This window comes from Funiculus sociatus GB2-C1 (assembly GCF_039962115.1).
In the GTDB taxonomy this organism is placed as follows: domain Bacteria; phylum Cyanobacteriota; class Cyanobacteriia; order Cyanobacteriales; family FACHB-T130; genus Funiculus; species Funiculus sociatus.
In genome coordinates, this window is the sequence record NZ_JAMPKJ010000013.1 from 57,672 (window position 1) to 114,155 (window position 56,484).

The window sequence follows — 56,484 nt, forward strand, 5'->3', positions numbered from 1 at the left end:
AAAATTTTTAATCGGTTTTTTCCTGGCGATATCCCTTTTGGTGGTGGCTAGTGGTGCCACTGCTTATTACTTCCTGACTAAACTCTCAACACCGCCCGCGAAGCCGATGTATGCGAACGATAAATCGGTGCTGAAAGCCAAGGCAGCGGCGATCGCGTCCAAAAAACCAACACCAGCGTCCTCTGCTCCAGCCACTCCCACTCCTACAGCCTCGACTCCGCTAGAACCAGGAGCCTACATAGCCAGTGTCACCTGGCCAGAAGGCTTGAGTCTACGGGAGAACCCCAGTCTGGAAGCCAGCCGCGTTGGTGGGGTTGGATTCAATCAGCGAGTTGTGGTTATAAAAGAAAGTGACGATAAAAGGTGGCAGCAAGTACGCCTAGAAAATGGCGAACAACAAGGTTGGATCAAAGCTGGTAACGTTAAGCGAGTTGACTCAGAATAAACGTAGCAACCAGCAAATTTAAAATTTTCAATGGGGATTTTTCTCTCCCCGACGTAGCGCAGGCATCTTGGGTGCGCTACGTTGGGATATGGCATTGCCGCGTTCCTAAGAAATGAGCAGTATGTTAAGATTAGCTAAATTTTAATTGCCATATTCTGGCAACTTTTCCAGCAGGTAAAGAGCGGGTGGTAGGTTGAAAAACCATTACTTACAGCCATTTTCCACCTTACCGATGGATAACAAATTATGTATCACAAAAACTCTAACAAGAAACTGGGATCTGTTGTTATAGCAGGCTTGAGAAAAGAGAAGCTTCAGTTATTTGCCCCAAACTCAAGGTCAACATTCCCTAGCAGTTATGGTAATTACTGCTTTACCAGTGCTGCTTTCCTGAGTTTTTGATTCCAAGGGTTTAGTTTAAATGGGTGTGAATGGACAGCTTTTATCCAAAGTAACACCGTCAATTATCATTTTTAATAAACTATCCCTGAAGTAAGTAACTATAAACCCTTAAATTGTCGTAAAATAAGCCGAAAACAGCAGCTAAAACATCTATAAGGTGGATTAGCGGCTATTGGTTTTGGTTTTGCAGGACAATAATGGAAACCCTTGCATATCTTCATCTGGCAGTAGCCTACGAGGAAACTACAGACGCTGGTACTCCGCCTGTCCTGAAGAAGTTGAAACTTTTTGAGGGACTAAACTGGCATAAGCTTTCCAGCAAAGCGAGTATGTATATGCTGTCGCTGGCGCTGAATCTAGCTATCCTAAGCGCGATCGCCAGCGCTAGCGCCATGCAAATAGAGGACAGGGGTGCAGAAGTGACGGCGCTGCAAAATAACTTGATGGCAGCAAAATACTATAAAGGGCCTGTAACTGGATATTATGGCAAGTTAACCCAAGCTGCCGTAAAGCGGTTTCAGGCAGCTAATGACTTAGCCGCTGACGGCATAGCGGGTACGCAAACTCTAGCGGCGCTGAAGCGACACATGGAGGGCGGCAAAAAGAACAAAACCAAGCAGCCGGAAGGCTTGAGTGTCAGCGTGCGTGGACTGCGAATAGGCGACCGCGGTTCCGAAGTCATAGAAGCTCAGCAAAGGTTGAAAGCTGCCGGGTTCTACAAAGGCCCTATCGATGGGAAATATGGCGGGCAAACGGCCCGGGCGGTGAAGCGTTTTCAGGTAGAAAGAGGTTTACGTGTTGACGGCATTGTTGGGAAGGAAACCTGGTTTGCAGCCGCATACCTTGGAAGTTCAAATTCTCCCTACTTGGTGGTAGTCATCCCTGAAAGTGCCGAGACGCTTTTACAAGTGCGCCAATACGTGTCTAATGCGTATCCAAAGGATTCGAGGCAGGATGCAGATATTTATGCAGGGACATTTCCCAATCCGTCTAGCGCCGAAGGCCAAGCCGAAATGCTGCGATCGCGTGGGTTGCAAGCAAGGGTTGTTTACTTACCGTAGCAACTCTTAGGAATAGCTATTTGATGAATTTTTTCGGCTAGACTGGCGAGATAAATATACTGCAATAACCGTGGAAACCCTAGCATATCTTCATATTTCCTTAGCCTACGAGACACCCAAGGAACTGAGTTTTTCTCCTATCTGGAACAACCAGAAACTTTTTGCCGGACTGAATTGGAAAAAACTTTCTAGCAGAGCGAGTATTCATTTTCTATCGCTGGCCGTTTCCTTGGTGGTGTTGGGGATGGCTTCGGATGCGTTGGCACAGAGGGTGCTTCAGCAAGGAAGTAGAGATCCGGAGGTGGCAGAAGTCCAACGACGTTTGCAAGATTTGAACTACTTCAGGGGATCTATCACTGGCTTTTTTGGTTCGCAGACCAGAGCAGCTGTAATCGAATTCCAGAGAAATAATGGACTGGCACCGGATGGCGAGGTTGGTTCGGCAACCAGAGCAGCATTATTTAACGTTATGCGGCCCCAGAGCCAACAATACAATTTTGAGTTTGGAAATGACGCATTGCCGCGTCTCACAGACGATTCTTCTAATTTTGACAGACAATTAGATACAAACAACCTTGGTGAAAGAGACGTATTTCGAGAAGGCGATCGCGCTTTTAATCGGCGGGTTCAGCTACGGTTGAGACAGTTGCGTTACAACCCTGGCCCCATCGATGGAATTATTGGTCCACAAACCAGGCAGGCGATCAGGGACTTTCAAAGAGATAGGGATATATTCGCTGACGGTCGTCTCGATCGGGAAACTCTGGAGGAATTGGGAGTCCGTCGTGCTGTTGCTAGAAATCGTCCCCTTTCCTATGTAGTAATCGTACCAGGGAGCGAAAACGAACTGGATAATGTGCGCCAGTGTTTGCGTTTGCGTGTTGGTTCTGTGAATTTTAGGACAGATTCGAGATTAGGGAATTACGTTCAAACAGGCGCATTTCCTGACTACAACAGGGCTGAAAGTCAGTCCGAGTTTTTGCGCTCGTGTGGACTTGATGCACGGGTAGTCTACCGCCAATAGTAAAAATATGATAAGATTACCAGCCTATTAATCAACTAGCTAGACTGGCGGTAAAAAATATAAGATGCCAGAAAACTAAAGCTTCCTATTTGAATACAAGAATATCTTCAACCCGAAGCAGTGCTGAAAGGCAATATGCGCTTATACAATCTTATCGGCTGGATGCAGTGAAAGAGTCCCCCTGATAGTTACTATAAGTGTGTCTATTTGTTGAAATTGACCTGCTAAACTTGCTATCAAAAGAAGCCCTAGATAATTATGGAAACTCTTGCCTATATCCATCTTGCTCTTGCCTACGAGGAACCCGTCAACATCGAGCAAGTTTCTGCCCTCAATAGCCAGAAGTTTTTTCAGGGAATGGAATGCAAAAAGCTTTCCAGCACGGCGAGTATGTATATGCTATCGCTGGCAGTTAGCTTAAGCTATTTGGGAATGGCATCGGTCGCGTTGGCAACGCTTCAGCCTGGGGACAGTGGTTCAGAGGTAGTTACCCTCCAGCAACGTTTGCAACAGCTAGGCTACTTCAGGGCAAATGCCACTGGCAATTTTGGTCCCTTGACCACAGAGGCGGTGATCCAATTCCAAAAAGCTAAAGGACTAGCACCAGATGGCATTGTAGGGCCGCAAACTGAGGCAGCTTTAAGCATTCAAAGGAGGAACAACCAAACACAGGCAAGTAACCGTCAGCAGGTGAGCAACCGTCTGCTAGTTAACCGTCCGCAGGTGAACCGTCAACGGGCCAGCACTCGTCTGCAGGTGAGCAACCCTCCACAGGTGAGCAATCGTCGCCGTGGCGCTTTGCAGGAAGGGGACAAGGGTGCAGAGGTAGCCGCCCTCCAGCAGCAGTTGCAAAAACGGGGTTACTTGAAGGCAAATGCCACTGGCTATTATGGTCCGTTAACTAAAGCCGCCGTTACCCAATTTCAGAAAGTGGCGGGAATGCCTGTTGATGGCGTTGCAGGTACAGACACTCAGGCGGCTCTACTGGGTGTGGGAAATGGAGAGTTTCGGACTGCGGCAAAACCAGCCGTTGTTTCTACTGGCCCATTCGTGCAATTCGGTCAAACCAGCCAACAGGTAGCAGCCGTCCAGCGACAGCTGCGGCAAATGGAATACTATCAAGGTCGGTTAACTGGTTACTTCGACCAAGAAACTAAAGATGCTGTCACCAAGTTTCAGCAAGAACAACGCTTACCTGCTGATGGGGTTGTGGGGCCAAATACTTTAGCAGCATTACAGAAGGCAAGCGCAAAAGCAAGCGATCGCTCTAGTATGCTGTCCTTGCAAAAGCGTTTGAAAGAGAATGGCTTTTATAACGGCCCGTTAAATGGTGTTTTCGATAAGCAAACCAAAGCAGCTGTCGAAGCTGCACAGCGTGACTATGGACTCAGTGCTGATGACATTGTGAAGGGACGCTTCTAACTTTGGCGATTAGCTTTAAAAGCTAATCGCTCGTTTAGCGGCTGTTTTCCCATCGCTGTACTCCTACTGCCCGTATTTGCTTAAATTGGCAGTAACGCCCGCTGGCAAGAGGGACAGACGGCGTGAATCGTCAACTGACAGTCAAGCAGATGATACCCCTCTTTTTTGGCGGTTCGGGTGCCTGTTTTTAATATCGAGTCATTCTTGAATTCAATCGTCTTGTTACACCGAACACAGATCAAATGATGGTGGTGATGCGGGTAAGGTTGATTGAGTTCGTAATGCTTATGTCCTTCCGCCAGTTCTAGTTCGCGTAGGATTCCCAGCCGAGCCATTAACTTTAGAGTTCGGTAAATGGTGGATAGGCTTATATCCTCACTTTCGCTGTGCAGCAGCTCGTAAAGGTCTTCCGCACTGAGATGCTGACCTCTGGGGAGATGTTGAAAAACATTTAGGATAGTTTCCCGCTGGGGAGTTAAACGCCAGCCCCGCTCATTGAGTTCAGCCTTGAGGGAGGTTGCTGTATAAAATGACATATTTACCTTCTCAAGAAAGTAGCCCTATTGAGAAGGATAGCGAATTGCTAGAATATTTGCAACAAACTTATCTTATTGAGAATGATAATTAATAAGCAAAGCAGTCAAGAAGCAGGAAAGTATAGAAGGAAACAGGAAAAAGTAGAAGTAAAGAATTATGTCTTTTACATGATTGCCTTTTCACTTTTGACGAAACTACTTAAAAGGCAATCATGTAAAAGATAAAAGGTAAAAGGCAATCATAAAGAATTCGATGATTGCCTTTTACCTTTTATGTTCTTTTATCCTAAAGATTCGAGATAATCTCGCACGCGGTTGCGGCGCTTGGGTTGGCGCAACTTCTGTAAGGCTTTGGCTTCAATTTGCCGGACTCGTTCTCTAGATAAATCCAAAGCGCGACCAATTTCTGCCAAGGAATAAGGATGACCATCTCCCAAGCCAAACCGCATCTGAATCACATCTCTCTCTCTGCTGGTGAGATCGTCAAGCAAATTCTGCAAATCGCGGTGTAAAGCTTCTCGCATTAACACTTCTTCGGGAGAGATGCTATCTGTTTCTAGCAAGTCGCCTAGTTCAGTGTCTTTCTCCTTACCAACTTTAATTTCTAAAGAGACAGAGCGGGGGACGCGCAGCAAAACTTCCCGCACCTGTTCGGCTGTCATGTCTAACTCGTGACCGATATCTTCAATGGTGGCGGTGCGACCTTTTTCTTGAGAAATTTTTCGCTGAGCTTTCTTGATTTTGTTGAGCTTTTCGGTGATGTGAACTGGAAGGCGGATGGTGCGGCTTTGAGTAGCGATCGCGCGCGTAATCCCCTGACGAATCCACCAATAAGCATAGGTGCTAAACCGATAACCCTTTGTCGGATCGAACTTCTCTACCGCCCGTTCTAGTCCGAGAGTTCCTTCCTGAACTAAATCCAACAATTCCAAGCCGCGATTTTGATATTTTTTCGCCACCGACACGACCAAGCGCAAGTTAGCCTTGATCATGTGTTCTTTGGCGCGGATGCCAGTATTCTGAATCGCCTCTAGTTCCTCGACATTCAGAATAGCTATCTCTGCCCAGCGTCGCTTTCCTGCTGCCAAACTGGGCTTCAGGTTGCTTACTTCAATACCAGCTTCTGTCGCCCAGCGTTCCAAAGAAGGACGATGCCCTAGTTGAGAAGCCAGACGATCGTGAACATCAATCAGATGGACATAGGGTTTAATGACTTCATCACCCTTAGTCGCAGCCTCATTTCTCAACTCCAGCAAACGCATATGACGCTGGACTTTTTGAGCTTCCGAGACTTCTTCATCTCGCCCTAGTAAACGAACCCGACCAATTTCCTGAAGGTATAAGCGCACCAGATCGGTTGTACGACGACTGGCACTTGTTGGGGGGCGGGACTCGTCGAGTGGCTCATCAAGAGCGTCTATCATTTCGATCTCAGGCTCACTGAGATCGTCTACTGGTGGTCGATCGTCGTCGCCGTGACTTGACAGCCCAAAGCTGAAGTCAGGAGCGATCGCTTCAAATTCTGTCTCTGCATAGAAAGGGGTGGCTGGCATAGGGATCTCTCAATTGCGACCGGAATAATCTTTCAGTTAGTCACTACTTATTTAGGATTCCCATTCTCCAAGACGAAACTACTACTGCTTATTGTTCTTTTAATTACTTCTCGCACCCACAAACAGGGTTTCTATTTGACCCCGCTCCTCAGAAACCTAGTACACGCATCGCTATCAACTGCTGGCGCTGACACTAGGACAATTTGACTTCCAGAAACCCGTCTCCAGGAGGATTCAGATTTCTATCTTTAGGAGCTAGTATAAGCAGCTATCAATCCCAGAGTAGTGACTTGGGTCAATACGCTAGGTTAATCTACATCACTAGCGAGAGCATTTCCTGAAGAATTACCTATTCTTAGAAAGAATATTGTTCCCACAAGTTCCCTGACTGGGGATTGGGGGCTGGGGATTGGGGATTGGGAAAAGACCTTTTTTCAATCCAAAATCCAAAATCCTTAATGCAAAATCCAAAATCCTTGTATCGGATCACTCTGGCTTGCTGTCTCTAAGCATCAATGCCTCAACCGCAGAGAGCGGGGTAATTTCTCCTTGGAGTAGGCGGTAAACCTGGTAAGATATGGGAACAGAAATTCCTTCTGCGTTGGCTCTTTGAATCAAAACTGAGGTGGTGTTGACACCTTCAGCTGTCCCTTCCAAATCAGTTAGAACCTCTGAAAGCGTTTTGCCTTGAGCCAAAGAATAACCAACATGGTAATTGCGGCTGAGGCTGCTGTTGCAGGTGGCGAGTAAGTCCCCAAGTCCTGATAAACCATAAAACGTTTCAGTTTGTGCGCCCCAGTGGTTGCCGATGCGGATGATTTCGGTCAAGCCACGGGTTAATAAAGCGGCTTTGGCATTGGTTCCTAGTTGTAAACCGTCACAGGTGCCAGCAGCGATCGCCATGACGTTTTTCAGCGTACCACCCAGTTCGACTCCCAAAGGGTCAGCATTGGTATAAACCCGAAAACTTGGGGAAGAGAATACCGCTTGCACCGACGAGGCAGCGATCGCATCGGTGCTGGCTACCACGGTAGCTGCTGGCAACCCCTGTTGAATTTCTTTAGAAAGATTAGGGCCAGACAGAACAACAACCGGATTTGTAGGGAACGCCCCTTGCCAAATTTGCGAAGGTGTACTTGTGGTAGCTGGATCTAACCCTTTGGTCACTGTTACGAAGATGGTATCTGGGGAGACAAGCAAAGATTTTACTTGTGCCACCACCGAGGCGACACCTTTCATCGAGATGGCTGATAAAACAATATGTGCGCCCTCTAGAATGTCCTCTAGTAGCACAGAACCCTGACGCGACCACAAACGCACGTCATAGCCATTCTTAGACGCTAGAGATGCCAATGTTGTACCCCAGGCACCAGATCCCAGAATGACTATCGATTTTGGATTTTGGATTTTGGATTTTGGATTAATCACCGTTAGGGCGAAGCATTGCCAAGCAGAAATTTTAACTTATCCCAGCCAATTATCAGCAGCAATACTTCGCCTCTAGAAATTTAAAATTTGCTTCGGGGATAGCGTTGCATCAATTCGCGTACCTGTTCAGCATGATAAGAGCTACGGGTGAGGGGAGAGGCGACGACCTGCAAAAATCCCACCGATTCTCCAAACTGTCTCCAAGCGTCAAACTGGGCTGGTGTCACGAAGCTATCAACTTTCAAATGCTTCTGAGTGGGTTGCAGATATTGCCCGATAGTCAAGATATCGCAGTCTACATCGCGCAAATCCTGCATAACTTGCCGAATTTCGGCATCAGTTTCTCCCAGTCCCACCATTAAGCCAGATTTAGTATAAACCCAAGGTGCAATCTGACGAGTGAGACGCAACAATTCGAGCGATCGCACATAATTTCCTTGAGGACGCACCCGCCGATAAAGACTCGGAACTGTTTCTGTATTGTGATTCAGCACCTCTGGCGCAGCTTGCAGAATTTTCTCCAGCGCTTCCCAGTTACTACACAAGTCAGGAATCAGCACCTCAATTGTCGTTTTTGGCGAGGTGGCGCGAACCGCTTCAATGCAGCGAACAAACTGAGACGCACCACCATCTGGCAAATCGTCCCGGTTCACAGAAGTAATCACCACATGATTCAGTCGTAGCCGTCGCACAGCTTCCGCTAATCTTTCGGGTTCGGATGCGTCTAGCGGTTGCGGCTTCTTCTCAAAATCTATATCGCAGTAGGGACAAGCTCGCGTACAGGCTGGCCCCATAATTAAGAAAGTTGCTGTCCCAGCGTTAAAACACTCGCCAATATTGGGACAAGATGCTTCCTCGCAAACCGTATTTAGCCCCAAATCCCGCAATATTTCTTTAACATTGCCGACGCGCTCCCACTGAGGCGCTTTCACCCGCAACCATTCTGGTTTAACTGCCACGACCCGCTTTTCCCACTGTAGTCATACAGAGTTAATAGTATCAAGCATTCCTACTGCTTGAGTTAATTTCCCTTGCTGTGGGTTGGTGAAAAGGGATTCGGCGTGATATCGTGGATTAAGATTGCCTTTATGGTAACGGGATGTGGCGCAGTTTGGTAGCGCACTTCGTTCGGGACGAAGGGGCCGCTGGTTCGAATCCAGTCATCCCGATTTTTCAACCTGATGTACGACCGATAATCCTCATTTGATGATCGGCAACGTTAGCCTCAGATTCTTTGAGTGAAGTATCAGGAATTTGTTCATCAACGTTGTCATAATCGTGGCTAGAGTCATTCATATCTGCCTGATTATCAGCATAATCGGCGCGTGAAGTATCAGGGCCAGCATCAGGGGTGAGAAAACCACTACCTGTGGTGTCAGCGCCTACTGCATCAACGTGCTTGGGTTGTGAAAACATTTTATTTTATCCTTGGAAACGGCACACATAAGAATGGGTAACTACAGAATTTTTTCTGTTAGTTATGTCACAAGTGTTGAAATTTTCTGAAAGATGTTCATCAGTCGAAAGTGGTAATCAAATTAAGAGCGATCGCGCTTTTGCAATCAATATCAGTAGAGTGAAGGCGATCGCGTCTGGTGTTTAAATGTTAGCCAGTAATTTTGCTGTGGGTAGATATAATTTTTTAGCTGTGGGTGAGAAGAATACTAAATGAGGGATGCGATCGCTCACTGTCGCGGAAGTAGAATTATGCGATCACATCTCGGCAATGCTTATAGGACTTGACAAATTACCTTTTCATGAATTAGTTTTCTACTAATTAGTATCTATGTACTAATCCATAAAAGAGTGAGCGCGCACTCGCTCCCAAGTAGAATCATGCGCTTGCTTGTCTGCTTGCCTTATACAGAAAGCCTGATTGTCCTAGTTTGAGGCTATGTAAACTTGTCTAGAGAGCTGACTATGCCAAACAATAACTCGCAAGAGTACGAAAATTCGACCAGAAAAATTCTTAATGATGATCGTATTCGCCCTTATCTTGATCTAAATAGAATAGAAGCTGAAAAATGTTTGTTTCCTGGCAAGAAAACGGGAACAGGTTGGGAAGCTGATGCTTTTGGTTATGACCTAGATGGAGGGCTGGTTTTAATTGAGTGCAAACATTATAAAAAAGATAGACTTAACCAAAATCAAGTAGGTGGGTTTGCTTATACAATTCAGGACGTAGGCGCAAAGCGTGGCATCATTGTAACAACCTTTGGGCTTCAATCTGGTGCAATAAAAGTAGCAAAGGCTGAAAATATAACTTTAATCAGGTTAGATTACAATTCAACTGATAAAAATTTTACTGTTCATCTAGTCAATAGAGCAGTTATTCAAATAACAGATCAATTTAATAGCATTAGTTTTAGTCCTGGTATTGCGAGAATCAAAAAGTATTCCCAAGAAGAACTTCTTAAACGGATACATGAAGATTCTACTAGAGAAAACCCTGAGATAAAGTGAAAACTGGAAGCAATGGACTATCTGCTGCCCTAACAGCCTTGTTAATGGTTGGGAAACAGTGCTCCTCAACATTTATCCCGGATAGCGCGATCGCGCTCAATTCCAAACTGGCTTAGAGGCTTTAGGATTCGTTGTTGTTAGCATTCAGGATGTATGGAAATTTACTCATATCCGCGCCTTAAAGACTGAACGAAGACCACAAGATGGAGTAGAACTCAAATTTTAGAGCGATCGCTTCCCCTTCCTATACAAAAAACTGAGACACAACACAGGTAAAATCTGGCAAAAGAGGAGAATTAATTTCATCATTAGTTAACAGCGTTGCAACCAATTTCAGCGTGGCATTTTCGCGGCGGTAGACTTCAACTTGTTGCAAACGCCAATCGGCAATCCAATACTCTTGTACTCCCCGCGAGGCGTAGAGTTTGAGTTTAGCTTCTCTATCTCGGCGTTCATTCTCTACACCAGGCGATAACACCTCCACCACTAATTCTGGTGCGCCTGTCAGATGTCCCGCCTCGTCTAGCAAAACGGCTAATCGTTCATTGCTAGCCCAAACTACGTCTGGTATTACGTTGTCTGACTCACTGAATAGCACACCCGGAGTGATGCTGGCTTGCCCTAAACCACTAGACACAGACCAATTATCAAGTTCTCCAAAAATTCTGCCACAAGCACGTTGATGCTTCCAGTGGGGCGCTCTGGTCATGAATAGCTCTCCATCAATAATCTCATAGCGCGTGCCTTCGTTTTCAGGTAAGAGGTTTATATCTGTAGTAGTCCAACGCACTCCATCAGTTACCGTAGACTGCATAGGAGAACTCCTTTTCATTAGTTGTATATATAGTATCGCTATTAAAAAACCCGGTTCCTCTCTTGAAACCGGGTTCTTTGATGAAATGTAGCAGTAGTTATTCGCTAACGGCTACCTGCACTTTATCTTCAACTACTCTAACTGGAAAAGTAGGAATGCTTACGGTTTCGTCATCGAAGCATTGTCCGGTGAGCAAGTTGAAGTTCTGCTTGTAGATGGGGGATGCAACTTTGGGAATACCATTGCGATCGCCTACAATTCCCCGCGATAAAACAAAGGTTTTGCTAAAGGGATCGTAATTACCCAGCGCAAACACATCAGCCTCAGATCCTACCCGAAAAATCGCCACCTGTTTACCTTCAACTAAAGCACACACTCCAGTATTAGGCGCGATCGCTGTCAGGGGACAAATATCAACCCACTGCGTAATAGTCTCACGAATCGGTAATGCTTGAACCATTGTATTTTCCTGCTAACTAATCTTTGCAACTCTTATCCTGTGGGGTGAACAATTCCCACCCTACTAACTTCTTGCCCCCTCCTTGCTTGCGGGGAGAGGGTTGGAGGTGGGGTTACTCTGAAATCCCAACTAAAGTTTTCTCGTGTTCGTAAGCTGGGCGTTTTTGTCCCCGTTCCTCTACATGAACGAGACTCGGATCTGGTTCTTCGGAATTTATAAAGTGACGGAAACGCTGTACCTTTTCCGGATCTTCAATCGTGGCTTTCCACTCACATTGATAGGTATTAACAAGGTGCTGCATTTCCTCTTCCAACTCAGCACAAATGCCAAGAGCATCTTCAATAACTACCTGTTTCAGGTATTCGATTCCACCTTCAAGTTTGTTAAACCAAGTTGCCGTGCGCTCAAGCCGATTTGCAGTGCGAATATAGAACATCAGGAACCGATCTATATATTTTATCAACGTTTCCTTGTCGATGTCTGATGCTAACAGTACCGCGTGTTGCGGCTTCATTCCACCATTGCCACAAACATACAAATTCCAGCCATTTTCTGTAGCGATGATGCCAAAATCCTTGCTTTGAGCTTCCGCACATTCGCGGGTGCAACCTGATACTGCGGATTTTAATTTGTGAGGCGATCGCAAGCCTCGATAACGCAGTTCTATCTCAATTGCCAAACTGGTAGAATCCTGCACACCAAAGCGGCACCAGGTGCTACCGACGCAAGATTTCACCGTGCGGAGTGCCTTACCGTAAGCGTGTCCCGATTCAAATCCGGCATCTATCAATCGTTTCCAAATGTGGGGCAATTGATCTACACGCGCACCTAATAAATCAATGCGCTGTCCGCCAGTAATTTTGGTGTAAAGACCAAAATCTTTGGCAACTTCTCCCAATACAATCAACTTATCTGGCGTTAGTTCACCACCGGGAACTCGTGGGATTACCGAATAAGTTCCATCCTTCTGAATGTTTGCCAGATAATAATCATTGGTATCCTGTAAACCAACGTGAGGCATCTCCAAAATATACTCGTTCCAGGTGGAAGCAAGAATAGAAGCTACAGCAGGCTTACAAATTTCGCAACCCTTACCTTGACCATGTTTTTGAATTAAATCTTCAAAAGTCAGGATTTTTTGAGAACGCACTAAATGATAGATTTCTTGGCGAGAATAGGCAAAGTGTTCGCAGAGATTATTTTTTACCTCTATCCCCGCCTTCTTCATTTCAGCTTTGAGGATATCCGTCACCAGTGGCACGCAGCCCCCACAACCGGTGCCTGCTTTGGTGCATTTCTTGATACTGGCAATATCGGTGAAATTGTTTTCTTGAATCGCGGTACAAATTTGCTCTTTGCTGACATTATTACAGGAGCAAATTTGAGCTGTATCTGGTAAGCTTTCTACACCCATGCCTACTGTAGCAGACTGACCTTCGCGGGGTGGCATCAGTAAATCTTCTGGATGAGGCGGGAGCGCGATCGCATTCTGCACAAATTGCAACAGCGTACCGTAAGCGGAAGCATCTCCTACTAGAATTCCGCCTAAAAGACGGCTACCATCCTGATTTAAAACCAGCTTTTTGTAGACCCCTTGAACTGTATCGCTGATGGCAATTTCTTTAGCGCCGGGAGATTTTGCAAAGGCATCCCCGAAACTGGCAACATCCACTCCCAGAAGTTTGAGTTTGGTGGACATATCCGCGCCAGCAAAGCTGCTCGTTGCTGTGTTGCACAAGATATCCGCCGCTACTCCTGCCATTGTATAGCCGGGAGCGACTAAGCCGTAGATGCGATTTTGATAGAGGGCGCATTCTCCAATAGCATAAATATTTGGATCAGATGTTTGACATTGTTCGTTGATAACAATACCGCCGCGATCGCCTACTTCTATTCCACAATTTCTAGCGATTTCATCGCGGGGGCGAATTCCAGGCGAAAACACAATCATGTCTGTTTCCAACTCGGAACCATCAGCAAAAGTCATTTTAGCGACTTTGCCATTTTCACTAACAATTTCCGTAGTTGATTTACTGGTATGAATCGTCACCCCAAGTTCTTCTATTTTGTTGCGAAGAATATTGCCGCCAGCATCATCCACTTGCACTGGCATCAGTCGGGGAGCGAACTCAACAACATGGGTTCTCAAACCCATATTTTTCAGAGCGTTGGCGCATTCCAAACCTAATAAACCGCCGCCAACAACAACCCCTACTTTACTATTTTTAGCATGATATGACATTGCCTCAAGGTCTTCAATTGTTCGATAAACAAAAGTGCCTTTGGCATCATTCCCTTTAATGGGCGGTACAAAAGGATAGGAACCTGTTGCTAGCACAAGTTTGTCGTAAGCAACAGTTAAACCGTTGGCAGACGTGACTGTTTTTTCTTCTCGATTGATGGCAACTACTTTATCACCGATATGAATTTGAACACCGTTTTCTTGATATAGCCCAGGTTCAACCAGAGATAAATCTGCCGCAGTTTTTCCTGAGAAGAATCCACTGAGGTTAACGCGATCGTAAGCAACGCGAGGTTCTTCGCAGAAGGTAATCAAATTCCAGTGCTGCGTTGCTCCTTTGGCAATCATCAGCTCTAAGAACTTGTGTCCTACCATGCCATTGCCAATAACGATTAGATTCTTTTTGGCTGTCATTAATTTCTACAATGCCTATCTTTCAGTTATCCTAATAAGCTTTCAGCATTGTTCCGTATCTTTAGTTACCAAATAGTGATGACTGATGCAAGAGGTGAATGATCCCCATTTTGTTTTTGCATTATGTAGGGATTTATAAAAATGTGCAGTGCATCAAAGCAGTAATACTGATTTCATAACTCTCTGTATAAAAACTGTAGGGGCAATTTATAAATCGCCCCTACTACAGGAAATTCATAGAAAATTTTAAGAAGTCTAGCCAAGAATTAAATGTAGCAGCACACCAGATTTGCATCACCTAATCATGAACTCTGCCATCTGGTAGGGTGGTCTTGAAAAGGTTGACCCTGTGAAAGCTTACGCCGTAGATAATCGCCCGATGGAGGTTTGCAGCGCGCAGGTTCACCCAAATCAGGTCGGCTTTGTGCAGGTTTGCTCCTTCCAGGTTCGCATCTTCGAGGTTTGCCCAAGAGAGATCCGCCCAGGAAAGGTCAGCTCCCCGAAGATCCGCCCCACGGAGATCGACGCGGCTGAGGTCGGCTCTGCGGAGGTTAGCTTGGCTGAGGTTTGCCCAAGAGAGATCCGCTCTCCTAAAGTCTACTCGGCTGAGGTCGGCTCGGCTGAGTCGGCTCGGCTGAGGTCAGCACTACTGAGATCAGCTCGGTTTAAGTCTACCCCCCGCAAGTCTACTTTGCTGAGGTCTGAGAGTTTATCCGGGCTATGTTTCCTTAGCTCATTCCAAATTGATACTCCTTGTCTGAGTAGTGTTAGATGTTCTTGGCTGGCTAAATACCTTACACCTACCGGAGCGTTCTCATTCTGTGGCGATGGGTTTATGGAAAATACGGGTGACATTTTACTCTTATTTCTACGTAATTCTAGGTTAATTCTTCCCAGATTAACCTCTAAAATTTCATCTGTGTAGTTTTTTTTACTCTCGTTTATTTTTCTAGAAAGGCAGCCAAGATGCCTGTACTACGCCTAGAAACGTTAAAAGGGGGAGGCTAGAGCCTCCCCCTTTTGAAGAAATGATAGTGAGGCGAGAGCCGCGCCTACGCGCCGCTTCGCTAACACAGGTGGGATTCCCAGGCTGCGGACTGGGAACGAGAAAACGAGATATTCCGGATTCAAGAATCTTCTTTTGGCCCGAAAACCATTTGTAGAATAATTGGCTGACCGTTGGGACGGTGATATTTATCTGCCCAATCTCGAACAATTACGTCGAGTTCTTGCATGGCTTCCTGAATCTGATCTGGCGGGATATCCAGTTCCTCCAGTATCCGCATTACATTTGGCTGGCGTTCTGCCCAATCTTTCATCAGTCGGAAGTACCGGGCGGTATCTTCAACCATGATGTAGGTGCGTTCTTCGTCTTCGGCGGGTGAATAGGAGGCGCGGGTAAGGGCGTAGAAGGGCAATCCCCAAGGACAATCAATTCGGGTAACTGTACCGGAATAGATTAAACGACGCTTGATGTGTTCTGCGAAAGCTTCGCTCAATTCCAAACGTCGGTCTTCTGGCAAATCTTCTTGTGATCGCTTGTGTAGAAATTCAATCAGTTCGAGGAACTGAAAGGCGTTGATTAGCTGGGCATCTGGCAGATTAGCGGGCAGTTTTTCCTCAAGGTAGCGCTTTTCATCAGCGTTCAGGCTGGTGCTATAAATGCGCGATCGCCCTGGTTGCCACGGATACTGTTCCATCCACACATAGGGAAACTGTATCAAATAGCGAGGCTCTTGAGAACCCAGCATTTTCAACAGCTTCCCTTCCGTTAAGGCAAGCCTGACTTCCTCAACAATCACCTTGACCCGCTTTGGCTCAATGTGGTGCAGGTGTCCCGTCATGCGGATATTTTGCCCCTGCTCCAAATAAGTCATGTATATGGCACATTTTGCCGCCGTGGCAGCAGCATCCAAAAAAGCCCCGTGCCTGTGTCCGCCAGTTCTCATGGCACTGAAGGCTAAATAAAACATGATCTGATCCATAGCACCGGGGCTGAGGCGTTTGATCAGATCGAGGTCGTTGATCATATGAGGGGTGGTTACATCGCAAAAGTATAAAACTTGTATTTCTTGGTGAATAGTTTATCTTTCACCTTCGCAGTGAGTTCCAGTGGCTCGCGCTCGTCCGCTGAACTCAAGGCACCCCGATAGTATCAAGATAATAATCTCTAATTATAGAAAAGAAAGACCTCATAGACAGCAATGGTTGCAAGAATAAATGGCTATACCTCAAATGTCGCGTGTCAAACAGTGTTTCTTGGTACACTAGCATACAGGCTTTTTGAAGTTGTTTGCTGTCTGTCGATAGTTTTTTACCCAGGAGGCCCACTGGGAGCGAGCAATTAAGGACTTACGCAGTCATTGGCAGATGCCGACATTGAAACAGATGCTTAATGCTCATCCAGAGTCAAGATTAGTCTACTGTGGAAATGCGTCACTCTTGAGATTGTTTCCGGCTTCAAGGCGGGCGATCGCTATATAATTAATTTATCGGTATGGGCGATCGCGCTCCTTGACTCCCTGTTGTTAAGTTTGAACCGATACTGATAAAATCAATCAAAGCATTTACCCGTATCTCGGCGAGAGGTTCCCCTGGGGGGAGATTGGCAATCTTGCTTGGCTTGAGCGATTTTAACTGATATTTGTTGATCTCCAAACGAAGATCCGAGTATTTTTGTTAAGCTAGACCACATCCCCACAGAATTAATTGCCACAGAGATTGATAACAAGCTCAACAACATGATAGACGTGTAAGGGCGCATAGCAGATGTCCGTGTCAGGGTTATAGTCCCTGATACGGAGTTCCTATTTATGCACCCGGATGAACTTCTGTAAAGAAGCTTAATTGATGCTAAGCTGTTCCAGATTTAACTTAGATAAAGTCACTCGGCTAATGTCTTGCCAAGACGGTGTTTAACTATGCGTGACTTTTAATTTTTGACTTGCTGTGGAAGCTAATTGTGTAAAATCTTTTCCACAACTAACCACTTACCCGATAGGTTCAGATGTCCCCAAAAGCAGAGTGTCTGTTGGTCTTTGCAGGTTTGTAGTGCTTGGTCTACCTCTGGGCTAAGAGCGATCGCATTCCAAGTTTGCTCGTCCCCGACAGTTATGGTGTAATCCTGTTCGGCGCGGCGTTGGAAGATGCCAGTGAAGAGGGACTGGGGACTGGGGGCTGGGGAGGGACTAGGTAAGACTTTTTCCTCTTCCCCAATTCCCAATTCCCAATTCCCAATTCCCAATCCCCCATCCTTAGTAAAGGGGCAATTACCATTCTTAGGGTAGGCTTCTGAGTTGTCCAGGTAGTAACGTTGCCAGTGCAGCCAGTCGGGGCGGTCGGGTGGCATATTGAATAGAGGGATAATCGCCGATGCAGCTTGTTTGTCTTGCAACAATGCTTCTTGCAGCACTCTGACGGGCAAATCTCTTGGCTGACAACCCCGCTGCACACAAAGCGCCGCCGCCATACCAGCTGCTTGACCGATATTCATCACGATTGGCTGTAACCGCGTGGCACCATTGGCAATATGGGACACGGAAATATTTTTTTCGCAGACGAGAAAACCATCCACTGAGGCGGGAATTAGGCAACTGTAGGGAATTGTGAACGGTGTCCCAGTCCAACGTCCGCCCCAGCGGAGGGATTTTGGTTTGACCAAGAAATTAGTGTTGGGATAATGGTGATCGTTGGGGTAGTTACCGAGGGCGATCGCCTGAACTTCTCCAGCAGCATTCACTCTCAAAGGTGCAACTTGCCCAACCACAGGTAAAATATCCTGCTCCCGCACCGTAGCGAGTCCCACTAGGCGGCGACTTTCCCGGTAGTAAGGATGCAAAGCATAAGCACCAGTTCGATTCTGGATTTTGTCTCCCTCTTTTTTAAGGGGGGATCGATTTTGGATTGGCGATTGGTCTGTTGAGGATTCGGGGAATATATTCTCTGCTAAGCCAAAACGTCGCCCCAACTGGGTTTGAATAAAGTGGACAAAGCTTTGAGTATGCCACAGACTTTCTTGGAGAAATTCGCGCCGCGCCGCTTCTGATTCCACCAAACGCCCCAGTCCTTCACCATAATCATTGCCGCATACGGGCCAGTTGATCATCAAAAGGCCCCCAGGCAAACGTCCATATTTGAGAAAATTCTCCCAACCGTAGTTATCCCAAGCGCCCAGGAATGGATTTGAAAATCCCTCCTTTTTAAGGGACGTAGGGGGAGTTGGATTTTCGATTTTTGGAGATGCACCCTCGCCAAAATCTTGCATAATTGCTACCCAAGTGGGAGCTTGGACTGGATATTTTTCAGTAAGGTGATTGGGTGACTCTGGCGCACTGGGTTCGCCAAACTCTGATTGCATTTCCCATCCCCAACGATACGGGATTTCTGCTAGAGGCAGTAAATCTCCTAGTTCAGTTGCATCTAGAGTTATTTGGGCATGGACGGTAAAATCGGCAAATCGGACACCGAGAATGCGATCGCTACTTCGCAAAACTTCCATAGGCACCCTTTCCGAAATCCAGTGCAGATTTGGCAATTCCTGCACCCAAGAAGCAAAAATCTTCGCACCTACACGCGGATCGAAGCTAAACATACTCACCCAGCTATTGTGCAAACCTCCAAGTTGTCGTTGCTGCAATGAGCGCAAAAACTCGCCCCAAAGCCCCGTCTGAAACGCTGCTAATTCGTTGCCATCGGGGGCAGAAACGCCCGCTGAGGTTAGCATTCCGCCCAGCCAGGTAAATTCGCTTACTAAGACAGTTTTGGCACCACAACGGGCAGCTTGTACGGCTGCTGCTGTTCCTCCGGTACCGCCTCCCACCACCAAAACATCAGCTGTAAATGTTTGTACCATTTCTGAATTTTTCTACATACCAAAAGATAATTTGTTTATTCCACCTTTTTGATATTTTGTTGATGAAATACAAAGAGCAGTGGGACAATAAGCGCGGTCAGCTTTTGGATAAGCTTATCGAGATAACCGAGGAAGCTAGCTTATAAGACGACGAGTAATTCAAGCCTTAAATGTCTAAGCTTAGCGTTTTCTTAGATACCCGTGTAGTGTTCCCTCCGTACCTGCGTGACACTCTGCTTTGTATTGCAGAATCTGGTCTGTATATACCATATTGGTCGCAGAAAATTCTTGATGAGGCAACTCACAAGCTTGTGACTAAAGGGATAACAACGGTAGAGCAAGCACAAGATTTTGAGCCAATAATCAAGCAAGCCTTCCGGAAGCAATGGTTGAAGTCCTGTCTGGCTAGTGGACACAATGACAAATGACCCTAAAGACCGTCATGTGCTTGCTGCTGTAATGGCTAAGGTTGATGTAATTGTTACCAATAATCTCAGGAACTTTAAAGCACAAAATTTACCTATTGGGTTAAAAGCACAATCACCAGATGACTTTCTGAAGACACGAATATGAAACTTGATAGCTAAACGCTCACTGCTAATGTTAAATCTAGTAACGTTAGCAGTGAGAAATCAGCATGAAAGCACAGGTATTCAGAGGCGTTAATCAACTGAGTTACGAAGAAGTACCAGTCCCGGATCTTGCAGCGGATGAAGTTTTGGTACAAGTTCGGGTAGTTGGGCTTTGTCAGTCGGATATCAAAAAAATTCGCTATCCCCTGTACCAACCGCCGCGCATCTTTGGTCACGAAACGGCTGGAACGATTGCCAAAGTGGGGAGTGAGGTGACTGGGTGGCAAGTGGGGCAAAGAGTTGTGGTGATGCACCACATTCCCTGTATGCACTGCGACTACTGCCTGAATGACAACTTCTCAATGTGCGATGTTTACAAAAATATCACTACTACGGCTGGTTTTACTCCCAGCGGTGGCGGTTTTGCAGATTTTGTCAAGGTTCCCGGTCACATTGTCCGCAATGGCGGATTGATTCCGATTCCAGATCGGGTTAGTTTTGAGCAGGCGAGTTTTGTCGAGCCTACCAACTGCTGTCTGAAGGCGGTGAAGAAAGCGGCTGTGGCTCCTGGTCAAACGGTTCTGGTGACGGGCGCAGGGCCAATTGGGCTGATGTTTATTATGCTGGTGAAGTATTTTGGAGCTAGAGCGATCGCTACCGATCTCCTACCTTCCCGGATCGAGAAAGCTTTGAGTGTTGGCGCTGAAGCTGCGTTCGATCCCCGCGATCCAGATTTTGTTAGCAAAATTCAAGCCCTTACTGGCGGTTTGGGAGTTGATACAACTCTCTTAGCAGTTCCCAGCGACAAAGCTTTTTTCCAAGCTTTAGATTGTACCAGAAAAGGTGGCAAAATTCTATTTTTTGCCGAGTTCCCGGATGAGGTAGAAATTCCCATTAATCCCAATATTTTGTATCGTCGGGAAATTGATTTAATGGGCAGTTATAGTTCATCCTATCGGGTACAAGCTTTGGCGGCAGATATTGTCTTCAATGGGCGAATTGATGTGGATGCACTAATTAGCGATCGCTATCCTCTGGAAGATTTATCAGCAGCTGTAGAACAAGCGATCGCTCCCACCCCCGAAACCTACAAGATTTTGCTCTATCCCCAGACCGCAGAGTAGCAATTTTAACAACAGCTTTTTGTCTGAAAATCTCTCCTTTGGAGTATTTTTTAGACTTTTGTTACTGCTAAAGTTAGTATTTATCATCTATCTGATGATATATTTTTAATGATATTTTGCTTTTAAATTGTGCTATATGGACTCATCCTCTCCTACACGCGGGCAACTAGAAAGAACCCTTTCGCAGAGGATTCAATCTTTATACCGCACTCAGCTTGGGCATCAGCCGAGTCAAGTTAGTTGCCAGATTTTTGATGAAAAACTTGCCATCATTCTAGAAAATTCCATCACCCAGCCGGAGCAACTTTTGGCTCAGAATGGTCAAGAGGAGTTAGCTGAGCAAGTACGGTCAGATTTAGAAAAGGCTCTACAGCCACAACTTAAATCTCTAATTGAGGAAGTGCTGGGTGTATCTGTGATCGACTTACTCAGCGATGCCAAAATAGAAACAGGTCGTACTGGTACTATTGTGGTCTTGTCTAGCGCTCCTCAAGTTCGCAATTCATGATAAAGAAACCAGAGAATAATAATTATAGCGCAGGCAAGATGCGTGCGAGAACTGGGAATGAGATACTAAATTGACGAACAAATTTAATATTTAAAATTGTCCCAGATAGCGGAAAATAATAGTTTCTAGATCGTCAATTAGATAAGGCTTGCTAATATAGTCACTACAGCCTGCGAATAAAAGGTTCTTTCTATCTTCTGGTCTTGCCAAAGCAGTGACAGCAACAATTGGGATTGTCATAGTTTGGGGATTCTGCTTAAGATTGTAGACAACTTCTTCACCGTTCATATCGGGCAATAAGATATCCAACAAAATTAGTTTTGGCTGGTAAGTTTGTGCTAACAGTATAGCTGCGTTACCGTTGGTGGTGGTGATGAACGAGCAATCAATAGCCAGTAGCACTTCGGAAAGCAGCAATAAGTTGTCTTCATTGTCTTCTACAACCAAAATCATCGGCTGTTTGACAATTTCTTGAGTGTTGCTGTTAGCATCCGAATTTATGCTTTGTTCCGGGGAAGTCATCACTGCGCGAGGCTATCCTCTCTAAAAGCGGGCGATCGCAGAAGTTGTCAATACAGTTCACTTAGTCTTACTTGAAAATCCCCGACCCCCAGGAATCAAAATTCTCGCCATTCTTCCCGCCGCTGCTTTCAACGACGGATTGCAAAAAGGGTGCTAACAGCAGTTTCCCTCTGTCTTGCTTGAAGTATCTGGGGGAAGGCGATCGCTACACTCTTTCTTTTGGAAGTTTTCCAGGGGGATTAAGGGAATCGACCAGTATTGGATGAAACCTTAAGTGAACCGTATTCAGATTAATCCTATAACGAGGCATTCCCAAAGTGGCTTTTTTAGGCACTTTTACTGGACTGGCTCGTATTTGCCCCACTAGGTTGATGGCCCATGCAATTAAGGAGAACATAACAAGCTAGTGGCAGTTTGGCTTGCACCCTGATTTTACAGAAAAATAGACAAAAAATTGCATATTTTGGAGATAAAGAGCAACTCTTGCTAAATTTACTCAATATTACTCAAGAGGATGTGATGTATGACACCGAGGCACTGAGTTTTAAAAGTCATCCATCAAAGAGATTGGGAAAAAGGCAATTATATAAAGGAAACTCACGCAAAAAAAGAATTCTTTTCTTCCCCAGTTCGGAGCAACGGGTATCGGGCTTAAGAATCCCCTCCTCTTGAGTCCTTTACTTTGTCTAGGTGCTAAATATGCAAGTTTTAGTATTTTTATATCTATCTTTTGAGTAATTTTTTGAATCTTTATCGCTGTTACAGTCAAACTAAGAATGTATAAAAATTTATTCTTCCTCAAAGCGATCGCTATGCAGGAGAAATTAAAACCAACTTGCGCTCAATTAGAACAAACGCTCTCACAGCGGGTTGAGGATTTCTGGCACACTCATCTAGGACATCACCCAAGTAAAGTTACTTGCCAAATTCTCGGTGACAAAATTGCCATAGTCATAGACAATTCCGTTACTCAACCAGAACAATTTCTGGCTGATAGTGGCAAAGAAAACTTGGTTGAGCGAATGCGGTTTAATTTAGATAAAGCAATTCACCAACAACTTCAGAATCTGATTGAGGAAGTAGTGGAAATACCTGTACTCGATCTAATGCTCCACTCTAGCCTAGAAACAAGTCGTACCAGTAGCATTGTCGTTTTAGCTGCTGTGCCTATGACGCGCAATCCATCGGCACTTCCGCAGGAGCAACAACAGACAGAGTCCGGGTAAGGTTCCGGTGAATGATTGCTTCTAAATCCTCAATTAAGTAAGGCTTGCTGATATAGTCATTACACCCGGCTGTGAGGATGCGGTTTCTATCTTCTTCTCGCGCCAAAGCCGTCACAGCGACGACAGGAATCGCCCTAGTCTTGGAATCTTGCCTGAGTTGATGGACAATTTGGAGGCCATCTAAGTCAGGCAACATCACATCCAGTAAAATCAAATCCGGATGTTCAATTTCTACCTTTTCAAAAGCAGTATGAGCATCAACCGCGGTGATGACCCTGCAATTTAGAGGCTCTAAGACGTAAGTTAATAGCAGCAAGTTATCTTCATCATCATCAACCGCCAAAATTACGGGTGCTTTGATAGCAGATAACTGTTCGTTGCTGCTCATAAAATCATGACCGCTACGGTGGAAAAGTTCCAAATCATCCATCCTCTATTATTCCTGGTAAATCCTCTACTGCCAGTAATTTTCACCAAGAGTGTGGACGAGGCATTCCTTCAGCGGCATTCCGGCGCTTATTCGGGATTGGCTCGTGCCTAATAACCTAGTAGGGCGAGTGTCGTTGCTAGGCTGAATTGATGGACACTCCACGCTAGTAGATGAATTATAACCTTAGTGCTATTTTATCGGAAAAATTACAAAATATAAAAACTTTGTTAAGGAAGTACAACTATTGTATCCGTGCTTAATAGTCTCAAACCCTCTCTACAACAACAACTTAGAATAGAAATCTTCGGGAGAAGCTATAACGCAGACTTGTAGAGATTGGGGAGCAAGGGAGTAGAAAGGAAAAGCTCAAGAATTCTTTTTTTTGCGTGAGAGCATTTTTCCTTTTTCCTTATTTACTGGATTTATTATAAACGGCTCTCCCGATGGAATTTGAAATAGGAGGGAGGATCGAATGGGTATTGCCACGATTAACCCAGCAACTGGGGAAACGCTAAAAACCTTTGAGGCGCTGACGGATGCGGGGATTGAAACTAAGCTAGCACTAGCAGATTCTTGCTTTGTGCAATATCGCAATACACCAATGGCAGAGCGATCGCAATGGCTGATGAAAGCTGCTGACATTTTGGAGGGCGATCGCGTCCGCTTTGGCGAGATGATGACCCTGGAAATGGGCAAAACTCTCAAGTCAGCGATCGCAGAAGTGGAAAAATGCGCCCTCGTCTGTCGCTACTATGCCGAACGCGCCGCTGAGTTTCTGACGGATGTCCCCGCCCAAACTGACGCAAGTCAAAGCTTCGTCCGCTACCAGCCCCTCGGTGTTATCCTCGCCGTGATGCCTTGGAATTTTCCCTTTTGGCAAGTGTTCCGCTTTGCTGCACCAGCGCTGATGGCGGGTAATGTCGGCTTACTTAAACACTCTTCCAACGTGCCGCAGTGTGCTTTGGCAATTGAAGAGATTTTCCAGAAAGCCGGATTTCCGGATGGAGCGTTTCAGACTTTACTGGTAGGAGCGGATAAAGTCGCTAGTATTATAGCAGACGATCGGGTGAAAGCAGCGACTTTGACTGGAAGTGAACCAGCGGGGATGAGTCTGGCTGCTGCTGCGGGGAAACAAATTAAGAAGGTTGTTTTGGAACTCGGAGGAAGCGACCCATTTATTGTTTTAGAAAGTGCAGATTTAGATGCAGCGGTGTCTACTGCTGTAACTGCTAGGCTGCTAAATAACGGTCAATCTTGTATTGCGGCGAAACGTTTTATAGTGGTGGATGCGATCGCGGACTCTTTTGAAAAGCGTCTAGTCGAGAAGTTTGAAGCGATGAAAATCGGCGATCCTATGGATAAAGACACCGACTTAGGGCCGCTAGCAACCCCATCAATTCTTAAGGACTTGGATTGGCAAGTTCAAGAAAGCGTCAACGTGGGTGCAAAACTCCTTACTGGTGGAAAGCGACTATCTGACCGTAAAGGTAACTTTTATCTTCCCACGATTTTGACCGATATTCCAGCAGGTAGCCCCGCCGAAGCTGAAGAATTTTTTGGGCCTGTGGCGTTACTATTCCGGGTGAAGGATATTGATGCTGCAATAAAGTTAGCAAATGCCACACCTTTTGGACTGGGTGCTAGTGCTTGGACTAATGTGGAAGCAGAACGCGATCGCTTGATTAATGAAATAGAAGCTGGTGCTGTATTTATTAACGGCATGGTGAAATCCGATCCGCGTCTGCCCTTTGGTGGGATTAAGCGTTCCGGATATGGGAGGGAATTAGGTATCCAAGGAATTCAGGAATTTGTGAATATCAAAACCGTGTGGGTGAGATGAAGTGAAAACGAACCACATAGGCGCTGAAGCGCCAGAGAGAGGGACAGAAAAAATGAATACAGCTGAACTGTTAGTACGTTGTTTAGAAAATGAGGGAGTCGAATATATTTTCGGACTTCCTGGTGAGGAGAATTTGGACGTTTTGGAAGCTTTAAAAACGTCTTCCATTAAGTTTATTACTACACGTCACGAGCAGGGTGCTGCTTTCATGGCGGATCTCTATGGACGACTCACAGGAAAAGCTGGCGTGTGTCTTTCAACATTAGGGCCAGGAGCTACTAACCTGATGACTGGTGTTGCAGATGCTAATCTGGATGGTGCGCCTCTAGTGGCAATTACCGGACAAGTTGGCACAGATAGAATGCACATCGAATCCCATCAATATCTGGATTTGGTGGCAATGTTTGAGCCAGTTACTAAATGGAATAAGCAGATTGTTCGTCCTAGCATTACACCGGAACTTGTTCGCAAGGCGTTTAAAATTGCTCAAAGCGAAAAGCCAGGGGCAGTTCACATTGATTTGCCGGAAAATATTGCTGAAATGACAGCTGTCGGCAGTCCCCTTCTCAAGGATGGTTTGGAGAAAACTTTTGCCTCTTTCCACAGTCTCGAAAAGGCATCTGAGGTAATTTCTCAAGCTCAAAATCCCTTGATTATGGTTGGAAATGGCGCGATTCGTGCCGATGCTAGTGAAGCCTTAACGGAATTTGCGACTCGCCTAAATATTCCCGTGGCGAATACCTTCATGGGCAAAGGTGTAATTCCCTACACCCATCCTTTAGCCTTGTGGAGTGTGGGATTGCAACAGCGAGATCACATCAGTTGTGCTTTTGATAAGACAGATTTGGTGATTGCGGTCGGCTACGATTTGATAGAATATTCCCCGAAAAAGTGGAATCCTCTAGGTGAAATTCCGATCGTCCATATAGGAGTTACACCAGCAGAAATTGATAGCAGTTATATCCCCTTGGTGGAAGTTGTGGGGGATATTTCCGACTCGCTTCGGGAAATTATGGAACGTGCCGATCGACAAGGCAAACCCACCCCTTATTCCCTACAATTACGGGCAGATATTCGGGCAGATTACGAACAGTATGCAACGGATGATGGATATCCAATCAAGCCGCAGAAAATAATTTATGACTTGCGGCAAGTGATGGGGCCAGAGGATATTGTAATTTCCGATGTAGGGGCGCACAAAATGTGGATGGCGCGTCACTACCATTGCGATCGCCCGAATACCTGTATCATTTCTAATGGCTTTGCTGCGATGGGTATCGCGATTCCAGGTGCCTTAGCCGCCAAATTAGTTTATCCAGATCGGAAAATTGTAGCCGTCACTGGCGACGGCGGTTTTATGATGAATTGCCAGGAATTAGAAACCGCCCTCCGCGTCGGAACTGCCTTTGTCACCTTAATATTTAATGATGGTGGTTACGGCTTGATTGAGTGGAAACAACACAATCATTTTGGCGAGTCTTCTTTTGTTCACTTTAGCAATCCAGATTTTGTCAAATTTGCCGAAAGTATGGGACTAAAAGGCTACCGAGTTGAATCTGCATCCGACCTAATTCCCACCCTAAAAACTGCCTTAGAACAGGAAGTTCCTTCAGTCATTGATTGTCCCGTAGACTACCGGGAAAACTTCCGTCTGACGCAAAAAGCTGGCGATTTGAGTTGCAAAATTTGGGAATAGTTATTTGCTAATAGCTAATGGGAGAAAGCCAATTTACAATTAGCAATTAGCTATTAGCAAATAACCGATGAAAGTTGCAACTTGGAATGTCAACTCAGTACGCACTCGCCTGGATCATGTGGTGCAGTGGTTGCAGGATAATCCTGTCGATGTCCTCTGCTTGCAAGAAACCAAAGTAGTAGATAAAGACTTTCCGCGATCGCCCTTAGAGTCGCTAGGCTACCACGTCTACGTTTCTGGACAAAAATCCTACAACGGCGTTGCCATTCTCAGCCGAAAACCCCTTGAGGATGTCAGCACAGGCTTTGCGCCTATTTTGTGTAGGGATACGATGCCGTGTCCCTACAGCGAATTAGACGAACAAAAACGGGTAATTACTGGCGTTGTCGATGGTGTCCGCATCCTCAATCTTTACGTCCCCAATGGTTCCGCCGTAGGTAGCGAAAAATACGAATACAAACTTCTTTGGCTAAAAACCCTGCGCGAGTACCTGCACCTTATTTGTAGCGCAAGCGAGACACCTGCCCAAATCAAAGAATCCCCTCATCCAAAATCCGATCCCCCCGATAAATTGGGGGGATTTCAAGATTTAACATCTCTATGTATGTGCGGTGATTTCAATATTGCCCTAGAAGACCGCGATATACATGATCCAGCCAGTTATAAAGGTCGGATCATGGCATCCGAGGCAGAGCGTCAAGCTTTAAGCTCTATTTTAGAATTAGGTTTGGCAGATGCCTTTCGGAAATTCACAATAGAGACAGGACATTACAGCTGGTGGGACTATCGTGCGGGGGCATTTCGACGGAACTGGGGTTGGCGAATTGACCATCACTACCTGACACCAGACCTTTACGAACGCTCAAAAAGCTGCACCATTGATGTCACCCCGCGTCAGTTATCTCAACCCAGCGATCATACCCCAGTGATTGTGGAATTTTAGATTTCTCGTTCCCAGCCAGTGGCGGGGAACGAGGAAAATACAGCATAAAAAAAGGAAATTAACATCATGTTTTTAGTAACTGGAGCCACAGGAGGACTCGGACGACGGATCGTGAGATCGCTTCGAGAACGACAAATGCCAGTGCGGGCTTTTGTCCGCCTCACGTCTCGCTACAGCGAACTCGAACACCGAGGAGCAGAAATATTTATCGGTGACTTGCAGCAAGACAAGGATATCGAAAAAGCTTGTCGGGGCGTTCAGTATATTATCAGCGCTCACGGAGGTGAGGGCAATGCTCAAGCATTAGGCTACCGAGCTAATATTGAACTGATCGATCGGGCAAAAGAAGCGGGTGTCCAGCACTTTGTCTTTATTTCGGTACTGGGAGTAGATAGGGGATATGAAGATGCACCATCGTTTAAGGCAAAACGGGAAGTCGAAAAGTATCTAATCGCAAGTGGTTTAAACTACACCATCCTGCGCCCATCTGGTTTTGCCTCAAATCTCCTACCTTTAGCAGAACAATTTCGGGAAACTGGGATTTATTTACTTATTGGCGATCGCCAAAGTCGGACTTCTATCGTGAGTACCGACGACTTGGCACAGATTGCTGTAGGCTCTGTAAGCATTGAAGGTGCCAGAAATCAAATTTTATCCGTAGGCGGGCCAGATGTCCTCCAGCGTCAGGATATCCCCCGGATCTTTGGTCGCATCTTCAACACAGAGCCGATTATCATTAACCCACCGCTGTTTGTGTTGGATGGATTCCGGAGTGCTTTGGGGCTGGTGAATCCGAAAGCGTCTAAAGCTCTTGGCACCTTTCGCACTTTACTAGACAATGAATTTTTCTGCACACCCCAAGAGGTTGAGAATTTAGAGACAATTTTTGGAATGAAGATGGAATCGTTGGAGAGTTTCTTACGGCGTTACTTGGGGGTTTGAGAATTTAGGGAAGAAGCGATCGCGTTTATTATTCAAGCGCGATCGCTTCTTCCCCGTTATCAGCTAACTATAATACCCACAGCTCAGTTTTATTCACCCCATCATTAGCTGTCAATAACAGCTTGGTATCAGCATCATGCTAAAGCCATTCACCTGCATCGTTAATAGTTTGACAATTTGAAAAATTATTTGACAATCCAAAATTTATAGTATATGGCATTCCTAAATGATTCATAAAGGCAAGCTTTCCGGCTTCTTAAAGAAGCCAAGGAGCTGAAGAGCTGGCTCACAAATTAAATAGGATTTCTATAGGTCGTGTAAGTAACAATACTTTGAGTTATTTTTTAACCTTAAACTTAAGATAATCTATTATTAATCATAATGTAAGCTAAATTCATATTGTTATACTGCTAAATAGATAAACTGTTTCAACAGTTGCACAAAAAGATGAAACGACGCAACTTCCTTTCTTACTTCCTGTTACTAATTGCAGGCTGTGCATCGGCAAAAAGTAATTCCAAGAGTATATCTTCCAATTTAGATACAGCCGTCCCTGATACACTCCGATTTACAGTGACAGATACTCAGGGACTGGAACAGTTGCAGCGCGATTATGGAGGACTGCGTACTGCGCTAGAGGAGGTATTGGAAAAGAAAATTGAGTTTGTCCCTTTTGAAAGCTATATAGCTGCTGCTGCCGCTTTGCAGTCAGATCAGGTAGACTTTGTTTTCACAGGCCCCTCAGAATATGTGGTAATGAGTGCCAGGACGAATGCAGTTCCCATCATTGGGATTACGAGACTGAACTATTACCCAGTCATCTGTGTTTCTGCTAACAACAAGATAAAATCGGTAGCACAGCTGAAAGGGAAAAAAATTGCGATGTGGAAGGTCGGCTCAACGAGTGGTCATCTTGGCCCGACAAAACTGCTAATTGATGCTGGACTAAACCCTAAATCTGACCTAGAAATCCTCATGTTAGGCAGTAAGGGATTACCCGCCTTACAAAAGGGTGAAGTTGATGCTTGGGGAGGTTCATCTGTCAAGTATGAGAAATTTCTGAAGGATGAAGGCTTATCTGAAAGTGCGTTGCCACTGATCGCGAAAGGAGCGGCCTTTCCCAATGATTTATTTGTTGCTAGTAGCAAGCTGGATTCACGGGTTGTCAAAGAAATAGGCGATCGCATGATGGAAAATCAAGATAAACTGCTCCAAAGTCTTTTATCCGTTGAAGAAGGAAAGTTTCAAGGGTCGAAGCTAGTTTCAGCCAATGATGTTGATTACAACCAATTTCGTGAGGTATACAAACTTGTTGGGCAAGGTCGTTTTGTTCAGTAAATTTTAACCTAAATAAACGATATTTGTAGCGTAAATATTGATGTTTTTTAACATCATACACTTTCACAGGAAAATTTGGAAGGCTATGTTTTCGCTGTTGCATCTAAATTTACATAACAAAAGGAACATTTCAAAATTGTCCTTAAACTGGATAACAGCCAAGCTCCAACGGTTGAGTATAGCCAAAAAAATTGGTTACGGCTATTCATTGGCTATTGGGATAGCAGTGCTTGGAACAACTATTGGGCTAGTCACTGGAGACTATTACCAAAAACAGGCTCAGACACAGATGAGGATTGCCAATAGGCAAAAACATCTCCTGAGTGATTTAGAAAATGCTGTTAATGCGGTACATTCACATCCTCAACGGCTGGTCATCATTCTGGGAGAGTCAATCTGGTTTGACTATGAAACGGCTAAATTTTTGGGTGATGTTAATCGGGTTAAGAAACTCATCTCTGATTTTGAATTTTTCATAGAAACTCATCCTCGTAACTTAGTCAGAGACACCACAAATCTAAAGGATTTATTACAGGGGTATGAAACGAACACAGAGGCTTACGCTGGGCTGATGCAGTCTCTGTGGCAGCAAATCGATCCCCCTAACTTAACACCAGAAAATATTCCAGCAGCACAGCAACGGTTGTTAACTTTTATTAGAGGAAAATCAGCAACTGATATCACTGTTAAGTTTGACCGCCTTTCTGAAAGTTTATCCCAATTCAAAGTAAGTGCTGAATTTCAACAGGCACAAGCAAATCAAAGGGTTGAAGAAGCAGAAACATTAAGGCTGCAAATTATTGCTGTAAGTATGCTGTTGTCAGTTGCAATGGCAGTGGCTCTAGCGCTGATTACCAGTCGTGCGATCGCTCGTCCCATCGAAAGTTTGACTCAAGTTGCCAAGCGAGTCACCCAGGAAGCAAATTTTGAGCTGCAAGCAACTGTTAAAACGGAGGATGAAGTGGGGTCGTTAGCAATTTCTCTCAATCAGTTGGTTCAATGGGTCGGAGAGTATACCCATGAGCTAGAGTTAGCTCGTCAGACGCTGGAGCAGCGAGTAGAGGAACGGACTCAGGAACTTACACAAGCACTCCAATACCTCAAAAGCACCCAAACACATCTAATTCAAGCCGAAAAAATGTCCAGTTTGGGGCAGATGGTAGCGGGGGTGGCTCACGAAATTAACAACCCGATCAACTTCATTTACGGCAACCTGGGTTACGCTAACGATTACACTCAACAATTGCTTGAATTAGTAGAACTCTATCAGCAACATTACCCCAATCCAACTCCTGAAATTAAAGACAAAATTGAAATGATTGAGTTGGAATTCCTTGCTGAAGATTTGCCAAAACTACTGTCCTCAATGAGGATGGGAGTTGACCGGATTCGGCAAATTGTAGTGTCTTTGCGTAACTTCTCTCGCCTTGATGAATCTGAGATGAAATCAGTCGATATCCATGAAGGAATTAATAGTACATTATTGATATTAAATAATCGGCTCAAGCACGAGATTCAAGTAATAAATAAATATGGGGATTTGCCCCTAATTGAGTGCTATCCAGCACAACTAAATCAAGTATTTATGAATATTATTAGCAATGCAATCGATGCGCTGCTAGAAGAGTCTACCCAAGCTAGCAAGCAAATTATAATTCAGACGCAAAGAATAGATTTTTCTCACATTCAGGTAGGAATTAGAGACAATGGTATGGGGATTCCACCAGAAATTAGAGAAAAGCTGTTCGATCCATTCTTCACAACAAAGCCAGTAGGTAAAGGCACAGGCTTAGGGCTGTCTATTTCCTACCAAATTATTGAAAAGCATAAAGGTAAGATAGATGTGATTTCAGCGATTGGGCAGGGAACGGAGTTTGCAGTCACTCTGCCTATCCAGAATAAGGGCTAACTGAATATGCAAATTATATTCGCCCTTTTTACAAAATCGGGATGCTATGCTAACTATAGGAATAATGAAGGTATCAGTGAATTCAAGTAAGTAACACGCTCAATAGTTACACAAAAGATTTAATTGAGCAACTAAAATATCGAATTATTATGCAAACACGTCTTACTTCTTCCCCAGCGCAAGCTCGTCAAACAAGAGGCCAACTTGCCTCACCAGAGGATTCTTTATCTTACGAATTGGGTAAGGCGGTGCAAGAATTACCGCCACTGTATACGCGATTGTTGGCAGGAACTATTAGCTTATTAGTGTTGGGTTCAATTGCTTGGGCGCATTTTAGCGAAGTGGATGAAGTAGCTGTGGCTCCCGGTGAATTGATAGCATCGACACAGGTAAGGCCAGTGCGATCGCTTGGTGGCGGCATTATTAAATCTGTCAAAGTAAAAGAAGGCGATCGCGTTAAAAAAGGTGATGTCTTGGTGGAACGCGATCCAGGCTTACCGCAAGCCGAAGTTGACCGCCTAGCCAAATCTTCCGAGTTAATTCAGCAAGACTTGCAGCGTCTGGAAGCCGAACGATCAGGAGCCGGAAGTGGTGGAAATTCTCTGCAAGAGCAGCTTTTAACATCTCGCTTAAAAGACTTTGAATCGCAAAAAGCGGCGGCTCAAGCCGAAGCGAATCGGCAAATTGCGGTAATGAATGAAGCCAAAGTTCGCCTCACCCGTCTGCAAGAAAACCTGATCAACGCCAGAACCAACCTCGCCAATGCCGAAACCAATCTAGTCAACGCCAAAAGCCTGCTTCCGAAAACAGAAGCAAACTTAGCGATCGCTCAAAAACGAGAAGAGGCTTTTAAAAGTCTGTTAACTCCGGGTGCTGTACCTCGACTCGATTACATTGATGCACAAGACCGAGTAATTAGAGCGCAAGCTGATGTCACTAGGACAAAAGATGCGATTACCAACGCTGAAGACAAAGTAACTGAAGCTCAAGATAAAGTAGGCTCAATAGAAAAAGATATTGACGCTCAAGGTCAACAAATTCGCCAAGCCGAACAAGCCTATCAAAGCGCTCGCAATCAAGCTGAACGTTTGGGGTCAGAACGCCAGAGTGAAATCCTCACTCAATTCAACAGGCGACGTGAAGAACTAACAACAGTTGCAGGTCAACTGGAGCAGGCGAAAAAGCAACGAGAAGTAGAAAATATCCTCGCTCCCTTTGAAGCTACAGTTTACAGCGTCAAAGCAACCAAAGGGCCAGTGCAACCAGGAGAAGAGTTATTATCTCTACTACCAGCAGAGGAAGAACTTTTGGTAGAAGTCAAAGTTCTCAACCGCGATATCGGCTTTATCCGTAAGGATATGAAAGCAAAAGTAAAACTAGCAACTTTCCCCTTTCAAGAATTTGGCACGATTAATGGTGAGGTAGTTCAAATTAGTCCTAATGCAATTGTTGATAAAGAGTTAGGCTTAGTTTTTCCCACCAGAATTAAACTGCAAAAACACACAGTTATGGTGCGGGGTCAAAAAGTAGAATTTACTCCGGGGATGGCAGCAACGGGAGAAATCGTAACTCGGAAAAAATCGATTCTCACCTTCATAATGGAGCCAGTAACTCGTCGATTTACCGAAGCATTTTCGGTCAGGTAATTATACTAAATTATGTTCATTTCGTTACTAGGCGAGAGCCTAGTAACGAATAAAAACAAAATTTCCTCTTGCTCCCCTCTTTGCCGGCAAAGAGGGGTTGCTCTGGTGAGTCCAGAATTTAAGCCAACAAACTCAAGTTGTAGAAACTACTAGCATTGTTGAAAGAATTCACCCGCACGTAATAAGTTCCTGCTCCCAAGAATGTGTTAATTGAATCTGCCACAGTGCCGACCTGACTTGAACTGGAAATCAGTAGCCCATTGATATTGTAAAGTTGCAAATTAGCATCAGCACTCAAGCCATTTAACGACAAACCAAAACTGCGACCTTCTGCTAAGTCAAAGCGGAAGTAATCGTTAACATCTGCACCGCTCACCCACTCACCCAAAGTGCGACTTCCATTTAGCTGACCGATGTTGCGAGCAGTGGCAAAAGTGCTACCAGCAAAATCGGGAATTGTTGCAGACGCAGTTAGGTTATAGAAGCCGCCGCCGCTGCCTTGGTAAACTCGCACGTAGTAAGCACCAGGAGCTAAATTATTAAAGTTAATTGTTTCCGCACTGGTTCCTGTCAAGAAGGAGTTTGCCACTACTTGACCATTGATGTTGAGTAGTTGCAAATTAGCATCAGCACTCAAACCATCTAGTCTCAAACTCAGGTTGCTGTTGGGGCCAACGTTGAATCTGTAGTAGTCGTTGGTGTCAGAAGTATTTATGGCATCTTGGAAAGTACGAGTACCGTTGAGAGGGCCCATGTCACGAGCTGTAGTTAAGGCGTTGCCAGCAAAGTCGGGTGGGGTGGCGGATACACTCAGGTTGTAGTTAGTGTTGCCGCTAAACTGGTAAACCCGAATGTAGTATGTACCAGGCGCTAAATTACTTGTATTGATACTTTCCGCCAGGGCGCCGTCATTAACTGAAGATAGTAATACTTGATTAGCGCTATTGATTAGCTGCACATCAGCGTCTGCACTCAAGCCATTTAATGTGATGTTGAGATTGCTACTTGGGTCAACTGTAAAACGATAGTAGTCATTTGTATCAAGGCTATTAACAGCATCTCGGAAGACTTGTTGAGTATTGCTGAGGGTGCCAATGTCGCGTGCAGTCGCTAGCGTGTTACCAGCATTATCTAGAGTTGTAAATTGTGTAGAAGACAAACTCAAGTTGTAGTAAGTGCTGGCGTTGTTGAAGGAATTAACCCGCACGTAGTAGGTTCCGAATCCCAAGAATGTATTAATTGATTCAGCAGTAGTCCCGACCTGAGCAGAAGTAGCAATAACTTGCCCAATACTGTTGTAGAGTTGCACATCTGCATCGGCACTCAAGCCATTTAGCGACAAACTAAAATTGCCGCCAGCATTCAAGTTGAAGCGGTAGTAGTCGTTGGGGTCAGCACTGTTCACAAAGTCGCTGAAAGTTCTACTTCCATTGAGCGAACCTATGTTTCGAGCTGTCGTAAAAGTATTACCCACAAAGTCGGGTACTGTTGCTGACAGGCTTAAGTTATAGAAGCTGTTGCCGCTGCCTTGGTAAACTCTTACGTAGTAAGCACCAGCGGTTAAATTATTAAAGTTAATTGTTTCGGCAGCGGTTCCTGCCAGGAAGGAGTTTGCCACTACTTGACCATTGATGTTGAGTAGTTGCAAATTAGCATCAGCACTCAAACCATCTAGTCTTAAACTTAGGTTGCTGTTCGGGCCAACGTTGAATCTGTAGTAATCGTTGGTGTCAGAAGTATTTATGGCATCTTGGACAGTCCGGGTGCCGTTGAGTGCGCCTAGGTTGCGAGCTGTAGTTAAAGTGTTGCCAGCAAAGTCGGGTGGGGTGGCGGCTACGGTTAGGTTGTAGTTGGTGTTACCGCTGAACTGGGAGACTCGAATGTAGTATGTACCGGGTGCTAAATTACTTGTATTGATTTGTTCGATACCAGTGCCTTCCTGGTTGGAAAACGCTACCAATTTACCGTTACTTCTGAGCAGTTCCACGTCGGCATCTGCGCTCAAACCATCTAGTCTGATGCTGAGGCTGCTAGTCGGGTCAACTGTGAAACGGTAGTAGTCATTGGTATCAAGACTTGTAACTGAATCTCGCAATACTTGTTGAGTATTACTGATAGTACCAATATCACGCGCGGTAGCGATCGCGTTGCCGGCATAATCCACCAGTGCGGCGGATACATTCAGGTTGTAGTTAGTGCTAGCACTGTTGAAGGGAAAAACCCGGATGTAGTAGGTGCCTGAATTTAAGGTCGCATTGATTGCTTCAGCGGTTACGCCTACATTAGCAGAACTCTGTATAGTCTGACCGCTGCTGTTGAGCAGCTGTACATCTGCATCTGCACTCAATCCGTTAACAGAGAGGCTGAAGCTGCTGCGACCCGTAAGACTGAAGCGATAGTAATCATTCGGGTCTAGAGAACTAACATGGTCTGTAAATGTTTGGCTATTTGGCGTGATATTTAAACCTCTAGCTGTACCTAGTGTGTTTCCCGCTAAATCTACTGCTGGCATATGTTCACCCTGTACTACGTGTACTTACGTAATTGCTCCACAGCAGGGGTGGTAATGGTTCCAGAAACCATCCGGACATTTTGCGTAATTTTACAAAAACTTTATATATAATTTATACAAACTTTATAACAGCAATAAGTAAGGGAATCGCGCTGTTTGGTTATGAACTAGCGATCGTGCATTTTGGGAAGCAAAAAGCGCGATCGCCAGTTGCTCACACTGGTAGCAAATTGACTCCAGCTAGGAGATAAAGCGTTTCTTAAAGCGGTTAAATTAATTGCTAATAAAGTTCCTTGGCTTCTATAGCACTCCTAAATGATTAGTGAAGGCGAGATACCCGACTTCTTTAAGAAGTCGGGTATCTGAAGGGCTGGCACCTCACAACTCACATAGGATTGCTATGAGACGTTTGTAAGTACCTGCATTTAGATTGGTGTTAATCGCTTCTGTAGTGCTGCCAAAATTGTACAAACTTTAAACTTTAACGCGATCGCTATCAAATAGCTGCACGTCGGCATCTGCACTTAAGTCGTTGAGAAGCAAACTCTTTCTAAAGCTCCAACTCCCTACCATTGAGACTTGTTTGAATTCTGTGTATGCTTGCCATAGTTTTGAAGAATCACTTAACTAACTGCTATTAATTCACTCAAATTTGAAGAGTCAAGTGTTTGAAGTGCTATAGCAGTAGCTGAGCAGGTTTGACAAGTACAACGTAAAGTAGCAGCTAATATGTCTGATGATACGGAAGTAGATGTTGCTGAGGAAACACCGGGGGTTGATCCGAGTGCTGTTCTCCCTGTATTGCTACCGATAGTATCAGGAATTGCTGGAGCGGCTGCTACTTCCCAAGTTCCGGAAGAAGTGTAAGTGTAATAACTATCTGCAATCGCAAACTTCATAGAACCACTAGATCCAAAGTAATCTTTGATAGTTATCGAACCGAAAGAATCTAGTTGTATATTTAGATCGGTATTGATGATTGAAGAAGTTAGATTTGAGAAGTTGTAACTAGATAAGTTGAGGACATCTAGAGAATCTGTAGATTCAAAGATATCGTCTCCAGTGTTAATGCCAAAGACATAGCCCAAGAAGGAGTTTGCCGCACTGTTAGCGATGATGTAATCGTTACTGGTTGAGTTGATCAAGTTTTCAATAGTTGCGCCGTATGCGATCGCAGTCCCAAATCTAGAGGTAGTATAGTTTTCTTGCGTACTCCGATCCTCATACGTTGTGCTGTTGTAGGCTGCTTGTGTTGTCAGCATCCCATTCTCCCGCATATCGAAGCGGTAGCCCGAATCAAGAGATGCCAAATCCGAGAAGTCCAAAGTGTCTATACCGCCACTGTCCCACAAAGTTTGCTTCAATTGGTTAGTGGAGCTACCCGACAACAGACTGTCGTTGCTGTAACCATAAACAGTATTAAAAGAATAAAGGTTGTTGCCTGAATTGTAATTTTTTGCACCATAGAGATATTGCAGCGCTCGAATGTCATAAGCCATTGGTGTCACTGCATTACTACCAACATTGTTATAGCTCATTATTGTGTTGGTATTGTTATCTTCCCCTGGTGACAAAAACGGCCCATCTCCTGACCCCGAACCGTCGTAGTTACCTGGATGTTTCAGTCCCAAAGCGTGCAATGTTTCGTGAATTAGTGTTTCGTATCCGTAAGTGCCAGGTTCGCTGGAAAAGCTGTTGACAGAACTGTTCTCATAGTTTCGGCTCAGATGTACGTCACCTGCTATTTCATAATTCCCTGGATAATAAGCATAGGCGTAGGCTGGTTCATTGGAGAACATATAGCGGATAGTTCCATAGCTAGTGGCGCTATCTGCAACCTCGACAAAATCAACGTTAATAAATGACTCAATTGATGTCAAAACTGAGCGGATATTGGCTTTAACAGTTTCGCTCAGTTCAAAGACAGTTTCATTTCCGTAATAAGAATTAGCAGCAGCACTACTAAGGAAGCTGTAGGTGATGGCTCCCCCAGTCGAGCTAGTGTCCCAATAGCTATCAGCCTCATTCAAGAGGGCATTAATGGCGATATTATCTGTTGGAGAATAAGTTCTAGCAGTAAGAGAATTAGAAGGGGCTATTGCAAGCTGAAAACTGTGAGAGTCGTAAAACTCACCTTGGTTGGCGTTATTTGCCTCGTTTGCCTCGGTGATATTACCCTCCGCATCCACAATCATGCCGAGGTAGTACGTCCCCGTACTGCTCCAGAAGGCATCGCTGGCTCCCGGTAAATTCAGGTTGTTCGTTAAGGTGTCTGTGCTGCTGTTACCGGAGAGAGAGCTAATCCATTGAGAACCGAGGCGGCGATCGCTTGTCGTAATGTTGCTATCCTGTGACAGGTAGAAGTCTACCCAGAATCCCTCGGCATTCCCACTTGTAGTGTTTTGAATTTCATACTCAACATTGAAGCTGTTACCTGGAGTCAGGGAACTCTGCATCACGTTGAAGTTCGCGCCTGATAGGTCAGCCAACTCTGGGAGGCTGTTAGTAGACAAACTCAGGTTATAGTTGGTATCGCCAGAAGATTGCTTGACTTGGACGTAGTAAACCCCAGCCGCTAAGTTGGAGAGGTTAATCGATTCTGCTAAGGTGCCACCATTTTCTGAACTTGCTATAATCTCACCAGGATCGAGCGCACGATTAGAGTTGGCATCCCGAATCAGATACACATCGACATTGGCACTCAGTCCATCAAGTGCCAAGTTGAGATCCTTGGGAGTAGTTAATCTGAAGCGATAGAAATCTTCCGGGTCGCTGTCACCCACAAAATCCTTAAAAGCGCGATCGCTCAGCGAGCCCACCCTAAAAGCTGTCCTCAAAGTATTACCAGGATCGGGTACAACACTGGCTGCACTAGAAGAACTACTGCTAGAAAATTGAATGTTCTTTCCAGCTAGGTTAAATAGTCTTGATGATGTTACTGACAATAACTCTGAAGAAAGATTTACTTGTAAAGCGTCATACCCAGCTAACGTTTCCCTTAGTAAGCTACCGTTTTCTAGCAGTTTTCTTTGTCTGAACATTTTCTTGCTTATTCTAAATTTGAACTACAAAGTCAGTGATTTTTACAGTTATTTAAAACTTAGACATCATAAGATATCCTCCCTACCATGAGGTGAAGATAAAAATCAATATCGACAAAGTAGATGCAAATTTATTGGGCAATTTTCCCGGACAGCGCAAAATTAGATACCTTTGGCAGAAGTGTAGCTTATTGAGCTTAATTATACATAAGACCTACTGAAGTATCTTCCCTGATAACTTGCATCTGACCCAGAGACGCTTTACTCGTTTCTTGCTGTAATTTACACAAATGTCAGCTATTGAAGCTGAACGTCGGTATATCTACAGGGGATATATTTTAAATTACTCAGAAAAAGCCATTAAAACAAGGGTTTTATTTAAAGTTCATAAAATCTTTACAGTAAACAGTAAAAATACCGATAACCCACACCAAATGGGCAAAAAGGAAGACCCCCTTTGCTGTATGGGTTAAAACCAGAGACAACAATCGTCTAATGTATGACGAATAGCTGGATGCGATCGCGCCCGTCGGTGGGGCTAGGGAAGAAGGATGCTATGGGATACCCAAAAATAAAACTTACTTTCCCGCGCTCGGATTAAACTAAAAAAGACTCAATCGAGTAACTTACGGAATCATAAAAGCAACAGCTTCAGGATTTGATTGAACAACTTGCTCACTTTGCCCAAACTGTTGATAACGAATCCGAGCGATCGCGTCCTGACCGCGCCGATAAATTCGCGATGGATATTGTAGGCGATACTCTAAAACTTTCCAGTGAGCCAAAATGGCAACCTCAACAGGGACAGCAATTTGGTATTTTTGGGTTAACAAAAGCTTCGGTGAACCTGCTTAAATTTTCAAATAAAAAAATAACTTTATCTGAAAAAAGGTATTAATACCTCTTTCTCTGTATAAGCTCTACCAAACTCCGCAGGAAGTAACTGAACAAATGTTTTTGGTTGCCCATTTATTTGAAGCTCTTTAACCCCTCAATAGCCATTGCAAAGCCTAGCAGCTAGTTATCCGTAGAAAAGAAAAATAGAGCAAGAACAACCTGTTGCGAGTGCATCCTTACCTTATCTAACTGAAGTGGTTTTTTGTTTTTCTTGGGGCGGCCAGAAGCAGTGCTGTCGTTAGGAGCGGGCCAAAAAGTCTTACCATATTAATATGGAAAATGCGCCTACCCCAACAATAGCTGCTTACTTCTCATCCAAAGCTTCACTCCCATCCCACCCCGCCGGAACGCCAGATGTCTGATACTTCTGGCAGCGTTTCACGTATAGCTTCGCCGCTTTGTCTTGGTGGTTTTTTTGTAGAACTTCCTTGAAGATTTGCTCTGCTTGTGCAAACTTTTGTTGGTAATAGAGAATAATGCCTTGTTCAAAATCGGTTCGAGTTTGCGTTTTGAGGTTGCGGATAGATTCTGGTTCGCCAGAGAAAACTTCAAATACAGCAACCGGAGCCTGTTTTCCTTTAACTCGAACGCGGTCAAGAAAACGATAGCTGTACTTTGAAAGTTCATCCAGTTGATACAGAGCTTGTTCACTAATTGCGATACCCACGCCATACAGTTTCGTTAAACCTTCCATCCGAGAGGCGAGATTTACTGCATCAGAAATCACGGTGCTTTCCATCCGTTCCGACTCGCCAACAGTACCCAGCATCAAACTACCTGTATGCAAACCAATGCCAATGGAGATGGGGACTTCTGCTCTTTGTTGCCGTTCTTCATTCCAGAGTGCAACCTTTTTTTGCATAGCGATCGCTGCTAGAACTGCATCCTCAGATGTCTGGGGAAACAGTGCCATTACGGCATCACCAATATACTTATCAATAAAACCATTGTGCTGACGGATGACTGGGCCAACTCGGCTCAAGTAAGAGTTGATAAAATTAAAGTTTTCCTTGGGTGACATCCCCTCGGAGATAGTTGTGAACGAGCGAATGTCAGAAAACAAAATTGTCATTTCTTTAAACACCTGATCGCCTAACTGCACATCTAGGATGCTTTCTTTTTCTAAAAAACGCAGGAACTCATGAGGAACAAAGCGCTCGTAGGCAATATTTAAGGCTGATAAGTTTGTATAAAGACTAGCATTTTCAATAGAAATAGCGGCTTGGGAAGATAGGAGGTTTAACACTTCCAACCGCTCTGAAGTAAAAGCTCCCTCTGTTAAATTATTTTCTAAGTAAAGAATACCAATTAATTTTCCCTGATTTATCAAGGGCATACAAAGAATAGATTTTGGTTTATTTTCAACAATGTATCGCTCGTTAATAAATTTTCCTTGCCGAACCGCATCCTTTAAAACCAAATTATCCTGAGTCCTAGCTACATAATTAACAATTCCTACTGAAAGTTTGCTACTGTTTTCGACTGGAAGTGATTGCAGCAGTATCACCTCATCTTTATTGACTGCACCTTCTGCTTGAATCAGGAGGTTATCTTTATTTTTTAGAATTAAAAAACCTTTTTCAGCTCCGGCATTTTCAATTACAATTTTCATTAATTTAGCCAGCAACTTATCCAGAATGATTTCACCAGAAAGGGCTTGCGAAGCTTTTACAACTGTATTTAAGTCTAGAACTCCTGCATCCTCACTAGAGGTAGCAATAGAATAAGTTGTAGAGGTATCTTTAATTCCTGTCGCTCTATAAAGTAAATTAGGATAATTAGTATTTAACTCTTTTACCTTGCCTGCTGCCCCCCATTTAGTATAACCATAACGAGCTTCCATTAGATAGGCTTTGGCAATAATATCAAACCCTTTATCAAAGTAAAATTTAGCAGCTAATTCATTAGCGATCGCTTGATTTTGAATATAATCATTTTCTTTAGCGGATTTGATAGCTTGCTCGTATAACTCCATCGCCTCTTGGGTTTTGCCGGAAATACGAGCCATTTCAGCAGCAATGAGCAAGTATTTATGTAAAAAATTCTCTGGGCAATTATCAGCCCAAACTTTCATTTGTTTTTGATTTTTCGTTAGCGTTTTCCAATACTCTTTTTTTTCCCCCTCATTAGCCGTACTATAAAGAGCAGCCAGAGTTAGAGAATAATAGAAGTAATGCTCCGCAACTTGCATTAAACCTGATACAACTGGCAGAGTTTTTTCTGAATCTAATGCCATCTTCAAAGCATTGGAGTAATCCTCAAAGATGTATAATGTTGCGAGTTTTACAAAATAATACCAATTGAGAGGAATTGCCAATCCAGCATAAGCCCTTAGTTGATCCAAATGTTTTTCTTCATCATAAAATTCATTACTGAAACTACATTTATCTTTGGTTAAGCCTTTCAAACATAAGCTTAACTGTTGCGTCACCAAAAAAAAGTTTGGTGTATATATTTCTCCAACTTGATTAGCATAATCGAGAGACTTTTGATTTTCGATATAAAGATTATCTAGATAATCTCCGGTAATAAAACTTCTCATACTGAGAACATTGTTGGTATAACAAGCCCAAACTATGTCCCCTGATTCAATCCCTGCTTGGTAAGCAGTTTTTAAATGAATAATGCCTATTTTTGAATGCTTAGTCCAATGATTAACAAAGCCACCAAACAAAAAATTTACTTTACATTTCAATTCGCTGCTATTAAATTTTTCTATAATATTTAAAGAAAGTTTACCAAACTCATAGCGAGATTGAAAATCTCCTAACCTTTCACCTAAAAACCTACTTAAACCCAAATAACCCATAGCAGAATTTGCTGCATTTCCATACCTCAATGATAGAGAAGCCTGCTTCAAATAAAACAGGTCAGATAAATCCATGTTTGTATAATATAAAGCAGGTATTACGTGCGAAATTAAATTAATAGTTGCTAACATATTCAGATCAGTCATATCCGGCCTATGAATTAAATCTTTAATGCTAGTATCGCCGATACTTGACCGAATCTCTTGAATTTCTAGTTTTAATGCTTTCTTAATTTCTCTGGGTTTCTCTGGGACATTCCAACCCAGCAACTTTAAAGCTTGCTTACCTAATTCAACGACTTCTGAAAACTTGCCTAAAGTTGTATATGAAATAATTTGAATGCCGTAAACTTCTACTTTTTCTAGATTTGTCTTGGCATTTTGCAACAAAATGTTAAATAGATTATCAGCTTGCTCAAAGTTTTTACAAAGGTATTCGCATTCAGAACGCTCCTTGTACAAATCGAAAGTTAGCTGATAATCGCTTTCCCAGCTATCTGTTGCTAAAAGCTTCATACCAGTTGTTAAATATCTTAACGCTGGTTCATATGCAATCGAAGCCTTGGCTTTTTTTCCAGCCGTTAAATTCAATTCAGCAAGTTTATGTCTGGCTTCTTGGTTAACAATTAGCTCGCTTCCAAAGTTTAGCTGATTGACAATATCGAATATTTTTGATTCCCGTTCCTCTAAACTAGTATTACCTAAAAGCAGTTGACCAATTTTTAAGTGAAAGTCTTTTTTATTTTCTTCAGGAATCAGGGAATAGGCAGCTTGCTGAACGCGATCGTGTAAAAATTTATAAGAAACTAATGTATCAGTGGAAACTAAGTAATTATTGGCTTCCTGTGCATCAAAATCTAGGAATATTTTGTAATTATTATCGAGGGGTAAAACTAACTCTTCCCGAATTGCTTCCCAGAAATCAATAGCTGTTGCTGCTGGAGAGTTCTCATAAACAAATGATAAAACTTTTAAATCAAACTTATTACCAATACAAGCCGCTAACTTAAGTATTTGCTGTGCGTTATCGGAAAGCTTTTGAATTTTCCCAGCCATCAATTCAACGACATTATCTGTTATGCCAACTTTTTTAATTTCCTCTAAATTCCACTGCCACACAGCTTGATCCCCCTTATTAAGGACGGATTGAGAGGGGACAAAGTTCAATAGCTTTTCTTCGTAGAGAGATTTTAAAAACTGGTTGACAAAGAAGGGATTGCCATTAGTTTTACGAATTACTAACTCTGCTAGAGGTTTTGACTCGACTTCATCACAGCTAAGAGTCTCGCTAATTAATTGGTTGGTATGACCTAAATCCAAAGGTTTTAGGTTGATATGATTGACAATAGCATTGGCAGAATTAATCTCATCTAATGTCATCATTAAAAGATGAGAGGCATTCACTTCATTATCTCGATATGCCCCAATTAAAAATAAGTATCGGCTATCTCTCGCCGTCATTAGCAATTGAATTAGATTGAGGGATGCCGAATCAGCCCATTGTAAATCATCAAGAAATACAACTAGGGGATGTTCTTTTTTGGCGAATACTCCAATAAATTGTTGAAAAACTATGTTGAAGCGATTTTGCGATTCTGTTGGCCCTAGTTGGGCAACAGGCGGCTGTTGTCCAACAATTAGTTCTACTTCCGGAATAACATCAACAATCACTTGACTGTTGGCACCAAGGTCATTTAAAAGTTTTTCTCGCCAGGCTGCTATTTTTTCTTGACTTTCAGTTAAAATTTGACTAATTAATGACTGAAAAGCCTGAATTAAGGAAGCATAAGGAATATTTCGTTGAAATTGGTCAAATTTCCCGGAAATAAAATACCCTCTTTGTTGGACAATGGGTTTGTGAATTTCATTGATTAAAGCTGATTTACCAATACCTGAAAATCCTGAAACTAGCATCATCTCGGTTAAGCCTTGGCTTACCCGCTCAAAAGCCGCCAGCAGGATGGTTATTTCTTGTTCCCGACCATAGAGTTTTTGCGGAATCTCAAATTTATTGGAGAAATCCTGCTTACCAGGTATGAAATTTTCAATCTTCCCGGTAGTTTGCAGTTGCGTCAGACAAACTTCTAAATCAAACTTTAGACCGTAGGAACTTTGATATCTGGCTTCTGCTGTTTTAGATAACAATTTCATGACTATATTAGAAATAGCCAGGGGAATCTCCGGATTTAGATGGCTCGGCGGAACTGGCTGTTTAGCAATATGACAATGGACTAATTCCATCGGGTCTGTTGATTGAAAAGGCAACGCCCCAGTTAAAATTTGATAAAAAGTTACGCCTAATGAATAGAAGTCAGTCCGATAATCGATTGCTCGGTTCATTCGGCCAGTCTGCTCTGGCGACATATAGGGTAAACTCCCTTCCAGAACATTAGGATTTCTAATTTCTTGGGGTTCTCTGGAAAGAAGTGAAGAAATACCAAAGTCTATTATTTTTACTTGTCCTGTATGAGGATTTACCAATATATTTTGAGGCTTTATATCTTTGTGTATAATATGATTTTGATGCAGTTTTCCCAGCCATTGAGAAATTTGAATGGCTATTTTAAGGAGTTCTAGCAAGTTCATTTTTGACGAATTTATCGCTTTCTCGAGCGATTCACCGCCAAAATCTTCTAGAACTAATACGCAAGTGTTGTTATAGTTTTCTAGGTTGTAAGGTTTAACAATACCGGATAAATCTAAATTCTTTACGATTTCGTATTGATGTTTGAATTTGGCAATATCGTTAAGGTCTGGATATTCTTGATTAAGAATTTTAATAACAACCTTCTGTCTATCGAGTTCTCTAAAAGCACGATAAACTAATGATTTTGTGCCTTCGTGAAGGACTTCAATAATTTTATAGCCTGGTATTTTTAGCATTTTAAATTCCTCAGCTAGTCAATACTATAAATAAATGCTCCCTAATGATAAACCTTTTGTTGTTGATGATGACTTGAATGATGCTAAGGTAGTGATGCCTTGAACCTTAATTTATAGCTGTGCTGCTAGTTTAATAATCTGTTAGGACAGCTTTTCAAGCATCGTTTGTGCTATTGGTTCAATTCTTGAATAAAAGCTTTTTTCCACTATATAACAATATAGTGGAAAAAATTCTTAAAAATATCTCATGTATTTCTTGACTCTCTATCAAAGTATGGATATACTTCTTGACTAAATATCCCCTGAATTTCTGGAGATTTATGGTTCACCAGCTCCTCGTAATCTTGACGTACAGGGACTTTGTAATTAGCAGTGCGGGGTGTAATTTTTGGCAACCATGTTGTATGTATTGTATAACCAAAGTTTAGTGAAGGATGACTCAGTTTGCACAAAGGACCCGGTGCCAAGCTTTGAGCATTGAAAATCCAAATCTCTTTACCGTGTTGGGAGACAACGGTACACACAATGTAACCGTCCGTTGAATCCTTGTTACTATTAGCACTTGGGACAAATTGCGGTGAATTCATGATGTGGCTGTCCCAATGTTTTTGGTCTTTGGAGACAAGAGGAAATTCATAGGAGTCCGCGATCGCCATCTTTTTTGTATCCAGCCTAAACAAGCAAGAGGGTCTGCCTTTGCCAGAGTCTGGAATATCCAGAAGTTGCTCCAGCGGTATTACCCGATACTTATAGTTTTTGTACAAATCAAAGATGAACTCAGTCAGCAATTCCTGCCAAAAGCCAAAAGACTGCCAATAGATGTTCTCAATCTTATCGGTTGACGTTCCGGAAGATTGGGTGTCGCGGTACGTGTAGAGTGATAGCCCCCAAGTACGTTTAGTATCAAATAGAACCTTTGACTCCAGAATTTCTGCTTTTTCAGCATCAATTACATAGCGTCCTAGACGACCGATATCCATTGCCCCAACTGATAGCATTCCTTCCAGATGAGGCGATGCAGGCTTGCCATCGTAGGTGGAATCATAACGCCGCACCCATTCCGAGACATCAGTAGCGCATTCGTGGGCGACATGAAGGGTAATTTGCCCATTGGGGTTGTCGTAGTCTACTAGAAAATGGGCAGCTTCCAGGGGAAGTACCACCTTGTGAGCAACAACTTCAACTTCTTTGTCATTATAATATGATGGATGTTGTCCGGCTTTCAGGCGATCGCGTCGCACAATATATATACTCGTGTCCGGAAGTTGCGATCGCGTCAGCAACTTTCTCAACAGTCTTTCTGCCTGCTTACTCCCTGAAATCGGGTTATTCAAAATCTGTTCCATGCCAAATTTCAGGCAAGTATCCATCAGCACCACATAATCCCGACTCACCGCTATCTGGTGCATAGTTTGCTCAATTCGGACAGGTTTACCATCCGGCAAAACCAGCTTCCAGCGTTCAAACTCACCAACCCCATTCCAGCGAATTAAATAGACAAAATCCGCAATTCCGAATAGTTTCTCCAGCCAGCCTTGCAAAAATTGCCATATGCCCTGAGAAAATTGGGAGAATGAATCGAAGATTTTTTTGACAAAATCTTGTTCATCAAAAAAGGAAGCGATCGCTTCCAGAAGTTCCTCCACTTCTTGCGGAAGTTTTTCCAATTCGTAAACCAACCCAATAGTTTCTAAAAAATTCGCTAACGACCTACCATAATTAACAGTAAACATCTCTTCAGTGCGGGCATCAAAACAAGGATGCGCCGTACTCAAAACAGGTTGAAAGGGAATATTCAGCTGCATCCCCGGACACCACTCTTTATTTGTCCCAACTGCCGTTACTACCTCAAGCGTCTCCAAGTCAATCTCATAGGGACGACCCCCATCAAAAGTCACCAGCAAACGCTCATTTTCCTCACCAGAGAATTTCATCGGCAGAAATGCGGTATTTAACTGATCCCGCATTCCCAGATGCAGAGAAAACCGCGCCATGCCATAATCGCGAAACTGATACTTGTCATAGCGGCTTCCAGGTCGAGTTGCTTTATCAGCGTAATAGCAAGGTGACTTAGCAATCCGTGTCTTCAACCACACTTCGCCAGGCTTGTGAAAATCTAGCCGATAAATCATGCCATTGCCATTCCAAACATGGGTGCCGTCTGGATTTGGCAAACCCCCGGAATTGACAGAACCCACGGGTGCCACGATAAATACATGACCGTGGAGATCGTGCGGTAATTTTCCCTCAACCACCTGCAACGCCACATCCGTGAGTTCGCTAGCACTTGCCGTCATCATCCCCTCTGGGAAGGGAGGCAAACCGCCTGGGTTAATTGCTTCAGCCTGATTTTGATTGGGTTCGTTCATATCGCGCCAAAACTCGCTATTTATAGAATTCCCAATCAACCATCAAATTGACCAGACGGCGGATCGGCATCCCAATTGTACTAACTCTACATTCCTACTTTAGACAGATGCGGAATTATTTTCAAATTCGGGGTAAATTTTCTCCTGAAACAGCTTCTCAATAAGCGGAGATTTCGTATCCTGCACCCGCTGATGATAATCTTCACACACCGAAATGTTGTACCTAGATGAGCGGTTGCCAATATTTTGCAACCAAGTTGTGTGTACAGTCATACCGATGTTTAATTGGGGATGGCTCAATTTACATAAAGGCCCTTGTCCTCCACGATTTAAGTCAGCAGCGTCGAAAATCCAAATTTCGCTTTTGGCATCGCCGGAATTAACAACGCACACAATATAACCGTCCGTTGAACCACCGTCACCATTACGGCGGGGTACAAACTGCGCCGAGTTTCCGAAGTAGCCGGTTGGAAATTTGTAAGTGTCGCATATTTTCATCTGCTTAGTATCTACACGGCATAAATTAACAGGTATGCCTTGTTTAGTAACTTCCCGCACCTTCTCTATCGACACCTCGCGATATTGATAGTCTTTATACGTGTCGAAGGCATACTGTGATAGCAGTTCTTTCCAGCATCCCCAAGAGTTCCAGTAAATATTTTCAAACTGCGCTGTCGGCACAGTACCGCTGTAAGCATAAATCGCTGTTGCCCAAGTGTAATCAAAGTTTGTGAGCAGAGATGACTCAACTAGCTTGCCACTTTCTCCATCAATTACATAACGTCCGAGATGGTTAATATCCATGCCACCAATCGACATTCCATAAGGCAAATTATCAGTGCTGCTGACAACAGATTGGTCATATTTGCGAATCCATTCAGACGGGTCCCAAGCTGTATTATGTGCTAAGTGCAGCGTAATTTGGTTGTTAGGATTTTCATAATCTGCCAAAAAGTGGGCTGCACCTCGCGGAATTACCACTTTCTTTGCCTTAACAGCCGAGTTTTGGGTATCGAGGTCAGAACGGCGCACAATATATATAGTGGTGTCAGGCGTTTCTGGATAGTCAAGATATTTTCTCAGCAGATTTTCTATTTGCGGATGCTTTGGCAAAGGACTCGTCAGCAGTTGCTCTGGGCCTAGTTTGAAAACTGTGTCCATCAGCACTACATAATCTTGAGTGACTGCTATTTGGTGCATACTTTGCTTAATTTTCACCGGAGTAGTGCTTTTTCCCTCATCTAGCACAACTTCCCATTTCTGCAATTCACTTTCACCATCCCAGCAAATTAAGTAGACAAAATCCTCCATCTTTCTTGCTGCTGGCAGCAGGATTTGTGCTAGCTTTACAAGGTTGAGTATTTCCAGGCAAAGTTCGTGAAAATTCTCAATTCCTTTCTCTAGCTCATATTTGAGAACTTGAATTAATTCATTCCAGATGTTTTCAAATCTTTGGGGAACATCCTTTTCTAGTAACAGAAGTTGCAGCAGTTCTCGAAAAATCTCAACAAACTCTTCTATCTCTTTCTCTAATTGTTGGTTTAAAAGGAGTTTCAGCACTAGTTTACAAAAATCATGAAAGATTTCTTCTCCCAACGGCAGCTTTGATTTCGTCTCCACAAGCAGTTGAGTAGGTTGGGAAACTTTCGTCAGTCGGTCTTCTACAGCTTTCAAAAAATCTTCAAATTCTTGCAAAGGTTTTTCTATATCGTTAAAGAGTAGGGGAGATAAGGCAGTAGCAATTGACTTACCATAATTAACGGCGAATAGCTTTTGCGTGTTGGTGTCGAAGAAAGGGTGAGCGGCGGTTGTAACAATTCCAAAGGGAAGCGGTAGTTCAATTTGTTCGCGCCACTCTGAATTTTTGCCTACAGGCGTAACAACTTCCAGAGTTTTGGGATCAATTTCATAGGGTCTTCCAGCATCCCAAGTAATTAACAAACGCTCATTTTGTCCGGGAAATTGCATGGGTAAGAATGCTGTATTTACCTCATTGCGAAAGCCGAGTGATGTTGACAACCGAGCCAGACCGTGATTATTAAACCTAAGCTCCTCATATTCCGTTCCAGGTACGCTGGCTTTGTCAGCATAAAAGCATGGTGTTTTCGCAATTCTTGTGGTCAACCGCACTTTTCTCTCTTCTTGAACTTTGTCAAAGTCGAGGCGGTAAATCATAGCATCGCCATTGAACAGTGGCGTACCGTCGCTGGATGGGTGGATTTGAAAAGTGCCGGGAACAGGTTTGCTGTCAACAGAACCCGCTGGCCCAATAATGAAGGCGTAGCCGTACAGTTCTGGTAGCTCTCCTTCAATTGTCAGTTCCAGGTAACTCAACTCTTCCCGGCTGACTGTGAGAACTGATTTTGGGAAGGGTGCGGACAGAGATTCCGGTGTGTAATTATTGGTCATTGCTTTAGTTTTAAGTTGCTTCGTTTATATAGTTCCCAAATCAACCATCAAATCACCTACCTCTTTTTGAGGCGTGGAGAACTCGGTTGGTTTGCAAAATCCAAAATTACTATCGCAGGTATAGCGAAGAAAGGGCATATGCTAGAACAAAAGCGACATAGGCAAAGAGTTAGCCCAGCAGAGCAGCCGCTACACTAACTCCATCGGAAATTTTTTGGCTGCCGCAAAATCTAAAATCGATATAAGCTGTTCTGCAAACAGGATATCCTGATGTATTGGCAGCAACAGCTAGGGAAGAAGCAGTGCTAGACCTTAAGCAGATACGGGAAAATCCACAAGACGTTCAAGAGCGACTGAATCATAAAGGCGCTCATCATGACATAAAGCCGATTTTGCAGCTAGACCAGCAGCAACGGGAACTCGAAGCGAAGCGAAGTCAGCTGCAAGCGCGGGGTAACGAAATTGGTAAATTAGTCGGACAAAAAATTAAATCTGGCAGTGACCCCAATGGCGCAGAAATTCAAACGCTGCGGGAAGAAGGCAACTCTGTCAAAACTCAGATTGCCGAACTAGAACCGCAAGAAAGAGAGCTGAAAGCCATAATAGAAGAACTTTTGTTAGCTCTCCCTAACTTACCCAGTCAGTCCACACCTATTGGTAAAAGTGAAGAAGAGAATGTAGAAGTACGCCGCTGGGGTGATGAATATATGCCCCCAAACTCTAATATTCTGCCTCATGAAGAAATTGGCGAGAAACTGGGGATTCTCAACTTTGAGCGTGCTGTCAAAGTCGCTAAAAGCCGATTTGTAACTTTAATCGGTGCTGGTGCGGCGCTGGAAAGAGCTTTGATTAGCTTTATGCTCGACCGACAAATCGCAGCAGGCTATGTGGAAGTTATTCCACCATTTCTCATCAACAGCGAATCCCTCAAAGCCACAGGTCAGCTGCCCAAATTTGCTGAAGAAAGCTTCAAATGCGACCAAGATGATTTGTGGCTGGCACCCACAGCTGAAGTACCAGTGACGAATCTCTATCGGGATGAAATCTTGGAAGCATCCCAGCTACCCATTTATCACTGTGCTTATACTCCCTGTTTTCGTCGGGAAGCTGGTAGCTATGGGAGAGACACGCGGGGGTTAATTCGACTGCACCAGTTTAATAAAGTTGAGTTGGTGAAATTCGTCCATCCTGATACTTCACCAGCAGAGCATGAATCGCTCGTAAGGGACGCGGAGGCTATTTTGCAGGCGTTGCAGTTGCCTTATCGGGTGATAGAGTTATGCACTGGCGACCTGAGTTTTAGTGCGGCGAAGTGCTACGACTTGGAGGTGTGGTTGCCTTCTGCTGGAAAATACCGCGAGATTTCCAGCTGCTCGAATTTTGAGGATTTTCAGGCGCGACGCGGCAGTATCCGCTTTAGAGAAACTGGGAAGAAGGGAACCCAGTTTGTCCACACCCTAAATGGTTCAGGTTTGGCGATAGGGCGGACAATGGCGGCGATTCTGGAGAACTATCAACAACCGGATGGAATCAGGATACCGCAAGTGCTGCAACCTTATCTGGGACGTGAGGTTCTGTGAAGAGAGGCAGGAGTTATGAGTTATTAATTTCTTACTCCTGACTCCTAGCTTTTGCAGCACCGTAGAATGAAGAAGTATGTAGTTAAGTTGAATAAATATAAGTATGCCAGTTTTCGCGGCGATCGCAGTCTTAGCGCTTTTGATAGTGGTACACGAGCTGGGTCATTTTATGGCAGCTCGTCTTCAGGGAATTCACGTTAATCGCTTCTCTCTGGGTTTTGGGCCGATTTTGTGGAAATACCAGGGAACGGAAACCGAGTATGCCGTCCGCGCTTTTCCTCTAGGCGGTTTTGTTGGTTTCCCCGATGATGACCCCGACAGCAATATTCCCCCCGAAGACCCTAATCTGCTACGCAACCGCCCCATCCTCGATAGAGCGATTGTCATCAGTGCTGGTGTTATCGCCAACTTAGTTTTTGCCTACTTGCTCCTTGTGACTCAACTCGGCTTTGTGGGCATTCCAGACTTTAACTACAAGCCTGGGGTTGTGGTTACTCCAGTGGCCTCAGATGTTACTTTGGCTGCACTCCAGGCTGGCATCAAAGCCGGAGATGTGGTTCTGTTGGCAGATGGTCAACCACTCAAAGCATCTAGGGAAGCTATCCCGACGCTGATGAAAGTGATTCAAGACCATCCCAACCAGCCCATCCCGCTGAGTATCGAACGTCAGGGTCAAAATATATCTTTGACTGTGACACCAGAACCAGGCGCAGATGGAAAAGGTCGCATTGGTGTCAAACTGGCTCCTAACGGTACACCACTCCGTCGGCACTTGGATAATCCTGTGGACATTTTCACGACAGCTGCCACAGAATTTCAACGAATCGTGAGTTTAACAGTTCAGGGTTTTGGGCTGCTAATCAGTAACTTTGGCGAAACAGCTAATCAGGTCGCAGGCCCGGTTAAGATTGTGGAACTTGGGGCAAATATTGCCAAGTCAGATGCAGCAAATCTGTTTCAGTTTGCTGCCCTCATCAGCATTAACCTGGCTATCATCAACATTTTGCCTTTACCCGCCCTGGATGGCGGTCAGCTGGCTTTCTTGTTGATTGAAGGCTTAAGGGGTAAGCCTTTGCCTACAAAAATCCAAGACGGCATTATGCAAACCGGATTGATGCTGCTATTGGGTTTAGGTATTTTCTTGATTGTGCGAGACACTTTTAACTTGGAGTCGGTACAAAGATTATTTCAGTGAGCATTACTCATAAATCGTCAAGCCAGCAGCAGCGGGCTTTGGAGATTCTAATTCGCCTGAAGCGACTGTATCCAGTTGCCCCCTGTACGCTGAACTACAAAACGCCAGTGCAGCTTTTGGTAGCAACTATTCTCTCGGCGCAGTGTACGGATGAGCGGGTAAATCAGGTGACACCAGCGTTATTTGCTCGGTTTCCTGATGCGATCGCTTTGGCAAACGCTGATATTATCGAGTTGGAAAATTTGATCCGTTCCACTGGTTTTTATCGCAACAAGGCGAAAAATATTCAAGGGGCAAGCCGCTTAATTGTGGAAAAATTTGGCGGCGAGGTGCCACAACGAATGGAATTGTTGCTGGAATTGCCAGGGGTGGCGCGTAAAACGGCTAATGTGGTTCTAGCTCATGCCTACGGTATTAATCAGGGCGTGACGGTGGATACTCATGTGAAACGTCTCTCGCACCGCTTGGGTTTGACAGAACATACAGACCCGATTCGCATAGAGCGGGATTTGATGAGAATATTACCTCACTGTGAAGAATGGGAAAACTGGTCAATTCGTTTGGTTTACCACGGTCGGGCAATTTGTAAGGCTCGGAATCCTGAATGCGATGCTTGCGTTCTTGCCGATTTGTGTCCTTCTGCCAATGTGTCCCAGTCAAATTCTGACCAGGTAAGCATAGTCACGGTTCCTCTTGCCATCCCTGAAGAACCCCTGCCTAACCCTCCCCGTTAACGGGGAGTGAACAAATTATTGATGTTTAGAATATAATGGAGAATGGTGTCTAAATCTGCGGAAGAATTGATTCATGGCTAAAAAGAGCATGATTGAGCGGGAGAAAAAGCGCGAGCGGCTGGTAGAAAAGTATGCCGATAAGCGTGCAGCGTTGCAGGAAGATTTTGATAATGCAACCACCCAACAACAAAAGCTGGCAATTCATCGCCAAATCCAGCAATTGCCTCGCAACAGTGCGCCCACCAGACTGCGGAACCGCTGCTGGGTAACTGGTCGTCCTAGAGGTGTTTATCGGGATTTCGGCCTGTCTCGGAACGTCATGCGGGAATGGGCGCACCAAGGCCTGTTACCTGGTGTGGTTAAGTCTAGCTGGTAGTCCTTAGTCCTTAGTCCTTAGTTGATTGTGTTTGACCAAGGACTAATGACTATTAACTATTGACCACAACAGCGGTCAATGCCAAGGCTGTCTAAAAGTAAGTCGCTGACAGCATTAGCGATCGCAAACTCGCTGTAGAAACTCTTAGAAAAGTCAAACGCCTGCATTTCTGTCAGGATAGCAATAACTAACGAACCCAGATCGTTTTCGCCTTCCATCCGTTGACGGACATAGATTTGGGACGCTCGGCGGGCTATTTCCTGATTGACAGGCTCTGGGATAAATTCTTGGTCAAGCCAAGTATGTAAAGATTTTTGCAGCCATTCACCTTCCTGTTGGGCATTTTCGGCTGGTGGTAGTGTGATGGGTGGAATTGGTTCAGGCATTTGCTCTATCAATTTTTGCGTATCAGCTTTTAAATTTCATCTGCCAATTTCACGATTTTAAAAGTGAAGGCAGTATTTTAAATATTAAGGTTGCACGCTGCTGTTTCGGGATATCTACAACCCTGTCGGGCTAAGTGCATGGAATTTGATATTTCCAACATTATCCAGGGGTATGCTCAAGGCTACTTTCTGATGGCGGATGACGATGATAACTTGGGGTGGTACTCCAGCCGTCAGCGGACGATGATACCCCTAGATGACCGATTCCGCTACCCAACCTCACTTAGGCGCGTCCTCAACCAGGAACGCTTCACTGTCGCTGTCAACCGGGATTTTCAAGCGGTTGTTGCTGGGTGTGCGGACAGGGAAACCACCTGGATTTCGCCTGAGTTAAAGAAGATTTACTGGAAATTATATCAAGCTGGTTGGGCTTATAGTTTTGAAACTTGGCAGGGAGATGAGTTGGCGGGGGGAATTTTAGGAATTGTCATCGGCGGTGCTTTTATTGGCGAGTCGATGTTTTTCCGAATTCCGGAGGGGTCGAAGGTGGCGATGGTCAAGTTGCAAGAAAGATTGCGATCGCGCCAGTTTGTTTTTTTTGATGCTCAAATGATGAATCCCCACTTGGAACGTTTTGGTGCTTATATAATTGACGATACAGATTATCAAATTTTGTTGCAGGAAGCGTTACAACGTCAGTGTTTTCTGATATAGCAATTCTTCAACGAACCGCCCAGACGCGACCGAGCGCAGAAGAAGAGAATTTCATCAAAAGTTCTGCCAAAGCCACCTTGCCCAATTTGTTTGATGGCTCGATAACGATCTTGTAGCAGTAGGTTTGCACCGCAACTAGTAGACTGTCAAGATAAAAATGATGGGTAAAGACGCTTGAGCTTAATACGAGCATCAGCAGTAGTAAATTGCCAATTAATCTTAAGAGATTCTCGATTTCGTTGTTCTTCCCAAGCAGCAATCTCTCGCTGCAAAGACTCCTTATCCGGAATGCGACGGTCGAGGCATTGGCCAGATAAAACACTCAATTCAATTTCAGCCATATTCAACCAACTACCATGTTTAGCAGGGTAAGCGCACCTCAAACGCTATTTACAGATAGGGTCTAGGTTTTCAATGGGATCGGGTAGTGCAGCTGCTAATACCGTTAGCATATAGGTATCATCCATAGCAGCCTGCTTTGACTTCTGCCGTAGACTGCGCTTGCCGGTCGCTTCTCGATTGAGGGCATTGACAGCAAAACGGCGCTTTAGCGCGAGGTTGTGGGGGGCATGGAGAGAACGGACACGGCAACCATCCTCGGCAAACGTGACATCCAGCGTCCAATGTAAAGAATTTTCAATGCCCCAGTGTTGCCGAATCGCCGCAGCAATTCTGGAACTCTGAGGTGGTAAACTGCTTAGGTAAAATTGAATTTCGTGAGTGGTTTTATTCCATAAATGACGGGTGCGTTCAACCACCACAATCGT

Annotated in this window: 44 protein-coding genes, 1 tRNA gene and 2 pseudogenes (1 of these 47 cut by a window edge); 23 read left to right on the top strand and 24 right to left on the bottom strand. The window is 44.3% G+C overall.

What is annotated here, in order from left to right:
- The 4 genes from NDI42_RS08970 to NDI42_RS08985 all read left to right on the top strand — a co-directional run.
- Positions 1-445: the 3' portion of an SH3 domain-containing protein gene (locus NDI42_RS08970; protein WP_190457726.1), read on the top strand. Its footprint begins 20 nt before the window's first position; only the last 445 of its 465 coding nucleotides appear in the window; its start codon lies off the left edge, out of view; it ends in the stop codon at positions 443-445.
- Positions 446-1,044: 599 nt separating this feature from the next.
- Positions 1,045-1,908, top strand: coding sequence for a peptidoglycan-binding domain-containing protein (locus tag NDI42_RS08975; RefSeq protein ID WP_190457728.1), 864 nt, complete (start codon positions 1,045-1,047; stop codon positions 1,906-1,908).
- A gap of 70 nt (positions 1,909-1,978) precedes the next feature.
- Complete coding sequence (locus NDI42_RS08980) at positions 1,979-2,932, top strand: peptidoglycan-binding domain-containing protein (protein ID WP_190457731.1); 954 nt, start codon at positions 1,979-1,981, stop codon at positions 2,930-2,932.
- A gap of 258 nt (positions 2,933-3,190) precedes the next feature.
- Positions 3,191-4,354 (top strand): peptidoglycan-binding domain-containing protein, encoded by a 1,164-nt coding sequence (locus tag NDI42_RS08985; RefSeq protein WP_190457733.1) that lies wholly within the window; start codon positions 3,191-3,193, stop codon positions 4,352-4,354.
- Between the two features lie 80 nt (positions 4,355-4,434).
- Here the strand turns inward: NDI42_RS08985 and NDI42_RS08990 are convergent, their stop codons facing one another.
- From NDI42_RS08990 to lipA, 4 genes are all read right to left on the bottom strand, one after another.
- The gene (locus NDI42_RS08990) at positions 4,435-4,890 is read right to left on the bottom strand and encodes a Fur family transcriptional regulator (protein ID WP_190426608.1); all 456 of its coding nucleotides are present in this window, start codon (positions 4,888-4,890) and stop codon (positions 4,435-4,437) included.
- A gap of 281 nt (positions 4,891-5,171) precedes the next feature.
- Entirely contained in the window at positions 5,172-6,443 is a 1,272-nt protein-coding gene (gene sigC / locus NDI42_RS08995) for an RNA polymerase sigma factor SigC (protein ID WP_190457735.1), read from the bottom strand.
- A gap of 486 nt (positions 6,444-6,929) precedes the next feature.
- Positions 6,930-7,871 carry an NAD(P)H-dependent glycerol-3-phosphate dehydrogenase gene (locus NDI42_RS09000; RefSeq protein WP_348231394.1) on the bottom strand — a complete coding sequence of 314 codons (942 nt, stop codon included), beginning with the start codon at positions 7,869-7,871 and terminating at the stop codon, positions 6,930-6,932.
- Between the two features lie 80 nt (positions 7,872-7,951).
- A complete protein-coding gene (gene lipA, locus NDI42_RS09005; RefSeq protein ID WP_190457738.1) occupies positions 7,952-8,830 on the bottom strand; it encodes a lipoyl synthase in 879 nt (292 codons plus the stop codon).
- 136 nt (positions 8,831-8,966) lie between these two features.
- On the opposite strand from lipA, the gene NDI42_RS09010 reads away from it, so the two are divergent.
- Positions 8,967-9,040: transfer RNA gene (locus NDI42_RS09010), tRNA-Pro, on the top strand.
- Between the two features lie 4 nt (positions 9,041-9,044).
- Here the strand turns inward: NDI42_RS09010 and NDI42_RS09015 are convergent.
- The gene (locus tag NDI42_RS09015) at positions 9,045-9,287 is read right to left on the bottom strand and encodes a hypothetical protein (protein ID WP_190457741.1); all 243 of its coding nucleotides are present in this window, start codon (positions 9,285-9,287) and stop codon (positions 9,045-9,047) included.
- A gap of 64 nt (positions 9,288-9,351) precedes the next feature.
- Between NDI42_RS09015 and NDI42_RS09020 the strand changes: the two genes are divergently transcribed.
- Complete coding sequence (locus tag NDI42_RS09020; protein ID WP_277876869.1) at positions 9,352-9,474, top strand: hypothetical protein; 123 nt, start codon at positions 9,352-9,354, stop codon at positions 9,472-9,474.
- 317 nt (positions 9,475-9,791) lie between these two features.
- A complete protein-coding gene (locus NDI42_RS09025; protein ID WP_190457743.1) occupies positions 9,792-10,334 on the top strand; it encodes a restriction endonuclease in 543 nt (180 codons plus the stop codon).
- Positions 10,335-10,578: 244 nt separating this feature from the next.
- Here the strand turns inward: NDI42_RS09025 and NDI42_RS09030 are convergent, their stop codons facing one another.
- The 8 genes and pseudogenes from NDI42_RS09030 to NDI42_RS09060 form a co-directional block, all read right to left on the bottom strand.
- Positions 10,579-11,148: a Uma2 family endonuclease gene (locus NDI42_RS09030; protein WP_190457745.1), complete on the bottom strand. Its 570-nt coding sequence runs from the start codon at positions 11,146-11,148 to the stop codon at positions 10,579-10,581.
- A gap of 97 nt (positions 11,149-11,245) precedes the next feature.
- Complete coding sequence (gene nirD, locus NDI42_RS09035; RefSeq protein ID WP_190457747.1) at positions 11,246-11,608, bottom strand: nitrite reductase small subunit NirD; 363 nt, start codon at positions 11,606-11,608, stop codon at positions 11,246-11,248.
- Positions 11,609-11,720: 112 nt separating this feature from the next.
- Positions 11,721-14,264, bottom strand: coding sequence for a nitrite reductase large subunit NirB (nirB, locus tag NDI42_RS09040; RefSeq protein ID WP_190457749.1), 2,544 nt, complete (start codon positions 14,262-14,264; stop codon positions 11,721-11,723).
- Between the two features lie 298 nt (positions 14,265-14,562).
- Positions 14,563-14,850 (bottom strand): annotated as a pseudogene (locus NDI42_RS28885) (pentapeptide repeat-containing protein); the annotation flags it as partial.
- 11 nt (positions 14,851-14,861) lie between these two features.
- Positions 14,862-15,119, bottom strand: coding sequence for a pentapeptide repeat-containing protein (locus NDI42_RS09045; protein ID WP_190457751.1), 258 nt, complete (start codon positions 15,117-15,119; stop codon positions 14,862-14,864).
- 272 nt (positions 15,120-15,391) lie between these two features.
- On the bottom strand, positions 15,392-16,294 hold the full coding sequence (gene hetR, locus NDI42_RS09050) for a heterocyst differentiation master regulator HetR (protein ID WP_190457753.1): 903 nt from the start codon (positions 16,292-16,294) through the stop codon (positions 15,392-15,394).
- 524 nt (positions 16,295-16,818) lie between these two features.
- Positions 16,819-17,028, bottom strand: coding sequence for a heterocyst-inhibiting protein PatX (gene patX / locus NDI42_RS28890; protein WP_399317494.1), 210 nt, complete (start codon positions 17,026-17,028; stop codon positions 16,819-16,821).
- Between the two features lie 192 nt (positions 17,029-17,220).
- On the bottom strand, positions 17,221-19,116 hold the full coding sequence (locus NDI42_RS09060; protein ID WP_190457757.1) for an FAD-dependent oxidoreductase: 1,896 nt from the start codon (positions 19,114-19,116) through the stop codon (positions 17,221-17,223).
- 170 nt (positions 19,117-19,286) lie between these two features.
- Between NDI42_RS09060 and NDI42_RS09065 the strand changes: the two genes are divergently transcribed.
- The 3 genes from NDI42_RS09065 (at position 19,287) to NDI42_RS09075 (ending at position 21,320) form a co-directional block, all read left to right on the top strand.
- Complete coding sequence (locus NDI42_RS09065; protein ID WP_190457759.1) at positions 19,287-19,544, top strand: hypothetical protein; 258 nt, start codon at positions 19,287-19,289, stop codon at positions 19,542-19,544.
- 209 nt (positions 19,545-19,753) lie between these two features.
- Complete coding sequence (locus NDI42_RS09070; protein ID WP_190457761.1) at positions 19,754-20,812, top strand: zinc-dependent dehydrogenase; 1,059 nt, start codon at positions 19,754-19,756, stop codon at positions 20,810-20,812.
- A 136-nt stretch (positions 20,813-20,948) separates the two neighbouring features.
- Positions 20,949-21,320 (top strand): Na-translocating system protein MpsC family protein, encoded by a 372-nt coding sequence (locus tag NDI42_RS09075; protein ID WP_190422685.1) that lies wholly within the window; start codon positions 20,949-20,951, stop codon positions 21,318-21,320.
- A 90-nt stretch (positions 21,321-21,410) separates the two neighbouring features.
- Here the strand turns inward: NDI42_RS09075 and NDI42_RS09080 are convergent, their stop codons facing one another.
- Complete coding sequence (locus tag NDI42_RS09080; protein WP_190457763.1) at positions 21,411-21,842, bottom strand: response regulator; 432 nt, start codon at positions 21,840-21,842, stop codon at positions 21,411-21,413.
- Between the two features lie 776 nt (positions 21,843-22,618).
- Between NDI42_RS09080 and NDI42_RS09085 the strand changes: the two genes are divergently transcribed.
- The gene (locus NDI42_RS09085) at positions 22,619-23,068 is read left to right on the top strand and encodes a Na-translocating system protein MpsC family protein (RefSeq protein ID WP_199311304.1); all 450 of its coding nucleotides are present in this window, start codon (positions 22,619-22,621) and stop codon (positions 23,066-23,068) included.
- Here NDI42_RS09085 and NDI42_RS09090 read toward each other — a convergent pair.
- Positions 23,010-23,498 (bottom strand): response regulator, encoded by a 489-nt coding sequence (locus NDI42_RS09090; RefSeq protein ID WP_190457764.1) that lies wholly within the window; start codon positions 23,496-23,498, stop codon positions 23,010-23,012. The genes NDI42_RS09085 and NDI42_RS09090 overlap by 59 nt on opposite strands.
- 472 nt (positions 23,499-23,970) lie before the next feature.
- On the opposite strand from NDI42_RS09090, the gene NDI42_RS09095 reads away from it, so the two are divergent.
- From NDI42_RS09095 to NDI42_RS09125, 7 genes are all read left to right on the top strand, one after another.
- Positions 23,971-25,338 carry an NAD-dependent succinate-semialdehyde dehydrogenase gene (locus NDI42_RS09095; protein ID WP_190457767.1) on the top strand — a complete coding sequence of 456 codons (1,368 nt, stop codon included), beginning with the start codon at positions 23,971-23,973 and terminating at the stop codon, positions 25,336-25,338.
- 52 nt (positions 25,339-25,390) lie between these two features.
- Positions 25,391-27,034 (top strand): acetolactate synthase large subunit, encoded by a 1,644-nt coding sequence (locus tag NDI42_RS09100; protein ID WP_190457809.1) that lies wholly within the window; start codon positions 25,391-25,393, stop codon positions 27,032-27,034.
- 67 nt (positions 27,035-27,101) lie between these two features.
- Positions 27,102-27,977 carry an exodeoxyribonuclease III gene (locus NDI42_RS09105; protein ID WP_190457769.1) on the top strand — a complete coding sequence of 292 codons (876 nt, stop codon included), beginning with the start codon at positions 27,102-27,104 and terminating at the stop codon, positions 27,975-27,977.
- 66 nt (positions 27,978-28,043) lie between these two features.
- Positions 28,044-28,919, top strand: coding sequence for an SDR family oxidoreductase (locus NDI42_RS09110; RefSeq protein WP_190457771.1), 876 nt, complete (start codon positions 28,044-28,046; stop codon positions 28,917-28,919).
- Between the two features lie 447 nt (positions 28,920-29,366).
- Positions 29,367-30,257, top strand: a complete 891-nt coding sequence (locus tag NDI42_RS09115) for a PhnD/SsuA/transferrin family substrate-binding protein (protein ID WP_190457773.1) — start codon at positions 29,367-29,369, stop codon at positions 30,255-30,257.
- Between the two features lie 226 nt (positions 30,258-30,483).
- Positions 30,484-32,166 (top strand): sensor histidine kinase, encoded by a 1,683-nt coding sequence (locus tag NDI42_RS09120; protein WP_313931420.1) that lies wholly within the window; start codon positions 30,484-30,486, stop codon positions 32,164-32,166.
- Between the two features lie 149 nt (positions 32,167-32,315).
- Positions 32,316-33,812, top strand: a complete 1,497-nt coding sequence (locus NDI42_RS09125; RefSeq protein WP_190457776.1) for a beta-barrel domain-containing protein — start codon at positions 32,316-32,318, stop codon at positions 33,810-33,812.
- 118 nt (positions 33,813-33,930) lie between these two features.
- Here NDI42_RS09125 and NDI42_RS09130 read toward each other — a convergent pair whose 3' ends face one another.
- The 6 genes from NDI42_RS09130 to NDI42_RS09155 form a co-directional block, all read right to left on the bottom strand.
- Positions 33,931-36,324 carry a beta strand repeat-containing protein gene (locus NDI42_RS09130; protein ID WP_190457778.1) on the bottom strand — a complete coding sequence of 798 codons (2,394 nt, stop codon included), beginning with the start codon at positions 36,322-36,324 and terminating at the stop codon, positions 33,931-33,933.
- A 623-nt stretch (positions 36,325-36,947) separates the two neighbouring features.
- Positions 36,948-39,365: a pre-peptidase C-terminal domain-containing protein gene (locus NDI42_RS09135; protein WP_190457780.1), complete on the bottom strand. Its 2,418-nt coding sequence runs from the start codon at positions 39,363-39,365 to the stop codon at positions 36,948-36,950.
- Between the two features lie 626 nt (positions 39,366-39,991).
- On the bottom strand, positions 39,992-40,198 hold the full coding sequence (locus NDI42_RS09140; protein WP_190422664.1) for a hypothetical protein: 207 nt from the start codon (positions 40,196-40,198) through the stop codon (positions 39,992-39,994).
- A gap of 368 nt (positions 40,199-40,566) precedes the next feature.
- Positions 40,567-45,954 (bottom strand): AAA family ATPase, encoded by a 5,388-nt coding sequence (locus NDI42_RS09145; RefSeq protein ID WP_190457782.1) that lies wholly within the window; start codon positions 45,952-45,954, stop codon positions 40,567-40,569.
- Between the two features lie 245 nt (positions 45,955-46,199).
- On the bottom strand, positions 46,200-48,323 hold the full coding sequence (locus tag NDI42_RS09150) for a carotenoid oxygenase family protein (protein WP_190457784.1): 2,124 nt from the start codon (positions 48,321-48,323) through the stop codon (positions 46,200-46,202).
- A gap of 99 nt (positions 48,324-48,422) precedes the next feature.
- Positions 48,423-50,732, bottom strand: a complete 2,310-nt coding sequence (locus tag NDI42_RS09155) for a carotenoid oxygenase family protein (RefSeq protein ID WP_190457786.1) — start codon at positions 50,730-50,732, stop codon at positions 48,423-48,425.
- Between the two features lie 302 nt (positions 50,733-51,034).
- On the opposite strand from NDI42_RS09155, the gene serS reads away from it, so the two are divergent.
- The 4 genes from serS to rpsN all read left to right on the top strand — a co-directional run bounded on the left by serS (position 51,035) and on the right by rpsN (position 54,617).
- Positions 51,035-52,312, top strand: coding sequence for a serine--tRNA ligase (gene serS, locus NDI42_RS09160; RefSeq protein ID WP_190457811.1), 1,278 nt, complete (start codon positions 51,035-51,037; stop codon positions 52,310-52,312).
- A gap of 103 nt (positions 52,313-52,415) precedes the next feature.
- Positions 52,416-53,507: an RIP metalloprotease RseP gene (gene rseP, locus NDI42_RS09165; protein WP_190457788.1), complete on the top strand. Its 1,092-nt coding sequence runs from the start codon at positions 52,416-52,418 to the stop codon at positions 53,505-53,507.
- Entirely contained in the window at positions 53,504-54,241 is a 738-nt protein-coding gene (gene nth, locus NDI42_RS09170) for an endonuclease III (RefSeq protein WP_190457790.1), read from the top strand. Before rseP ends, nth begins: the two co-directional genes overlap by 4 nt.
- Before the next feature lie 73 nt (positions 54,242-54,314).
- On the top strand, positions 54,315-54,617 hold the full coding sequence (gene rpsN, locus NDI42_RS09175) for a 30S ribosomal protein S14 (RefSeq protein ID WP_190457791.1): 303 nt from the start codon (positions 54,315-54,317) through the stop codon (positions 54,615-54,617).
- 56 nt (positions 54,618-54,673) lie between these two features.
- Here rpsN and NDI42_RS09180 read toward each other — a convergent pair whose 3' ends face one another.
- Positions 54,674-55,003: a DUF8822 family protein gene (locus NDI42_RS09180; RefSeq protein WP_190422645.1), complete on the bottom strand. Its 330-nt coding sequence runs from the start codon at positions 55,001-55,003 to the stop codon at positions 54,674-54,676.
- Between the two features lie 138 nt (positions 55,004-55,141).
- On the opposite strand from NDI42_RS09180, the gene aat reads away from it, so the two are divergent.
- Positions 55,142-55,717 carry a leucyl/phenylalanyl-tRNA--protein transferase gene (gene aat / locus NDI42_RS09185; RefSeq protein ID WP_190457793.1) on the top strand — a complete coding sequence of 192 codons (576 nt, stop codon included), beginning with the start codon at positions 55,142-55,144 and terminating at the stop codon, positions 55,715-55,717.
- A 146-nt stretch (positions 55,718-55,863) separates the two neighbouring features.
- Here aat and NDI42_RS09190 read toward each other — a convergent pair.
- Together NDI42_RS09190 and NDI42_RS09195 are read right to left on the bottom strand one after the other, a co-directional pair.
- Positions 55,864-56,088: pseudogene (locus NDI42_RS09190) on the bottom strand (IS630 family transposase); the annotation flags it as partial.
- Positions 56,089-56,103: 15 nt separating this feature from the next.
- Positions 56,104-56,484, bottom strand: a 381-nt coding sequence (locus NDI42_RS09195) for an ISAs1 family transposase (protein WP_190457795.1), incomplete at its 5' end; no start/stop codon positions are given.

Excerpts from the sequence above, each read along its gene's own strand:
- NDI42_RS08975 (WP_190457728.1), top strand. The coding sequence starts at position 1,045 with ATGGAAACCCTTGCATATCTTCATCTGGCAGTAGCCTACGAGGAAACT.
- NDI42_RS08985 (WP_190457733.1), top strand. The coding sequence starts at position 3,191 with ATGGAAACTCTTGCCTATATCCATCTTGCTCTTGCCTACGAGGAACCC.
- NDI42_RS08990 (WP_190426608.1), bottom strand. The coding sequence starts at position 4,890 with ATGTCATTTTATACAGCAACCTCCCTCAAGGCTGAACTCAATGAGCGG.
- sigC (WP_190457735.1), bottom strand. The coding sequence starts at position 6,443 with ATGCCAGCCACCCCTTTCTATGCAGAGACAGAATTTGAAGCGATCGCT.
- NDI42_RS09015 (WP_190457741.1), bottom strand. The coding sequence starts at position 9,287 with ATGTTTTCACAACCCAAGCACGTTGATGCAGTAGGCGCTGACACCACA.
- NDI42_RS09020 (WP_277876869.1), top strand. The coding sequence starts at position 9,352 with ATGTCACAAGTGTTGAAATTTTCTGAAAGATGTTCATCAGTCGAAAGT.
- NDI42_RS09025 (WP_190457743.1), top strand. The coding sequence starts at position 9,792 with ATGCCAAACAATAACTCGCAAGAGTACGAAAATTCGACCAGAAAAATT.
- NDI42_RS09030 (WP_190457745.1), bottom strand. The coding sequence starts at position 11,148 with ATGCAGTCTACGGTAACTGATGGAGTGCGTTGGACTACTACAGATATA.
- nirD (WP_190457747.1), bottom strand. The coding sequence starts at position 11,608 with ATGGTTCAAGCATTACCGATTCGTGAGACTATTACGCAGTGGGTTGAT.
- nirB (WP_190457749.1), bottom strand. The coding sequence starts at position 14,264 with ATGACAGCCAAAAAGAATCTAATCGTTATTGGCAATGGCATGGTAGGA.
- NDI42_RS09045 (WP_190457751.1), bottom strand. The coding sequence starts at position 15,119 with ATGTCACCCGTATTTTCCATAAACCCATCGCCACAGAATGAGAACGCT.
- hetR (WP_190457753.1), bottom strand. The coding sequence starts at position 16,294 with ATGATCAACGACCTCGATCTGATCAAACGCCTCAGCCCCGGTGCTATG.
- patX (WP_399317494.1), bottom strand. The coding sequence starts at position 17,028 with ATGCGCCCTTACACGTCTATCATGTTGTTGAGCTTGTTATCAATCTCT.
- NDI42_RS09060 (WP_190457757.1), bottom strand. The coding sequence starts at position 19,116 with ATGGTACAAACATTTACAGCTGATGTTTTGGTGGTGGGAGGCGGTACC.
- NDI42_RS09065 (WP_190457759.1), top strand. The coding sequence starts at position 19,287 with ATGTCTAAGCTTAGCGTTTTCTTAGATACCCGTGTAGTGTTCCCTCCG.
- NDI42_RS09070 (WP_190457761.1), top strand. The coding sequence starts at position 19,754 with ATGAAAGCACAGGTATTCAGAGGCGTTAATCAACTGAGTTACGAAGAA.
- NDI42_RS09075 (WP_190422685.1), top strand. The coding sequence starts at position 20,949 with ATGGACTCATCCTCTCCTACACGCGGGCAACTAGAAAGAACCCTTTCG.
- NDI42_RS09080 (WP_190457763.1), bottom strand. The coding sequence starts at position 21,842 with ATGACTTCCCCGGAACAAAGCATAAATTCGGATGCTAACAGCAACACT.
- NDI42_RS09085 (WP_199311304.1), top strand. The coding sequence starts at position 22,619 with ATGTATAAAAATTTATTCTTCCTCAAAGCGATCGCTATGCAGGAGAAA.
- NDI42_RS09090 (WP_190457764.1), bottom strand. The coding sequence starts at position 23,498 with ATGGATGATTTGGAACTTTTCCACCGTAGCGGTCATGATTTTATGAGC.
- NDI42_RS09095 (WP_190457767.1), top strand. The coding sequence starts at position 23,971 with ATGGGTATTGCCACGATTAACCCAGCAACTGGGGAAACGCTAAAAACC.
- NDI42_RS09100 (WP_190457809.1), top strand. The coding sequence starts at position 25,391 with ATGAATACAGCTGAACTGTTAGTACGTTGTTTAGAAAATGAGGGAGTC.
- NDI42_RS09105 (WP_190457769.1), top strand. The coding sequence starts at position 27,102 with ATGAAAGTTGCAACTTGGAATGTCAACTCAGTACGCACTCGCCTGGAT.
- NDI42_RS09110 (WP_190457771.1), top strand. The coding sequence starts at position 28,044 with ATGTTTTTAGTAACTGGAGCCACAGGAGGACTCGGACGACGGATCGTG.
- NDI42_RS09115 (WP_190457773.1), top strand. The coding sequence starts at position 29,367 with ATGAAACGACGCAACTTCCTTTCTTACTTCCTGTTACTAATTGCAGGC.
- NDI42_RS09125 (WP_190457776.1), top strand. The coding sequence starts at position 32,316 with ATGCAAACACGTCTTACTTCTTCCCCAGCGCAAGCTCGTCAAACAAGA.
- NDI42_RS09130 (WP_190457778.1), bottom strand. The coding sequence starts at position 36,324 with ATGCCAGCAGTAGATTTAGCGGGAAACACACTAGGTACAGCTAGAGGT.
- NDI42_RS09135 (WP_190457780.1), bottom strand. The coding sequence starts at position 39,365 with ATGTTCAGACAAAGAAAACTGCTAGAAAACGGTAGCTTACTAAGGGAA.
- NDI42_RS09145 (WP_190457782.1), bottom strand. The coding sequence starts at position 45,954 with ATGCTAAAAATACCAGGCTATAAAATTATTGAAGTCCTTCACGAAGGC.
- NDI42_RS09150 (WP_190457784.1), bottom strand. The coding sequence starts at position 48,323 with ATGAACGAACCCAATCAAAATCAGGCTGAAGCAATTAACCCAGGCGGT.
- NDI42_RS09155 (WP_190457786.1), bottom strand. The coding sequence starts at position 50,732 with ATGACCAATAATTACACACCGGAATCTCTGTCCGCACCCTTCCCAAAA.
- rseP (WP_190457788.1), top strand. The coding sequence starts at position 52,416 with ATGCCAGTTTTCGCGGCGATCGCAGTCTTAGCGCTTTTGATAGTGGTA.
- rpsN (WP_190457791.1), top strand. The coding sequence starts at position 54,315 with ATGGCTAAAAAGAGCATGATTGAGCGGGAGAAAAAGCGCGAGCGGCTG.
- NDI42_RS09180 (WP_190422645.1), bottom strand. The coding sequence starts at position 55,003 with ATGCCTGAACCAATTCCACCCATCACACTACCACCAGCCGAAAATGCC.
- aat (WP_190457793.1), top strand. The coding sequence starts at position 55,142 with ATGGAATTTGATATTTCCAACATTATCCAGGGGTATGCTCAAGGCTAC.